Annotated in this window: 51 protein-coding genes and 3 pseudogenes (1 of these 54 cut by a window edge); 32 read left to right on the top strand and 22 right to left on the bottom strand. The window is 56.8% G+C overall.

The window, feature by feature from the left end:
* Positions 1-1,278: the 3' portion of a glycine--tRNA ligase subunit beta gene (gene glyS, locus NQ012_RS06995; RefSeq protein ID WP_257066883.1), read on the top strand. 783 nt of this gene lie to the left of the window's left edge; the window shows 1,278 of its 2,061 coding nt (coding positions 784-2,061); its start codon lies beyond the left edge, outside the window; its stop codon occupies positions 1,276-1,278.
* 179 nt (positions 1,279-1,457) lie between these two features.
* Here glyS and NQ012_RS06990 read toward each other — a convergent pair whose 3' ends face one another.
* Complete coding sequence (locus NQ012_RS06990) at positions 1,458-2,288, bottom strand: HlyC/CorC family transporter (RefSeq protein ID WP_257066927.1); 831 nt, start codon at positions 2,286-2,288, stop codon at positions 1,458-1,460.
* A gap of 18 nt (positions 2,289-2,306) precedes the next feature.
* Complete coding sequence (gene ybeY / locus NQ012_RS06985; protein WP_257066882.1) at positions 2,307-2,810, bottom strand: rRNA maturation RNase YbeY; 504 nt, start codon at positions 2,808-2,810, stop codon at positions 2,307-2,309.
* A gap of 116 nt (positions 2,811-2,926) precedes the next feature.
* Here ybeY and NQ012_RS06980 point away from each other — a divergent pair, with 116 nt between their 5' ends.
* From NQ012_RS06980 to NQ012_RS06970, 3 genes are all read left to right on the top strand, one after another.
* Positions 2,927-3,259, top strand: a complete 333-nt coding sequence (locus tag NQ012_RS06980; RefSeq protein WP_257066881.1) for a hypothetical protein — start codon at positions 2,927-2,929, stop codon at positions 3,257-3,259.
* 39 nt (positions 3,260-3,298) lie between these two features.
* Entirely contained in the window at positions 3,299-4,243 is a 945-nt protein-coding gene (hemC, locus tag NQ012_RS06975; RefSeq protein ID WP_257066880.1) for a hydroxymethylbilane synthase, read from the top strand.
* A 277-nt stretch (positions 4,244-4,520) separates the two neighbouring features.
* Complete coding sequence (locus NQ012_RS06970) at positions 4,521-5,168, top strand: HAD family hydrolase (protein ID WP_257066879.1); 648 nt, start codon at positions 4,521-4,523, stop codon at positions 5,166-5,168.
* Between the two features lie 335 nt (positions 5,169-5,503).
* Here NQ012_RS06970 and NQ012_RS06965 read toward each other — a convergent pair whose 3' ends face one another.
* Positions 5,504-6,139, bottom strand: a complete 636-nt coding sequence (locus tag NQ012_RS06965) for a hypothetical protein (protein WP_257066878.1) — start codon at positions 6,137-6,139, stop codon at positions 5,504-5,506.
* 116 nt (positions 6,140-6,255) lie between these two features.
* Between NQ012_RS06965 and NQ012_RS06960 the strand changes: the two genes are divergently transcribed.
* From NQ012_RS06960 to NQ012_RS06945, 4 genes are all read left to right on the top strand, one after another.
* Positions 6,256-6,612, top strand: coding sequence for an arsenate reductase (locus NQ012_RS06960; RefSeq protein WP_257066877.1), 357 nt, complete (start codon positions 6,256-6,258; stop codon positions 6,610-6,612).
* Between the two features lie 110 nt (positions 6,613-6,722).
* Positions 6,723-7,517, top strand: a complete 795-nt coding sequence (gene fabI, locus NQ012_RS06955; RefSeq protein WP_257066876.1) for an enoyl-ACP reductase FabI — start codon at positions 6,723-6,725, stop codon at positions 7,515-7,517.
* 208 nt (positions 7,518-7,725) lie between these two features.
* Positions 7,726-8,832: a class I SAM-dependent methyltransferase gene (locus tag NQ012_RS06950; protein ID WP_257066875.1), complete on the top strand. Its 1,107-nt coding sequence runs from the start codon at positions 7,726-7,728 to the stop codon at positions 8,830-8,832.
* A gap of 116 nt (positions 8,833-8,948) precedes the next feature.
* Positions 8,949-9,941: an ornithine carbamoyltransferase gene (locus NQ012_RS06945; RefSeq protein WP_257066874.1), complete on the top strand. Its 993-nt coding sequence runs from the start codon at positions 8,949-8,951 to the stop codon at positions 9,939-9,941.
* A 242-nt stretch (positions 9,942-10,183) separates the two neighbouring features.
* On the opposite strand, the gene NQ012_RS06940 is transcribed toward NQ012_RS06945, so the two are convergent.
* Positions 10,184-11,437, bottom strand: a complete 1,254-nt coding sequence (locus tag NQ012_RS06940) for an acetate kinase (protein WP_257066873.1) — start codon at positions 11,435-11,437, stop codon at positions 10,184-10,186.
* 167 nt (positions 11,438-11,604) lie between these two features.
* Positions 11,605-11,967, bottom strand: coding sequence for a winged helix-turn-helix transcriptional regulator (locus NQ012_RS06935; protein ID WP_257066872.1), 363 nt, complete (start codon positions 11,965-11,967; stop codon positions 11,605-11,607).
* A gap of 288 nt (positions 11,968-12,255) precedes the next feature.
* Between NQ012_RS06935 and NQ012_RS06930 the strand changes: the two genes are divergently transcribed.
* Together NQ012_RS06930 and NQ012_RS06925 are read left to right on the top strand one after the other, a co-directional pair.
* A complete protein-coding gene (locus tag NQ012_RS06930) occupies positions 12,256-12,489 on the top strand; it encodes a DUF896 domain-containing protein (protein ID WP_257066870.1) in 234 nt (77 codons plus the stop codon).
* Positions 12,490-12,541: 52 nt separating this feature from the next.
* On the top strand, positions 12,542-13,414 hold the full coding sequence (locus NQ012_RS06925) for a pirin family protein (protein ID WP_257066869.1): 873 nt from the start codon (positions 12,542-12,544) through the stop codon (positions 13,412-13,414).
* A gap of 185 nt (positions 13,415-13,599) precedes the next feature.
* Here NQ012_RS06925 and NQ012_RS06920 read toward each other — a convergent pair whose 3' ends face one another.
* Positions 13,600-14,748: an FAD-dependent monooxygenase gene (locus NQ012_RS06920; protein WP_257066867.1), complete on the bottom strand. Its 1,149-nt coding sequence runs from the start codon at positions 14,746-14,748 to the stop codon at positions 13,600-13,602.
* 152 nt (positions 14,749-14,900) lie between these two features.
* Here NQ012_RS06920 and surE point away from each other — a divergent pair, with 152 nt between their 5' ends.
* The 7 genes from surE (at position 14,901) to NQ012_RS06885 (ending at position 22,058) form a co-directional block, all read left to right on the top strand.
* Positions 14,901-15,653 carry a 5'/3'-nucleotidase SurE gene (gene surE / locus NQ012_RS06915; RefSeq protein WP_257066866.1) on the top strand — a complete coding sequence of 251 codons (753 nt, stop codon included), beginning with the start codon at positions 14,901-14,903 and terminating at the stop codon, positions 15,651-15,653.
* The gene (locus tag NQ012_RS06910; protein ID WP_085365794.1) at positions 15,653-16,312 is read left to right on the top strand and encodes a protein-L-isoaspartate(D-aspartate) O-methyltransferase; all 660 of its coding nucleotides are present in this window, start codon (positions 15,653-15,655) and stop codon (positions 16,310-16,312) included. Before surE ends, NQ012_RS06910 begins: the two co-directional genes overlap by 1 nt.
* Before the next feature lie 128 nt (positions 16,313-16,440).
* A complete protein-coding gene (locus tag NQ012_RS06905) occupies positions 16,441-17,415 on the top strand; it encodes a peptidoglycan DD-metalloendopeptidase family protein (protein ID WP_257066865.1) in 975 nt (324 codons plus the stop codon).
* Between the two features lie 186 nt (positions 17,416-17,601).
* Positions 17,602-19,389 carry a Na/Pi cotransporter family protein gene (locus NQ012_RS06900; RefSeq protein WP_257066864.1) on the top strand — a complete coding sequence of 596 codons (1,788 nt, stop codon included), beginning with the start codon at positions 17,602-17,604 and terminating at the stop codon, positions 19,387-19,389.
* Between the two features lie 60 nt (positions 19,390-19,449).
* A complete protein-coding gene (tilS, locus tag NQ012_RS06895; RefSeq protein ID WP_257066863.1) occupies positions 19,450-20,787 on the top strand; it encodes a tRNA lysidine(34) synthetase TilS in 1,338 nt (445 codons plus the stop codon).
* 76 nt (positions 20,788-20,863) lie between these two features.
* Positions 20,864-21,463, top strand: a complete 600-nt coding sequence (rpoE, locus tag NQ012_RS06890) for an RNA polymerase sigma factor RpoE (RefSeq protein WP_085366283.1) — start codon at positions 20,864-20,866, stop codon at positions 21,461-21,463.
* A gap of 4 nt (positions 21,464-21,467) precedes the next feature.
* A complete protein-coding gene (locus tag NQ012_RS06885; RefSeq protein WP_257066861.1) occupies positions 21,468-22,058 on the top strand; it encodes a sigma-E factor negative regulatory protein in 591 nt (196 codons plus the stop codon).
* A gap of 192 nt (positions 22,059-22,250) precedes the next feature.
* Here NQ012_RS06885 and NQ012_RS06880 read toward each other — a convergent pair whose 3' ends face one another.
* From NQ012_RS06880 to cmk, 3 genes are all read right to left on the bottom strand, one after another.
* The gene (locus tag NQ012_RS06880; RefSeq protein WP_085366261.1) at positions 22,251-22,562 is read right to left on the bottom strand and encodes an integration host factor subunit beta; all 312 of its coding nucleotides are present in this window, start codon (positions 22,560-22,562) and stop codon (positions 22,251-22,253) included.
* Between the two features lie 11 nt (positions 22,563-22,573).
* Positions 22,574-24,259, bottom strand: a complete 1,686-nt coding sequence (gene rpsA / locus NQ012_RS06875) for a 30S ribosomal protein S1 (RefSeq protein ID WP_085366260.1) — start codon at positions 24,257-24,259, stop codon at positions 22,574-22,576.
* A gap of 157 nt (positions 24,260-24,416) precedes the next feature.
* Positions 24,417-25,076 carry a (d)CMP kinase gene (gene cmk, locus NQ012_RS06870; protein WP_257066860.1) on the bottom strand — a complete coding sequence of 220 codons (660 nt, stop codon included), beginning with the start codon at positions 25,074-25,076 and terminating at the stop codon, positions 24,417-24,419.
* Positions 25,077-25,338: 262 nt separating this feature from the next.
* Here cmk and NQ012_RS06865 point away from each other — a divergent pair, with 262 nt between their 5' ends.
* From NQ012_RS06865 to dut, 5 genes are all read left to right on the top strand, one after another.
* Positions 25,339-26,574 (top strand): uracil-xanthine permease family protein, encoded by a 1,236-nt coding sequence (locus tag NQ012_RS06865; protein WP_257066859.1) that lies wholly within the window; start codon positions 25,339-25,341, stop codon positions 26,572-26,574.
* 172 nt (positions 26,575-26,746) lie between these two features.
* Positions 26,747-27,796: an A/G-specific adenine glycosylase gene (gene mutY, locus NQ012_RS06860; protein WP_257066858.1), complete on the top strand. Its 1,050-nt coding sequence runs from the start codon at positions 26,747-26,749 to the stop codon at positions 27,794-27,796.
* A 260-nt stretch (positions 27,797-28,056) separates the two neighbouring features.
* Complete coding sequence (locus tag NQ012_RS06855; protein ID WP_257066857.1) at positions 28,057-29,214, top strand: ATP phosphoribosyltransferase regulatory subunit; 1,158 nt, start codon at positions 28,057-28,059, stop codon at positions 29,212-29,214.
* A 27-nt stretch (positions 29,215-29,241) separates the two neighbouring features.
* Entirely contained in the window at positions 29,242-30,540 is a 1,299-nt protein-coding gene (locus tag NQ012_RS06850) for an adenylosuccinate synthase (RefSeq protein ID WP_257066855.1), read from the top strand.
* 99 nt (positions 30,541-30,639) lie between these two features.
* The gene (gene dut / locus NQ012_RS06845; protein WP_257066854.1) at positions 30,640-31,092 is read left to right on the top strand and encodes a dUTP diphosphatase; all 453 of its coding nucleotides are present in this window, start codon (positions 30,640-30,642) and stop codon (positions 31,090-31,092) included.
* A 320-nt stretch (positions 31,093-31,412) separates the two neighbouring features.
* Here dut and NQ012_RS06840 read toward each other — a convergent pair whose 3' ends face one another.
* Entirely contained in the window at positions 31,413-31,505 is a 93-nt protein-coding gene (locus tag NQ012_RS06840; protein ID WP_257066853.1) for a methionine/alanine import family NSS transporter small subunit, read from the bottom strand.
* Positions 31,502-33,046 (bottom strand): sodium-dependent transporter, encoded by a 1,545-nt coding sequence (locus tag NQ012_RS06835; RefSeq protein ID WP_257066852.1) that lies wholly within the window; start codon positions 33,044-33,046, stop codon positions 31,502-31,504. The genes NQ012_RS06840 and NQ012_RS06835 overlap by 4 nt, the downstream gene beginning before the upstream one ends.
* Before the next feature lie 269 nt (positions 33,047-33,315).
* Here NQ012_RS06835 and mpl point away from each other — a divergent pair, with 269 nt between their 5' ends.
* Positions 33,316-34,698 (top strand): UDP-N-acetylmuramate:L-alanyl-gamma-D-glutamyl-meso-diaminopimelate ligase, encoded by a 1,383-nt coding sequence (gene mpl / locus NQ012_RS06830; protein WP_257066851.1) that lies wholly within the window; start codon positions 33,316-33,318, stop codon positions 34,696-34,698.
* A gap of 337 nt (positions 34,699-35,035) precedes the next feature.
* On the opposite strand, the gene NQ012_RS06825 is transcribed toward mpl, so the two are convergent.
* The 3 genes and pseudogenes from NQ012_RS06825 to NQ012_RS06815 all read right to left on the bottom strand — a co-directional run.
* The gene (locus NQ012_RS06825) at positions 35,036-35,938 is read right to left on the bottom strand and encodes a metal ABC transporter solute-binding protein, Zn/Mn family (RefSeq protein WP_257066850.1); all 903 of its coding nucleotides are present in this window, start codon (positions 35,936-35,938) and stop codon (positions 35,036-35,038) included.
* Positions 35,939-36,102: 164 nt separating this feature from the next.
* On the bottom strand, positions 36,103-36,978 hold the full coding sequence (locus tag NQ012_RS06820) for a metal ABC transporter permease (RefSeq protein WP_257066849.1): 876 nt from the start codon (positions 36,976-36,978) through the stop codon (positions 36,103-36,105).
* A gap of 122 nt (positions 36,979-37,100) precedes the next feature.
* Positions 37,101-37,733 (bottom strand): annotated as a pseudogene (locus NQ012_RS06815) (metal ABC transporter ATP-binding protein); the annotation flags it as partial.
* Between the two features lie 344 nt (positions 37,734-38,077).
* On the opposite strand from NQ012_RS06815, the gene NQ012_RS06810 reads away from it, so the two are divergent.
* The 4 genes from NQ012_RS06810 to NQ012_RS06795 all read left to right on the top strand — a co-directional run bounded on the left by NQ012_RS06810 (position 38,078) and on the right by NQ012_RS06795 (position 41,306).
* Positions 38,078-38,377 (top strand): DUF2288 domain-containing protein, encoded by a 300-nt coding sequence (locus NQ012_RS06810; protein WP_257066847.1) that lies wholly within the window; start codon positions 38,078-38,080, stop codon positions 38,375-38,377.
* Between the two features lie 10 nt (positions 38,378-38,387).
* Complete coding sequence (locus NQ012_RS06805) at positions 38,388-38,927, top strand: glutathione peroxidase (RefSeq protein ID WP_257066846.1); 540 nt, start codon at positions 38,388-38,390, stop codon at positions 38,925-38,927.
* A gap of 30 nt (positions 38,928-38,957) precedes the next feature.
* The gene (locus tag NQ012_RS06800; protein WP_257066845.1) at positions 38,958-40,010 is read left to right on the top strand and encodes an NADP(H)-dependent aldo-keto reductase; all 1,053 of its coding nucleotides are present in this window, start codon (positions 38,958-38,960) and stop codon (positions 40,008-40,010) included.
* A 168-nt stretch (positions 40,011-40,178) separates the two neighbouring features.
* On the top strand, positions 40,179-41,306 hold the full coding sequence (locus tag NQ012_RS06795; RefSeq protein ID WP_257066844.1) for a M14 family metallopeptidase: 1,128 nt from the start codon (positions 40,179-40,181) through the stop codon (positions 41,304-41,306).
* An 80-nt stretch (positions 41,307-41,386) separates the two neighbouring features.
* Here the strand turns inward: NQ012_RS06795 and serC are convergent, their stop codons facing one another.
* From serC to NQ012_RS06765, 7 genes and pseudogenes are all read right to left on the bottom strand, one after another.
* Positions 41,387-42,490 (bottom strand): phosphoserine transaminase, encoded by a 1,104-nt coding sequence (gene serC, locus NQ012_RS06790; protein ID WP_257066843.1) that lies wholly within the window; start codon positions 42,488-42,490, stop codon positions 41,387-41,389.
* A gap of 175 nt (positions 42,491-42,665) precedes the next feature.
* The gene (gene ubiA, locus NQ012_RS06785; RefSeq protein ID WP_257066842.1) at positions 42,666-43,583 is read right to left on the bottom strand and encodes a 4-hydroxybenzoate octaprenyltransferase; all 918 of its coding nucleotides are present in this window, start codon (positions 43,581-43,583) and stop codon (positions 42,666-42,668) included.
* Positions 43,573-43,785: pseudogene (locus NQ012_RS06780) on the bottom strand (lipoprotein signal peptidase). The gene ubiA and the pseudogene NQ012_RS06780 overlap by 11 nt, the downstream one beginning before the upstream one ends.
* A gap of 45 nt (positions 43,786-43,830) precedes the next feature.
* Positions 43,831-44,361: a chorismate--pyruvate lyase family protein gene (locus tag NQ012_RS06775; RefSeq protein ID WP_257066841.1), complete on the bottom strand. Its 531-nt coding sequence runs from the start codon at positions 44,359-44,361 to the stop codon at positions 43,831-43,833.
* Between the two features lie 117 nt (positions 44,362-44,478).
* Positions 44,479-44,649 (bottom strand): annotated as a pseudogene (locus NQ012_RS13060) (lipoprotein signal peptidase).
* A 20-nt stretch (positions 44,650-44,669) separates the two neighbouring features.
* Positions 44,670-45,398: a CPBP family intramembrane glutamic endopeptidase gene (locus NQ012_RS06770; RefSeq protein WP_257066840.1), complete on the bottom strand. Its 729-nt coding sequence runs from the start codon at positions 45,396-45,398 to the stop codon at positions 44,670-44,672.
* 164 nt (positions 45,399-45,562) lie between these two features.
* A complete protein-coding gene (locus tag NQ012_RS06765) occupies positions 45,563-47,800 on the bottom strand; it encodes a nitric-oxide reductase large subunit (RefSeq protein ID WP_257066839.1) in 2,238 nt (745 codons plus the stop codon).
* 377 nt (positions 47,801-48,177) lie between these two features.
* Here NQ012_RS06765 and nirK point away from each other — a divergent pair, with 377 nt between their 5' ends.
* The 3 genes from nirK to NQ012_RS06750 all read left to right on the top strand — a co-directional run bounded on the left by nirK (position 48,178) and on the right by NQ012_RS06750 (position 52,434).
* Positions 48,178-49,674: a copper-containing nitrite reductase gene (gene nirK / locus NQ012_RS06760; RefSeq protein ID WP_257066838.1), complete on the top strand. Its 1,497-nt coding sequence runs from the start codon at positions 48,178-48,180 to the stop codon at positions 49,672-49,674.
* 135 nt (positions 49,675-49,809) lie between these two features.
* Positions 49,810-50,562: a formylglycine-generating enzyme family protein gene (locus tag NQ012_RS06755; RefSeq protein WP_257066837.1), complete on the top strand. Its 753-nt coding sequence runs from the start codon at positions 49,810-49,812 to the stop codon at positions 50,560-50,562.
* A gap of 168 nt (positions 50,563-50,730) precedes the next feature.
* Positions 50,731-52,434: a choline/carnitine O-acyltransferase gene (locus NQ012_RS06750; RefSeq protein ID WP_257066836.1), complete on the top strand. Its 1,704-nt coding sequence runs from the start codon at positions 50,731-50,733 to the stop codon at positions 52,432-52,434.
* On the opposite strand, the gene NQ012_RS06745 is transcribed toward NQ012_RS06750, so the two are convergent.
* On the bottom strand, positions 52,409-52,708 hold the full coding sequence (locus tag NQ012_RS06745; protein ID WP_257066835.1) for a hypothetical protein: 300 nt from the start codon (positions 52,706-52,708) through the stop codon (positions 52,409-52,411). The two genes, NQ012_RS06750 and NQ012_RS06745, sit on opposite strands and share 26 nt — an antisense overlap.
* Positions 52,709-53,072: 364 nt before the next feature.
* Between NQ012_RS06745 and aceE the strand changes: the two genes are divergently transcribed.
* The gene (gene aceE, locus NQ012_RS06740; protein WP_257066834.1) at positions 53,073-55,742 is read left to right on the top strand and encodes a pyruvate dehydrogenase (acetyl-transferring), homodimeric type; all 2,670 of its coding nucleotides are present in this window, start codon (positions 53,073-53,075) and stop codon (positions 55,740-55,742) included.
* Between the two features lie 105 nt (positions 55,743-55,847).
* On the top strand, positions 55,848-56,170 hold a 323-nt coding region (locus NQ012_RS06735; RefSeq protein ID WP_306440828.1), incomplete at its 3' end, for a biotin/lipoyl-containing protein.

The following is a 56,170-nucleotide window of genomic DNA, read 5'->3' as shown; positions in this document are numbered from 1 at the left end:
GAAGCCGGTTTTGAAGAACACTTCCTCGACGTGCCGCAGGAATGCCTGATTCTCACCATGCAGCAAAACCAGAAATACTTCCCGCTGCTGGATGCTTCCGGCAAGCTCATCAACCGCTTCCTGCTGGTGTCCAATTTGCAGGCCGAAGACCCGTCGCACATTATCCGCGGCAACGAACGCGTGTTGCGCGCGCGGCTGGCAGACGCCGAGTTTTTCTACAAGCAAGACCAAAAAGCCACGCTCGAGAGCCGTTTGCCGAAATTGTCGCAAGTGGTGTACCACAACAAACTGGGCAATCAGGCCGAACGCATCGAACGGCTGGCCGCCATCAGCCGCCACATCGCCGCCGCCTTGGGCGCCGATGCCGACACCGCCGAGCGTGCCACCCGCTTATCCAAAGCCGATTTGGTAACCGAAATGGTGGGCGAATTCCCCGAGCTGCAAGGCACGATGGGCAAATACTACGCCCGCTTGGACGGCGAGAGCGAAGAAATCGCCAACGCCATCGAGCAGCATTATTGGCCGCGCTTTGCCGGCGACAAACTGCCCGAAGGCAAGATTGCCACCGCCGCCGCGCTGGCCGACAAACTGGAAACGCTGGTAGGCATTTGGGGCATCGGCCTGATTCCCACCGGCGACAAAGACCCCTACGCATTGCGCCGCTCCGCCTTGGGCATTCTGCGCATGCTGATGAACAGCGATTTGAGCATCAGCGACGTGCTGCAAGCCGCTTATGCCACTTTCCCCGCCGGCAAGCTGGCCGGCAATACGCTGGCCGAAGTGGCCGAATTTATGCAGGCACGGCTGGCGGTGCTGCTGCAAAACGACTACCCGCACGACGTGGTGGCTGCCGTGCTGGCCAAGCGCCCCGACCGCCTCAACGATCTGCCTGCCAAGCTGCAAGCGGTAGAAGCATTTAAAAAGCTGCCCGAAGCCGCCGCGCTGGCCGCCGCCAACAAACGCGTGCAAAACCTGCTGAAAAAAGCCGATGCCCAACTGGGCGCAGTCAACGAAAACCTGTTGCAGCAGGCCGAAGAGCAGGCGCTGTTTGCCGCTTCGCAAGCCTTGCAGCCGAAAATCAATGCCGCGCTGGCCGCGCAAGATTTTCAGACGGCCTTAACCGAGCTGGCCGCCATCAAGCCGCAGGTCGATGCCTTTTTCGACGGCGTGATGGTGATGGCCGACGACGCGGCCGTGAAACAAAACCGCCTGAATCTGCTCAACCAGTTGGCGGGGCAGATGAATGCGGTGGCAGATATCGCGCTGTTGGGTGATTAATGTGCTTTTAGCCAATTGACTTAAGAAAAACACATAGTTACGTCATGCTCGGGCTTGTCTCGAGTTTGACGGAAACCCCATATCTTTAACCTCAACGAAAGCCGTATATTAAAAAAGTTCGAGGCCGTCTGAAAATCATTTCAGACGGCCTCGAATGCTAAGCGGCAGTTTAACTTAAGCTATTCTTTCACCCGAATCGCCATCAGCGTATGCAGCCTGCGGTTGTCGGCGCGGGCGACGGTGAATTGCAGGGGGCCGATAATAACTTTTTCGCCGCGCACGGGCAGGTGGCCGATTTCCTGAATCACCAGCCCGCCGATGGTGTCGGCTTCTTCGTCGCTGTAGTCGGTGCCGAAATATTCGTTGATGTCTTCGATTTCGGTAACGGCGTTGATGCGGAAGCGTTCGGCGGAAACGGGGAAGATGTTGTCGGCGCTTTCGTCTTCGTCGAATTCGTCTTCGATGTCGCCGATAATCTGTTCGATGATGTCTTCAAACGTAACCAGGCCGGAGATGCCGCCGTATTCGTCCACCACCACCGCCATGTGGTTGCGCTGCTCGCGGAATTCTTTCAGCAGGGCGTTGAGCGGTTTGCTTTCGGGCACGAACACGGCGGGGCGCAAGATGCTTTGCAGGTTGAACTGTTCGGGGCTGAGGGCGTATTTGAGCAGGTCTTTGGCGTGCAGGATGCCCAGCACGTTGTCTTTGTCTTCGCCGATAACGGGAAAGCGCGAGTGGGCGGTTTCGATGATGTAGGCGATGATGCGCTCCATGCTCTCGCCGGCTTTGATAACATCCATCTGGCTGCGGGTAATCATGGCGTCGCGCACTTCGAGTTCGGCGAAATCCAGCATTTTTTCAAGGTGTTGCAGGGTTTCGCCGTCAAACACTTCCTGCTCGTGCGCTTGGCGCAGCAGGCTGACGACGTCTTCGGCGGAATCGGGGGCGTCGCCCGAAATGCGGGAGATGATGCGTTCAAAAAAAGAAGGTTTCGACTGGCTGTCGTCCATTTTGGTGTTCAATCCTAATCAAACATACGGGTTGGGGTATCCTAACTGATTCAGCAGGCGGGTTTCAAGTGTTTCCATGATTTCGGCTTCGGCCTCGTCGATGTGGTCGTAGCCCATCAGGTGCAGCGTGCCGTGCAGAGTGAGGTGGGCGAAATGCTGCTCGGGCGTTTTGCCTTGCTCGGCGGCTTCTTTGAGCACCACTTGCGGGCAGATAACCAAATCGCCGTAGAGGCCGTCTGAAAGCTGATCGGGAAAAATTTCGCCTTCGTTGAAGGCAAAACTCAATACATTGGTGGCATAGTCTTTGCCGCGGTAGTCGCGGTTGTAGGCGCGGGCGGCTTCTTCATCAAGCAGGATCAGGCTGATTTCGGCACGGCGGAAGCGGTGTTTCAGCGCATACCATATCCAGCGGTAGAAATCGCGTTCGGCGGGCAGGCCGTTTATGTTGCTTTGGTTGCTGAAATGCAGCGCAAAGCGCTGCCGCTGCAATTTGAGAAAAGGGTATTTTTTGGCGCGTTTCATGATTAAGGCCGGTGTTTTTTCAGACGGCAATATAGCATAAGGCCGTCTGAAAGCTAAGAAACTTTATCGGGTGCGTGTTACCATTGCGGCACACCCGATTTCGGAGCGGCAGATTGATGGAAAAGATTTTGTTGGCAGGCTGCATCCTGCTTGCGGGCGCTTGTTTCCACAAAGCGCAGGCCGACGCGGAGCAGATGAAGGGCAGCGTGCATTTTTCGTTTGAGCGGGCCGAGTTCGTTTATCAAAACCAGGCTTATTATCTGACCGGCAACAGCCGTTTGCTCGCCGACGAGGCCGCGCGGGTACGCGCCGGGCAAAACGCGTATAACGTTACCCTGAACGATGTGTGCATCAACGGCCGCATCCTTACCAAAGCCCAAAACAACGGTAACGGTTTCGGGCCGCTGGGGCGCTACAATCAGGCGGTGGCGGTAGAAAGTTTGTGTTAGACTTATGCGCCCCGTTTCACCCGTTTTTCAAAGCAAAACATGACTCCGAAAAAACTCATTATCGCCAGCCGCGAAAGCGCGCTGGCCATGTGGCAGGCCGAGCATATCCAAGGCCGTCTGAAACAGCTTTACCCTGATTGCGAAGTGGAAATCCTCGGCATGACCACACGCGGCGACCAGATTCTCGATAAAACCCTGTCGAAAATCGGCGGCAAAGGGCTGTTTATCAAAGAGTTGGAACAGGCCCTGCAAGACGGCCGCGCCGATTTGGCCGTGCATTCGATTAAAGACGTGCCGATGGAGCTGCCGCCCGGCTTTGCACTGGCGGCCATCGGCGAGCGCGCCAATCCGTTTGATGCGTTTGTTTCCAACCGCTTCGAGCGTTTGGAAGACCTGCCCGCCGGCGCGGTGGTCGGCACATCAAGCCTGCGCCGCGAAGCGCAGCTGCGCGCCCGTTTTCCGCATTTAACCGTCAAACCCCTGCGCGGCAACGTACAAACCCGTTTGGCCAAGCTGGATAACGGCGAATACGATGCCATTATCCTTGCCGCCGCCGGTTTGCAGCGCTTGGGTTTAAACGAACGCATCTGCCTGATTCTGCCGCCTTCCGAAAGCCTGCCCGCCGCAGGGCAGGGCGCATTGGGCATAGAAATCGCCGCCCACCGCTACGATTTGCTCGAAGTGCTCAACCCGCTCAACCACCCCGTTACCAACGCCTGCGTTACCGCCGAGCGCGCGCTCGCCCGCGCGTTGGACGGCAGCTGCCAAGTGCCGCTGGCCGCCTATTGCACCGAAGAGAACGGCCTGCTGACCCTGCGCGCGCTGGTCGGCCATCCCGACGGCTCGGTGGTGTTGCAGGCCGAAGCCGAGGCCCCGCTGGCCTATGCCGACGCGCTCGGCCGCGCCGTCGCCAAAAAACTGGCCGACGATGGCGCCGTGGCGCTGATTCGGGCGATTTTGAACGAACAGGATATGCCTGAATAAACTAGGGAGTGTAGTCAGAAGGCGTTGCGGCGGTATTTTTGGTTAAAATCCGCATCTGCGGCGTTAGGTAGCGTAGCGGACTTGCGAAGCTAAAATGCTCGCAAGATGTTCAATCTTGCTGCGCTTTTTGCCTTGCATCTGCGGATTTTTCCTCAAAAAACCGCTCCACAAGCCTTCTGACTACACGCCCTAGGCCGTCTGAAATATTTCAGACGGCCTTAAGTATTTTTGTAAAGGTCTCGGCCTGCCGCTTACATTCATAAAGGAATCATTCATCATGACCGAAGCCGTATTATTCGATTTGGACGGCACACTTGCCGACACCGCGCTCGATTTGGGCGGTGCGCTCAACACCCTGCTGCGCCGCCGCGGCCTGCCCGAAAAAAGCATGGCCGAAATCCGCCCCGTTGCCAGCCACGGCGCCAGCGGCCTGATTTTAATGGGCGCAGGTATCGGCAAAACCCACCCCGAGCACGGCGTATGGCGGCAGGAATACCTGGCCGAATACGAACGCTGTTTCGATAAAGAAACCGTTTTGTTTAACGGAATCAACGAGTTGATAGCCGGATTAAACGGGCGCAATATCCGCTGGGGCATCATTACCAACAAGCCGCACACCTTCACCCACCGCCTGGTGCCCAAACTCGGCTTTACCGTGCCGCCCGCCGTGGTGGTAAGCGGCGACACCTGCGCCGAAGCCAAACCCAGCACCCTGCCCATGTTTTATGCCTGCGAACAAATCGGCGTGAAGCCCGGCAACTGCATTTATGTGGGCGATGCCGAACGCGATATGCAGGCGGGCAGAAACGCCGGCATGAAAACCGTGCTCGCCAACTGGGGCTACATCGCGGCCGACGACAACACCGCCCAATGGCCGTATGATGTGGCGATTGATAAACCTTTGGATTTGCTGGCACATATTTAGCAGGCCGGATATTTTGCAAAGGCGGGCGTTTTTCGGAAAATGTGTTTTTTATAAAGCAGACAGATTGATATAACGGATAAAGGCCAAGAACTTGGCAAAAATACCTTAAGGCCGTCTGAAATATCCAACCATCGTCAAGCCCGGGCATGACGCAGAGGCTTTAAATATCGACTGATTTTGCAAAGTCCTCAAGCCGGAATTTCGGCAGAATTAAAAAACGAAAATTTCAGGCCGTCTGAAACATTTCCTGCCCGGTGCAGGGTTTTCAGACGGCCTTTATCAATACGCGCACTTGCTTATAGTCAAAATCTGCCAAGCAGCGAATTGGCGGGCACTCAGCGCAGTTCGCGGATATCGCGCCAGCCGTCGTTGGTTTTCACCATCGTTGCCACCAGCGTGCGCGTGGCATCGGGGTGTTTCCAGTTACTGCCGCCTTCGCGCATAAACTGCTCGGCCCATTTGGCGGTTTCCAGCCTCGCTTCGTAAGACACTTTCGACACGGTTACCCCGTCGGCGGGCGTAGGCTCGGTGAACCAGTTGATTTTTTCCACTTTCAGCGAGCCGATGCAGAAGCGCGCACCGTCGGGGCCGGGGCGGGCCTGTGCCTTGCCTTTGTCGGTTAACTCGTAAACCTGCACCTTGATTTCACGGCCGTTTTCGGGCGAGGGCACGGTTTCGGCGCGCGCCTGTTTGTAGAAGCCTTCTTTATCGAGCAGGCGCATTTGTTTGAGGGCGGATTCGTTGATTTTCCGACCTTCCGAATCGCGCTCGGCGATTTTCACCAGCGGCTCGCCCACCACGGCCGCACCCGTTAACAAGCCGTTTTCCACATCCAAAACCAAAGGCATACACACGCCTTGCGCGGCCGAATATTGGTTGATGGCTTTTTCAAAAGTTGCTTTGTCGGGCTGCGATCCCGAGCAGGCGACCAGCAGCAGGGCGGCGGAAGCGGCAAAAGCGGTTTTATACATAGTTTGGCTCCATATCGATAATGCGGTTAAAAAAAGCATAGCTCTTTTTTTGCCGCATGACAAACCTCCGCAGCGGTTTTACAATCAGGCCGTCTGAACGTATGGAAGGAAAAACAATGACTGTGGTTTACGGTATTCCCAACTGCGACACCGTGAAAAAAGCCCGCGCGTGGCTGGCCGAAAACGGTGTGGATTACGAATTTTCCGACTTCAAAAAAACGCCGCCCGACGAAGCGCTGATTGAAAGCTGGCTGCAACACATTCCGCTCGAAACCCTGCTGAACAAGCGCGGCACCACTTGGCGAAAACTCAGCGGCGCCGAGCAGGCCGAAGCAGATACGCAGGCGGGCGCGGTGAAGCTGATGGCGGCCCACCCCAGCCTGATCAAAAGGCCGGTTTTGTGCCGCAACAGCCGCTGCTATGCAGGGTTTCAGGCGGCTGAATACGGGCAAGTGTTCGGCAAGCCGGCCTGAAAAACGGCCTCATCCGCCCAAAACATTTGTTTTCTATGCCGAAAGCGCGTGTTTTGATATAATGCGCCGTTTTAAGCAAACCGCAAAACCTCTACTTAAGGATAATCAACATGGGCTTTTTGCAAGGTAAAAAAATCCTCATCACCGGCATGATTTCCGAGCGTTCCATCGCTTACGGCATTGCCAAAGCCTGCCGCGAACAAGGCGCGGATTTGGCGTTTACTTATGTTGTCGACAAACTGGAAGAGCGCGTGCGCAAAATGGCCGCCGAGCTGGGTTCGGAGCTGGTGTTCCGCTGCGACGTGCAGAGCGACGAAGAAATCGCACAAACTTTTGCCGACTTGGGCAAAGCGTGGGACGGCCTCGACGGTTTGGTGCATTCCATCGGTTTCGCCCCGCGCGAAGCGCTCGACGGCGACTTTTTAGACAGCATCAGCCGCGAAGCCTTTAAAATCGCCCACGAAGTTTCCGCCTACAGCCTGCCCGCGCTGGCCAAAGCCGCCCGCCCGATGATGCAGGGCCGCAACGGCTCGATTGTCGCACTCACCTACCTGGGCGCGGTGCGTGCGATTCCGCACTACAATGTGATGGGCATGGCCAAAGCCAGCCTCGAAGCCGGCATCCGCTTCACCGCCGCCTGCTTGGGCAAAGAAGGTATCCGCTGCAACGGCATTTCCGCCGGCCCGATCAAAACGCTGGCCGCTTCGGGCATTGCCGATTTCAGCAAACTGCTCAACCATGTGGCTTCGCACAACCCGCTCGGCCGCAACGTAACCATCGAAGAAGTGGGTAACACCGCCGCTTTCCTGCTGTCCGACCTGTCTTCAGGCATTACCGGCGAAATCACTTATGTTGACGGCGGTTACAGCATCAACGCGTTGAACGATCCCGAAGAAAAGGCTTAATCCGGCGCTTGTTTCAAGCATCAACAAAGGCCGTCTGAAAACCGCGGTAGTGTACTTCTACATTGCTGCCGTATTTTCAGACGGCCTTTATTGTCTGGTTAGGCAAAGGTACAAGAGCGCTTGAAATTCAAATATCCATTAAGCCAAACACCGCCGGTCAAATATAGTAAACTCCACTTCTTTAATTTTGCGTTCACGCCAAACCGCCATGCCTGTTTTGATTCCCACCAACCGCGAAACCTCCGCCGAATGGCGCAACGAAAGCACGCAAAAGCCGCCGCAGCAGGCGGTTTATCTGCACGAATGTGGCGCCGATGCGGTTTTGAAGCAGGCGTATGCGCACACCGCCACGGTGTGGACGGGTGATTTTCACAACGCCAAGCAGGTGTTGGCGGCAATGAAAAAACGCGTGCGCAAACCCGTTGCCCGGCAGGCGGATGTTCAGACGGCCTTTCATAACCACCGTATGCGGCAGGCGCAAACCAGCCGCGTGCTGAATATGCTGGCGGTGGAAATCGGTGCGGGTTTTGCCCTCGATCTGCCGCGTGCGCCGGATGTGCGCGGTGTGCTGGCCGATGTGTACGGCGAACCGAACAGCAAGCCTTTCCTGCTGCCGCTCAATCAGTTGCTGGGCTTTATCGGCGCGCACGAATGGCACAAAAAAGGCGTGTTCGTGCCGGAGCTGAATGCCGCCGTTCATGTGCCGTTCGGCGTGTTTTCGCCTTTGCGCGGCGAATACCTCGGCCTGATTGCCCGTGCGCCGCTGCCCGAACCTTGCGAAAGCGCGTTCGACATCGGCACGGGTTCTGGCGTAATCGCCGCTCTGCTGGCGGCGCGCGGCATTCCCCATATCACCGCCACCGACACCAACCCGCGTGCCATCGCTTGCGCCCGCGCCAATATCGGGCGTTTGGGGTATGGCGGGCGCGTGCAGATTGAAGAAACCGATCTGTTCCCGCAGGGGCGCGCCGATTTAATCGTCTGCAATCCGCCGTGGCTGCCCGCCAAACCCACTTCAGCCGTCGAAGCCGCGCTTTATGATCCCGGCCATGCCATGCTGCAAGGCTTTTTAAACGGCGTGCGCGAACGGTTGAACCCCAACGGCGAAGCCTGGCTGGTGATGTCGGATTTGGCCGAACACCTGCACCTGCGCCAAGCCGATTTTCTGCAACAATGCTTTCAGACGGCCTCGCTGGCTGTGGCAGATGTTCTGCAAACGGTGCCCGCACACCGCAAGGCCGCCGATGCCGACGACCCGCTGGCTTTCGCGCGCAGTAGGGAAACCACCAGCCTTTACCGTTTGAAAGCAGTTTAATTTCCGTCAAAAACCGTTGCGCAACGGTTTGTGATAACAGCCGAAATCCATTACTATCCGAAACAAACCGTTGCCGTTCAGAAGGCCGTCTGAAACCCACCAAGAAAGCAACCGCTATGAACCTCAAAAACCGCCATTTTCTGAAGTTGTTGGACTACACCCCCGAAGAAATCGAATATCTGCTCGACCTTGCCGCCGAGTTGAAGGCCGCCAAAAAAAGCGGCCGCGAAGAGCGCAGGCTGAGGGGCAGGAATATCGCGCTGATTTTTGAGAAAACCTCCACCCGCACCCGCTGCGCGTTTGAAGTGGCCGCCTACGACCAGGGCGCAAACGTAACCTATCTCGAACCGGGCGGCAGCCAAATCGGCCACAAAGAAAGCATCAAAGACACCGCCCGCGTGCTGGGGCGCATGTATGACGCCATCGAATACCGCGGCTTCGGCCAGGAAATCGTGGAAGAGCTGGCCAAATATGCCGGCGTGCCCGTGTATAACGGCCTCACCAACGAATTTCACCCCACTCAGATTTTGGCCGATATGCTCACTATGCGCGAACATTGCCGCAAACCCCTGCGCCAAATCGCCTATGCTTATGTGGGCGACGCGCGCTACAACATGGGCAATTCGCTGCTTTTGGGCGGCGCCATTCTCGGCATGGACGTGCGTATCGGTGCGCCCCGCCATTTGTGGCCGTCTGAAGAACTAGTCGCCAAAGCCCGCGAAACCGCCGAAAAAAGCGGCGCGCGCCTGCTGTTAACCGAAAACCCGCAGGAAGCGGTTAACGGCGTCGACTATATCCACACCGATGTGTGGGTGTCGATGGGCGAGCCGGAAAGCGTGTGGAAAGAGCGCATCGAATTGTTGGCGCCTTATCAGGTGAACGCCGCGCTGATGGCGGCGGCAGGGAACCCTGAAGTGAAATTCATGCACTGTCTGCCCGCATTCCACAACAGCGAAACCAAAATCGGCGGTTGGATCAACCAAACCTTCGGCATGGACGGCGTGGAAGTAACCGAAGAAGTGTTTGAAGGCCCGGCATCGGTGGTGTTCGACCAGGCCGAAAACCGTATGCACACCATTAAAGCCGTGTTGGTGGCTACGCTGGCGTAGTAGGGAATGTAATCCGTTATAGCCTTAATAAAAGTACATATGTCATACCCGGGCTTGACCCGGGTATCTGTTATTTCTTTTGAAACAAAAAGATGCTCGGGTCAAGCCCGAGCATGACACAGGGGTTTTAAGATACCGAAACGAATTGCACAAAGGTATCAGGCCGTCTGAAAAGATTTTTTCAGACGGCCTGATATTTTTACAAAATCTGTTTTTACGGCTCGAACGGTAAACCGCCCGTTCTATAAACCCGCCAGCCGGCCGGTGTCCATCGCAATCATGCGCTCTTCATTGGTGGGCACAACCAGCACCGCGGGGGTTTTGCCGGCTTCGCTGATGATGCCTGCGGCACCGAAGCGGGTGGCGTCGTTGGCTTTTTCATCGATGGTCAAGCCCAAAAAGCCCAAGTAGCCCACGGTTTTGCTGCGCACCACGTTGGAGTTTTCGCCGATGCCGCCGGTGAACACGAGGGCATCGATGCCGCCGGTGGCCACGGCCATGGAGGCGATGTATTTTGCCAAACGGTAGGTCATCACTTCCAGCGCGAGTTTGGCGCCGGCATGGCCTTCGTCGGCGGCTTCCTGAATGGTGCGGCAGTCGTTGGAAAGCTCTGAAATGCCGAGCAGGCCGGATTTTTTGTTTAAGAGGTCGGTTACGGCTTTCACGTCCATGCCGGCGTTTTCAGCGAGAAACGAACAGGTGCTGGGGTCGATGTCGCCGCTGCGCGTGCCCATCACCAAGCCTTCCAGCGGGGTAACGCCCATACTGGTGTCTTTCGATTCGCCGTTTTTCACGGCGCAAACCGAGGCACCGTTGCCCAAGTGGGCAATCACCAGGGCGCAGTCTTCCACGTTTTTGCCGAGAATCTGTGCGGCGGCGGGAGCGACGTAGCGGAAGCTGGTGCCGTGGAAACCGTAGCGGCGGAAGCCGTATTTGCGGTAAAGCTCGCGCGGCACGGCGTAGGTGTAGGCGTGCTCGGGCATGGTTTGGTGGAAGGCGGTGTCGAACACGCCCACGTTGGTGAGTTCGGGGAAGATGCTTTGTGCGGCGCGGATGCCGGTGAGGTTGGCGGGGTTGTGCAGCGGGGCGAGCGGGATACATTCTTCGAGGGTGGCGATAACGTCGTCGGTAATCACCACCGAGCCGCTGTATTTTTCGCCGCCGTGCACCACGCGGTGGCCGATGGCTTTCACCAGGTTTTGCAGGTCGTGGGTTTTGAGTTCGACCAGCAGGGCCTGCACGGCGCCGGTGTGGTCGTGGTTGCCCGAAAGGCTTACTTCGTGTTTGTCGCCGTCGGCGCGGCCGTTAAACCATGAAGCGCGGTCGGCAGGTTTGACGTTGGGGTGCTCGAAATATTTGAAGGTGATGTAGGCATCGGGCGTGGTCAGTTTTTCGGCCAGGCAGCTTAAAATCACTTCGCCGCTGTGGTTGTCGATTAACGCGCCTTTCAATGAAGAGCTGCCGCAGTTTAAGACCAGAATCAGCTTGTCGGACATGGTTTCTCCTTTGGTATGTTATTGTGGTGTGCCGGCTGCGCGCTATGGCCGCATCTGGCGGCGCATCCGCAGCAAAAAAGCCTGCCGAATTTATTGTAAGATGCTGTTTTTTGTAAAATTATTTATTTTAATGGCTTTCATCAGAAAAGCTGATGGCCAAGCCGTTTTCAGACGGCATGGTCGGTTGTTTTTTGATGTTTCACGCATTCGGCGGCATATTCCTGCCCCCAGCGGTGCATGGCTTCGATAACGGGCATCAGCGTGAGGCCGAATTCGGTGAGCGAATATTCCACCTTCGGCGGCACTTGCGGATACACTTCGCGGTGCACGATGCCGTCGTTTTCGAGTTCGCGCAGTTGCAGCGTGAGCATACGCTGGGTTATGGCGGGCATCAGCCGCTGCAATTCGTTGAAGCGGCGGGTTTGGGTGTTTAAATGGTATAAAATCAAAACTTTCCATTTTCCGCCGATAATGTCTAGCGTGGCCACCACGGGGCAGCAGGTTTCGTATTCTCGGGTAGGCTGTTGCATATCGTGTCCTTTTTGTTCTTGGGTTTAACAGTATACAAAATGTGCGTACTTGTATAAATATTTGTACTGCGTATAATACGCCTAACGAAACAAAAAGCCTATAGCAAAAAAACTTTATTTCCGGCACTTCGTTGCTGCGCCTTGTCGTACTAATTGTACTGTCTGCGGCTTGCTGCCTCGTTCCGAAAATAAGTTTTTTCTGCTAATAAAAATTTGCAGGCATGAATGATAAACAAAAGGCCGTCTGAAACGGTTTCAGACGGCCAAACCAAACGAAAGGAGCGCATCATGCGTATCGCAGAATTAGACCGCATCAACGAACTGGCCCGCAAAGCCAAAACCGCCGGCTTAACCGAAGCGGAGCTGGCCGAACGCGCGGTTTTGCGCCAAGCCTATATCGGCAAAGTGTGCGGCCAGCTCACCAATATGCTGTCTACACTAACCGTTATCGACACCGAAGGCAACGACGTTACCCCCGCCAAGCTGCGCGAAGCACAGGCCGCCGGCATGCAGGTTCGGTAACCGCCTCCCGAATAATGAATTATTGATTATTACAATATCGAAAGGAAACCAAATGCGTAACGTTAAACAAATCTACCGTGCCAACAGCCAACACTGGGTGGGCGACGGCTTTCTGGTGCAGCCCCTGTTTTCCCACATGGGCGAAGACCGCGGCACCGACCCGTTTCTGATGCTCGACTACGCCGCCCCGCGCGTGTTCGAGCCGGACAGGATTTCCAGCCCGCGCGGTGTCGGCCAGCACCCGCACAAAGGCTTTGAAACCGTAACCATCGCCTATCAGGGCGAGGTGGCGCACCGCGATTCCAGCGGCGGCGGCGGTGTGATCAAAGAAGGCGACGTGCAATGGATGACCGCCGGTGCAGGCATCATTCACGAAGAGTTCCATTCCGAAGCATTCAGCAAAAACGGCGGTATGTTTGAAATGGTGCAATTGTGGGTGAACCTGCCCGCCAAAGATAAAAACACCCCGGCCCGCTACCAGCATCTGGCCAAAGAAAATATCCCCGTGGTGGCGCTGCCCGACAACGCCGGCCACCTGCGCCTGATTGCCGGCGATTACGAAGGCGTGAAAGGTGCGGCCGAAACGTTCACTGAAATGAACGTGTGGGATGTGGTGGTGAACGCCGGTAAAGAAGCCGTTATCAGCGTGCCTGCAAACCACAGCCTTTCGCTGGTGGTGCTGCGGGGCAACGTAACCCTCAACGGCAAAGACCAAGCGGGTGCGGGCCAGTTGGTCGGCTTTGAAAACGGTGGCGGCGAAGTGCGCATTGCCGCAGGCAGCGAAGAAGTGAAAATCCTGCTGCTCTCCGGCGTGCCGATTGCCGAGCCGGTGGTGGGTTACGGCCCGTTTGTGATGAACACCGCCGAAGAAATCCGCGAAGCCATCAACGATTTCAACAGCGGCAGGTTCGGCAGCATTCATTAATATTGAATAATCAAGGCCGTCTGAAAACGAATTTTGTGTTTTCAGACGGCCTTTTTGTATCAACCGAGATTTTTTAAGCCACTAAATTTCAACAGCTTAAAAAATCTGCGTCATACTCGGGACAAGCCCGAGTATGACGGAACAGGTTTGGCAGTCGGTGTTGAATTTCGCAAAGGTTTCCGGCCTTACAAACCCATCGCGTGTTTGATTAAGCGGTGTTTCAGCAGCGGCGCGGCGTTAACCAGATTCAGCCCCGCATTGCGCAGCCAGGGCAGGGCGGGCAGGGTTTGCGTGCCGAACAGGCGGAACAGGCCGTCGCAGCCGAGCTGCATGGTGCGTACCGGCTCCAAACGGTTTTGCGCATAACGTTTCAGCAGCTGGTGCGCGCCTGCGTCGGGCGCGTGGCGGCTGATGCGCGCAAACTCAATCACGTCGCCGAAGCCCAAGTTCACGCCTTGCCCGGCCAGCGGGTGGATGGTGTGGGCGGCGTCGCCGATCAGCATCACGCGCTGCGCCACGGTGGTTTCGGGGCGGCGCAGCACCAAGTCGAAGGCAAACGCGGGCGAGAGCGGCGAGAGTGTGCCGAGCACGCCGCCGCCTTTTTCGGTAACGGCGGCGGCCAAATCTTCGGGAGCGAGCGCGGTTAACCGTTCGGGTTCGCCGGTGCTCCAAACGATGGAGATTTTGCGGCCGGGCAGGGGCAGGTAGGCCAGCACGTCGCCGCCTGCAAACCATTGGAAGGCCGTGCCGCCGTGGTCGAGTTCGGTGTGAAAGTTCGCCACCACGCCGTGTTGGGCGTAAGGCGTTTCCTTAACCGCGATGCCGGCTTGCGTGCGCACCCACGAACCGGCGCCGTCGGCACCGATAACCAATTTGGCCGTGAGCACCGCGCCGCTTTGCAGCGTGAGCGAGGCCGTCTGAATATCGGTGGCGAGCGAAGCGGCGGCTTCGGTAATCACGGGGATGCCCAGTGTGCGTATCTGCCGCCACAACGCCGCCAGCAGCCAGCGGTTTTCGATAATCGACGTGAGGCGCGGCACGTCGGCATCGGCGGCGTTAAATTCGATGCGGCCGCCGTTGTCGCCGCGTACGTCCATACGCCGCACCGCCTGCACGCGGCTTTCAGACGGCCACGCATCCAGCGATTGCAAAAAAGCCTGGTTGGCGGGGCTGACGGCATAAATACGCGCGTCCCAGCCGTTTTCGAGAAAGGCGGAGTCGGTTGCGGGCGGGCGGATTTCAACCAGCGCCACATTGCGCCCCTGCCGTTTGAGGGCAACGGCGGCGGCGGCGCCGACCAAACCGCCGCCGATAATCAGAATTTCGTAGTCCATTTGAAGATGGGTGCAGATGGTGAAGTTGCCTGATTATACCCGTTTCAGACGGCCTGTCGGGTTTGCCGTAAACATCGGCGGGCGATGCCGGCGAAATAGACAACCCCCGAGCCTGCCAGTAAAATTGAGGCCGTCTGAAAATAAGGTCAACCATGAATATTCTGATTTGTAACGACGACGGCTATCTTGCGCCCGGCATCGCCATTTTGGCGCGGGTGGCGGCGGAATTTGCCAATGTGCGCGTGGTGGCGCCCGAGCGCGACCGCAGCGGCGTGAGCAATTCGCTCACGCTTGACCGCCCGCTGCATATGCGCGAAGCCGACAACGGCTTTTATTATGTGAGCGGCACGCCCACCGACTGCATCCACCTCGCCCTGCACGCGCTGCCCGAGTTCAAGCCCGATCTGGTTTTGTCGGGCATCAACAACGGCGCCAATATGGGCGACGACACGCTCTATTCGGGCACCGTGGCGGCGGCAACCGAAGCCTACCTGCTCGGCATTCCCGCCGTGGCCTTTTCGCTTAACGATTTCAGCGGCCGCTATTGGGAAACCGCCGAAAAAGCCGCTTGGATTATGTTGTCGCACCTGCTGAAAAATCCGCCCGAACAGCCGGTTTTATGGAATGTGAACATTCCCGCCGTCGCCCCCGAAGATATCCAGGGCTGCAAAATCACCCGTTTGGGCCGCCGCCACCATGTGCAGAACGTGGTGCCCGCGCGCAACCCGCGCGGAGAAGCGGTTTATTGGATAGGCCCGGTCGGCGATATTTCCGACCGCGAAAACGGCACCGATTTCGCCGAGAGCGAGGCGGGCTACATCACGGTTACGCCGCTGCAAATCGACCTGACCGACTACGACACCATGGCAGGCGTGGCAGGTTTTTGGCAGGGAGCGATGCCCTGATGCACACCAACTGGACAGGTTTTGAAAACCGCCGCCGCCGCATGACCGACCGCCTCGCGCAAATGGGCATCGGGCCGCTGGTGTTGCAGGCCATGGGCAGGGTGCCGCGCCACCTGTTTGTAGAAGAAGCCCTGCAAACCCGCGCCTACGACGAAATGTCGCTGCCGCTGGGCTTGGGGCAAACCATTTCCCAACCCTACACCGTTGCCAAGATGACGGAACTATTATTGGGAAACACCCCACAAAACATGCGTCGCGTGCTGGAAATCGGCACCGGCTGCGGCTATCAGACGGCCGTGCTGCTGGCGTTGGAATTGCCGGAAATCTTCTCGGTGGAGCGCCTGCGCCCGCTGCACGAGCGTGCCAAACAGCACCTGCGCGCGGCCGGCTTGCTGGCCAAAGCACGGTTGGTGTGCGGCGATGGTTATCTCGGGCTGCCCGAAGTGGCGCCGTTTGACGGCATTCTCGTTACCGCCGCGCCCACCGAAATCCCGCTGGCGCTGTTGCAGCAGCTCGCCATCGGCGGGCGCATGGTGCTGCCGCTCGACGAGGGCGGCATCCAATATCTGTGGCTGATTGAAAAAACACCGCAAGGCTACCGCGAAACCTGCGTGCAGGAAGCCAATTTCGTGCCGCTGGTCAGCGGTATGGACGTTTAACCGGCCTGGCGCCGGATGGCATCCGAATACTTCTTAACACGCAAAAACTTGTAGAAAGGGGCATAATTTGATTATGATATGCCCCGATTCCGAACTTAAACCAAACAAAACAGAAGGTAATACAGATTATGTTGAAAAAAACCGCATTCCGCACCGGCTCGGCAGCTTTGGTATTGATGCTGGGCGCGTGTTCATGGTTCCAGCAGCCTGCCGCCCCCGTAACCGCAGGCACGGCATCCGGCGGTGCTGCTTCCGGCACGTCGGCGCAGAGCAACCCCTACGGCGCCACACCTTACGACCCGAATGCGGCAGGGGCCAGCGCGGCCCCCGAACCCTACAACCCGCAGGCATCCGCACCGGCGGCTCCCGCCGCACCTGTGAGCGGCGGCGGTGCGTATATTCCTTCTAACGCGCCCGTTGACATCAATGCCGCCACGCACACCGTGGTGCGCGGCGACACCGTTTACAACATCGCCAAACGCTACAACATCACCCAAGACAACCTGCGCGAGTGGAACAACCTCGGCCCCGACAACACCATCAGCGTAGGCCAAAACCTGCGCGTGAAACCGGCCGGCTACTCCGCACCTGCCGCCACGGCGTCCAAACCCGCCACACCGCCCGCATCTTCAACGCCTTCAGCACCCTCTAATACCGATTATGCCCGGACACAGCAGCGCCCGCAGGCCAGCGGCCCCGCCAAAACCCCCTCGGTATCGACCGGCGGCGTACGCACGGTTTCCGGCATCACTTGGCAGCGCCCCACGGCGGGTAACATCATCACCCAGTTCGGCGGCAACAGCAAAGGCGTAGATATCTCCGGCCAAGCCGGCCAGGCGGTGGTTTCTGCGGCCGACGGCAAAGTGGTATATGCCGGCTCGGGCTTGCGCGGTTACGGCAACCTGGTGATTGTGCAGCACAACCAAACCTTTTTAACCGCTTACGGCCATAACCAAAACCTGCTGGTGAAAGAAGGCCAAACCGTGAAACGCGGCCAAACCATCGCCCGCATGGGTAACAGCGACGCCGACCGCACCAAGCTGCATTTCGAGGTGCGCCAAAACGGCAAACCGGTTAACCCGACCCAGTTTGTTGCGTTCTGATACAACCGTGTTTTCTAACGAGGCCGTCTGAATTTTCAGACGGCCTTTTGTATGTTTCTGTTAAAATATCGCGTTTGAATGTGTGGCGGTTGCGTGAGGCTTGAGGCCGTCTGAAAAAACAAAGAAACCGCTTGGAAATATCCTTAAAAAAATCATAACAACATACCGTTTGTTTTCGGAGAAAACATGAAAAGCAATCTGTTCAAACCCGTGCTAACCGCCGCTTTGCTGGCGGCGTTGGCATACAGTTTCTGGTATAGCGCGCCGTGGCTGAAACTGTGTTACGGCCTGGCGCTGTTTCTGTTCGGTATGCAGTGTATCGAAGAAGGTTTGCGCAATGCGGCGGGCGGCACGCTGGAGCGCCTGATGGCGAAAAGCACGTCCACGCCCGCCAAAGGCTTGCTGTTCGGCATAGGCGCCACCTTTATCCTGCAATCAAGCACGCTGGTTTCGCTGCTGACCATCGCGTTTCTAAGCACCGGCCTGATTACGCTGGCGGGCGGTATCGCCGTGATTTTGGGCACCAATCTGGGTGCCACCAGCGGTATCTGGCTGCTGGCGATGGCGGGGCAGAGCATCAGTCTCAGCCCCGTGGCCGTGCCCATGCTGGTGTTCGGCATTCTGGCAGGTTTTCTAAACAATAAAGGCAAAACCATAGGCCGCGTTTTAGTGGGCATAGCCTTGATTTTTTTGGGTATCGATGCGATTAAAGACGGCTTTCAGGCCTTGGGCGGGCAGGTGGATTTTTCATCCGTGCAGGCGGGCGGCGTGGCCGAAATCGCCATTTTCAGCACCATCGGCCTGTTTTTAACCATTGTTTTGCAGTCTTCGCACGCCACTCTGATTTTAACGCTGGCGGCGTTGGCGGCCGGGCAGATCAGCGTGGCGCAGGGCTTTGCCATCGCCATAGGCTCAAACGTGGGCAGCAGCATTTCCACCGCGTTTGTGGGCATGCTCGGCAGCGACCGCAGCGGACAGCGGCTGGCGCTGGCGCATTTGCTGTTCAACGTGGTAACGGCGGTGTTGTCGCTGCTGTTGTGGCTGCCGCTCACCAAGCTGGTAACGTTTACGGCGGGGTTGACCGGTATGGGCGGCCTGCTGCAACTGGCTTTGTTCCACACCTTGTTTAACGGCTTGGGTTTGGCGGTGTTTTGGAAGCTGCAAGAGCGGTTGGCGCGGCAGCTTATCAAATGGTTGCCCGAAAAAGAAGCGGACGGCCATCTGCTGCCCGACGGCCACCAGCCTGTGCGGGCATTGTATTTGAACCACAATATGCTGCGCTCTGGCGACACCGCCATTCGTTCGGTGTTTAAAGAAATAGGCCATCTGAACGCGGTAAGTTTGGAGGCTATCTGCCACGTTCTGTTTATTCCGGTTGATAAACTCTATGAAGAGCAAACCGATGCCGACGAAGAACTGCCGCCGCCCAAGCCGCCGCTGAACCTCGACGCGCAGGCGCTGTATGAAAGCCAAATCAAGCCGCTGTACAGCGAAGTGTTGGATTTCGCCAGCAAAATCGATATGGAGGGCGAAGAGCAGCAGCAACAGCTTTCCACCGCTTATACGGCGGCATTTCAGATGGTTGAAATCGTGAAAGAAAGCAAACACTTGCAGAAGAATATGCAGCTGCATCTGCAAAAGCCCGATTCGCCCGTGTTTCGCGACTACATGCGCCTGCGCCGCCACCTGTTTAAAACACTGGTGCTGTTCCGCCGCATCAGCGCGCTGGCCGCCTATTCCGAAGAATGGTTCGGGCAGGCGGCGGCGCTGGCGAAGCATATCGACACATTGGAAAGTTTCCGTGCCCGCACGCTGGTAAAACTGCGTAAAAAAGAAATCGGCGGTTGGGAAACCTCGTCACTGATGAACGACATCAACTACGCCCGCCGTATCGGTTTGGGTGTGCAGGAAATCATCAATCTCACAGGCTCGGAATCCGTTCGTTATCAAGAACAGCAAGAAGCATTTGTGTAAAATAGAGACCGTCTGAAACGTTTCAGACGGCCTTTTTTTCTACCACAGCGGTTCCAACCCATGAAACCCCATCATCCTTTATTGCAGCGCCTGTCAGCAGCATGGCCGCACGATTTTCCCGCCGGTATCCGCATCGAAGCGGGTTTGAGCGGCGGCTTGGATTCGGTGGTGCTGCTGCACGCCCTCGCCGCCCTGCAACAGCGTTTCGGTTTTGCCTTAACAGCCGTGCATGTGCATCATGGTTTGAGCGATCAGGCCGACGAATGGGCGGACTTCTGCCGCAGCCTGTGCCGGCGGCTGAACGTGCCGTTGCGGGTGGAAAAAGTAACCGTGGCGGAGGAAAGCCGCCTGGGTATCGAAGCGGAAGCGCGCAAGCAGCGCTACCGCGTGTTTTCAGACGGCCGCTGCGATGTGCTGGCATTGGCGCACCACCAAGACGACCAAGTGGAAACCTTTATGCTGGCCGCGTTGCGCGGCGGTGGCCTGCGCGCCCTGTCGGCCATGCCCGGGCGGCGGGCGCTGAACGGGCAGATTCAGGTTTGGCGGCCGCTGCTGGCAGAGTCGCGCGAAACCTTGGAAAGCTATGCCGCCGAACACGGCTTGGCTTATGTGGAAGACGGCAGCAACCGCAACCCCGCATTTTTGCGCAATTGGCTGCGGAACGAGGCGCTGCCGCAATGGCGCAGCCGCGTGCCGCATTTAGACCGCCACATCGTTAGCAGCATCCGCGCGCTGCAAAACGAGCTGGTCGTGCTAAATGAAATCGTGGCGCAGGATTACGCCTATGTTTGCGAAACGGGCGCATTCAGCATCGCGCGCTGGAAAACCCTGAGTGAAGCGCGCCGCCGCCAGCAGTTGCTGCACTATGCCAAGCTGCACGAACTGGGCGTGCCCGCCGCAGAAAGCACTGCTGATTTTTCGCGGGTGCTGGGCACGATGAAAGCCGCGTCGGCCGAATGGCCGCTGCCGCAGGGCAGTATTTATGCCTACCGCGATACCTTGTTCGCCCGCAAAACAGGCTGGCAAAACACGCTGCCCTGGCTTGCGGAAGGGGCGGTTTTGAAAGGCCGTCTGAAAAATATTCTGCCTGAAAACGGTTTTACCCTTAAACCGCATTCGTTCGGAATCCGTGAGGAATTGTTAAATGAAGAATGTGTTATTCGGGTTGCAAGTGCCGATGATGTGATTCAAACTACCGTTGGTCGTAAAAATGTTTGGAAAATTTTACAAGAGTGCAAAGTTCCGCCGTTTGCAAGGCGCTGCTGGCCGGTGGTGGCCGACGGCGGCAACCGCTGCGCGGCTATTGCCAATATCCGGGTTAGCGTTCATCATGGCAGCCCGAACGGGGCTATCCCTGTTTTTGATAAATTTAATTGCTTTGTTTTGGAACCAAAGTGAAGGTAAAGTGTCTGAAGCTTACAACGCGCACGCTTTACCTTTTCTGTGTTTGTAATCTGGTTATTAAGGGTTGAGCATGAATGATCGTAAAATCGATCAGGCATTGGTAGAGCGGGCGCAAAAAGGCGAACATAAAGCGTTCGAGCTTCTGGTGTCGAAATACCAGCGCCGTCTTACCCGTTTGTTGTCCCGCTTCATTAAGGACGAACACGAGGTAAACGATGTTGCGCAGGAAGCTTTGATAAAAGCCTACCGGGCATTGCCGAATTTCCGTGGCGAGAGTGCGTTTTATACGTGGCTCTACCGCATCGGCATCAATACCGCCAAAAACTACTTGGTTACTTCAGGCAAACGGCCTTTCGTAAGCGCCGACGTTGCCAACGATGAAGGGGATATTCTCGATTTAGCCGACCAGCTTGCCGACGACCATACGCCGGAAGCGGAAATGATGAATCGGGAAATATTAGAAACAGTAGAGGCGGCCATCTCCAAACTGCCCGACGATTTACGGAAAGCCATCTCCCTGCGGGAAATGGAAGGTTTGTCTTACGAGGAAATTGCTCAGATTATGGACTGTCCCATCGGAACCGTACGCTCGCGCATTTTCAGAGCACGCGAGGTAATCGCCAAAGATTTAAGGCCGTTGCTGGACACGTCTGAAGACCAAAGGTGGTAATAAAATGAACCAAAACAAAGACTATGAATTTGTCTCTGCCGCCATGGACGATGATGATTTGTCGGAAGAAGCACTGGATAAATTATTGTCTGACAGCGAAGCACAGCAAAAATGGCATGAATACCATTTGATCCGCGATTGCCTGCAACACGCGAAACCTGCTGTGCAGAAAGAGAACGTATTCGTTGCCGAAGAGCGCATCACGGCTACCGTGCAAACGGTTGCTGCGAAACAGCTTGACCGCAGCGAAGGCCGGGCAATCCGCCCCGCAGCCAACAACCATGCCTTTAAAGGATTTGCCGTAGCGGCCAGCGTGCTGGCGGTGGCGGTGGGCGTGTGGCAGTTCTGGCCGCAAACCAACAGCGGAGCGGCGGCCGTGGCCGAAAAAGCCGCGCCTTCCGGCCAGTCGGAAATCGTTTCGGTGGGCGGCAAAACTGCACCGGCCAAAAACGATGCGGTAGCCAACGCCGAAGCGCAAGGCACGGTAGTGCCCAACGCAGCCCGCGCCACCCAAGCCGTAGGAGCCGCCGAAAAGCAAAGCGCCGTGAGGGTGGAAAAACTGCCCGAAACAGGAGCAGCCAGCGCAGCTAAGTGATTTTTGCTGCTTGGCAATGGGTGAGAATACAGGCCGTCTGAAAAATTTTCAGACGGCCTGATATTTTTCAAAACCCTGATCGGCTTTGAAGGCTTACAAATCATAACTCAAGCTTGATTCGGGTGTTTGTGTTTTACCATAAATTTGCCGCATAAAAAAACGCCGCATTTCTGCGGCGTTTGCTTTTTCGGTTTATTTTGCGTTCAGCAGGGCTTGGTCGACGCGCTCGCGCAACTCTTTGCCGGGTTTGAAGTGGGGAACATACTTTTCGGGCACTTCCACACGTTCGCCGGTTTTGGGGTTGCGGCCGACGCGGGCCGGGCGGCGGTTCAAGTCGAAGCTGCCGAAGCCGCGGATTTCGATGCGCTGGCCTTTGGCAAGCGAGCGGGTCATGGTGTCGACCAAAACCTTTACGCTGTATTCGACGTCTTTAGCCATCAGTTGCGTGCCGTTTTTTTCGGCAAACACTTCCGCCAAACGAACCATCAATTCAGACTTAGTCATGTCTGCACCTATTACTCTTGGTCGCCTGAAAGTTTGGCTTTCAGCAAGTCGCCCAGGCTGGTGGTGCCGGCGCTGGCGGTTGCCGCGGCGTTAACGGAATTCAGGGCATCGCGGTTGTCTTTGGCGTCTTTTGCTTTCACCGACAGTTTGATGCTGCGGTTTTTGCGATCGACGGTGGCAACAACGGCCTCTACTTCGTCGCCTTCTTTCAACACGTTGCGCAGGTCTTCAACGCGCTCGCTCGACCATTCTGAGGCGGGCAGGTAGGCTTCCACTTCGTCTGACAGGGCAACCACGGCGCCTTTGGCGTCAACGGATTTGGCCACGCCTTTAACCAGCGAACCTTTGTCGTTCACGCTGATGAAGTTGCCGAAGGGGTCGCCTTCCAGTTGTTTGATGCCCAAAGAGATGCGCTCTTTTTCAACATCGATGGCCAATACAACGGCTTCCACTTCTTCGCCTTTTTTGTATTTGCGCACGGCTTCTTCGCCGGTTTCGGTCCAAGACAGGTCAGAGAGGTGAACCAGGCCGTCGATGCCGCCGGGCAGGCCTACGAATACGCCGAAGTCGGTGATGGATTTAACCGCGCCTGAAAGTTTGTCGCCTTTGTTGTGGTTGGCGGCAAATTCTTCCCACGGATTGGCCTGGCACTGTTTCATGCCCAGGCTGATGCGGCGGCGGTCTTCGTCGATTTCGAGAATCATCACTTCCACTTCGTCGCCCAGTTGCACGACTTTGCTCGGGTGAACGTTTTTGTTGGTCCAATCCATTTCGGAAACGTGCACCAAACCTTCGATGCCTTGTTCGATTTCAACGAACGCGCCGTAGTCGGTAAGGTTGGACACTTTGCCGAACAGGCGGGTGCCTTGCGGGTAACGGCGGGTCAGGCCGCTCCAGGGGTCTTCGCCCAGTTGTTTCATACCCAGAGAAACGCGTTGTTTGTCTTGGTCGAACTTCAGTACTTTGGCTTCTACTTCCTGACCCACTTCCAGCACTTCACTCGGGTGTTTCACGCGGCGCCATGCCAAGTCGGTGATGTGCAGGAGGCCGTCGATGCCGCCCAAGTCAACGAATGCACCGTAGTCGGTGATGTTTTTAACGATACCTTTAACAACCGAACCTTCTTGCAGGTTTTCCAGCAGGGCTTTGCGCTCTTCGCCCAAAGTTACTTCCAGAACGGCGCGGCGGGATACCACAACGTTGTTGCGTTTTTTGTCGAGTTTGATCACTTTGAATTCGACTTCTTTGCCTTCAAAGTGAGAGGTGTCTTTTACGGGGCGCACGTCAACCAGCGAGCCGGGCAGGAAGGCGCGGATGCTGTTGATCATTACGGTTAAGCCGCCTTTGACTTTGCCGTTGATCACGCCGGAAAGGATGTCGCCGTTTTCCATGGCTTCTTCCAGGGCGATCCAGTCGGCGGCGCGTTTGGCTTTTTCGCGCGACAGTTTGGTTTCGCCGAAACCGTTTTCAACGGATTCGATGGTTACGGTAACGAAATCGCCTACTTTAACTTCAATCTCGCCCTGGGCGTTTTTGAATTCAGCCACGTCGATCAGAGATTCGGATTTCAAACCGGCGTTTACGGTAACGAAGTTTTGGTCGATGCCTACTACTTCGGCGGTAATCACTTCACCGGGGTTCATCTCTTGAAGGGTAAAGCTTTCTTCCAAAAGCTGGGCAAAATTTTCCATAGTCATAAATAACTCTTTTCAATACACCGCCAAGGGGTGCGGGGTAGGTTGTAAAAAACGCTTGCCGCCCTTGGCGCGGCAGACGTTTGCTGCAAACGGTTTTCAGACGGCCTTTCAAGATTCGGGGCCGTCTGAAAAAAGCTGGCGGGATTATACAGCAAGCTTAGATTTTTGCATACCAATCAAGCACTTTTTTTACCGATTCTTCGATGTTCAAGTGGGTGGTGTCGAGCAGCAGGGCGTCGGGCTGCTGTTTGAGCGGGGCGACGGCGCGGCGGCTGTCGGCTTCGTCGCGCGCTTCGATGTCGGCGAGGATGCGCTCGAAGGCCACACCTTCGGTGGGCACGCCGATTTGTTTGGCGCGGCGCTCGGCGCGGGTGCGTGCGGATGCGGTCAGGAAGATTTTCAGCGCGGCATCGGGAAAAATCACCGATCCCATATCGCGCCCGTCGCCCACCAAGCCTTTTTCGGTAAGGAAGGCACGCTGGCGCTGCAACAATGCTTCGCGCACTTTGGGCAGTTGCGCCACCGCCGATGCGCCCATGCCGATGGCTTCGGTGCGGATGGCGTCGGTAACGTCGCGGCCGTTAAGCAGGATGCGGCCGCCGTCGAACTCGGCGGGCAGTTGCTCTGCCAAGGCGGCTACGGCTGCTTCGTCGCCCCAATCGGCGTTACGCTGCTGCGCGTAAAGCGCGGTCAGTCGGTAAAGCGCACCCGAATCGAGATAATCGAAGCCGAGCGCGGCGGCCACGCGCGAGGCTACTGTGCCTTTGCCTGATGCGCTGGGGCCGTCGATGGCGATGATTTTGCGGTTTAAATCCATATCGGTATTCTCTTTGAACCCGCCGCGGCGGTGTTTTTCAGACGGCCTTTCGGTTTTGTCCGAACCGTTATTCAGGCCGTCTGAAACAATCTATAAAACGAAAACGGAATTATATAGACTGAATATGGGCTTGTAACTCTTTTTATTGCTGCACCCGAGCCGTTTATGGCCGTCTGAAAAGCATGTGCGGCAGCACACACAAAACACTTTCGCAGCGTTATAATCCGCCCGTTTGACTTCAACCCAGATAACGGAACTTAACATGCAACAACTTAAATTAGCCGTTGCGGGCGCGCAGATTCTGTTTGTGGCGTTCGGCGCGATGGTGCTGGTGCCGCTCTTAACCGGCCTGAACCCTGCGATGGCGCTCTTGGGCGCGGGCATCGGCACGCTGCTTTTCCAATTGGTTACCAAGCAGAAAGTGCCGGTTTTTTTAGGCTCGTCGTTCGCCTTTATCGCGCCGATTATTTACGCCGTCGGCGAGTGGGGGCTGCCTTCCACCATGTTCGGCCTGTTTGCGGCGGGCTTTATGTATTTTGTGTTTGCCGCGCTGATTAAATGGCGCGGTTTGGCGGCTGTTAACCGTCTGCTGCCGTCGGTGGTTATCGGACCGGTGATTATGGTGATCGGTTTGTCGGTGGCGGTGGTGGCCAGCCAGATGGCGATGGGGCAGGCCGGCGGCAATCAGGCGGTGGACTACGCCCAATCGCTGCTGCTTTCGGGCTTCACTTTCGCCGTTACCGTGGTGGTGGCGGTGTTCGGCAGCAAAATGATGAAGCTCGTTCCCATTTTAATCGGCGTGGGCGCAGGCTATATTGCCGCTTTGTTAATGGGTTTGGTGGACACGGCGCCGATTGCCGCCGCGCCGTGGTTTGCCGTGCCGCATTTTGAAACGCCGCAAATTAACTGGCAGGCCGCGCTGTTTATGCTGCCGGTTGCCATCGCCCCCGCCATCGAGCATATCGGCGGCGTGATGGCCATCGGCAAAGTAACCGGCAAAGATTACGCTAAAGACCCCGGCCTCGACAAAACGCTGGCGGGCGACGGTTTGGGTGTATGCGTGGCGGGTTTGATCGGCGGCCCGCCCGTAACCACCTACGGCGAAGTAACCGGCGCGGTGATGATTACCAAAAACGGTAATCCGAAAATCATGACCTGGGCGGCTGTTTTCGCCATCTGCATGGCGTTTTTCGGCAAGTTCAACGCTTTTCTGGCTTCGATTCCGCTGCCGGTGATGGGCGGGATTATGATTCTGCTGTTCGGCACCATCGCCTCGCTCGGCCTGAAAACGCTGATTGATGCCAAAGTGGATTTGATGCAGCCGAAAAACCTCGTTATCGTCAGCTCGGTGCTCACCACCGGCGTGGGCGGCATGATTATCAAGCTGGGCAGCGTCAGCTTTGCCGGCGTGGGTTTGTGCGCGGTGCTGGCGATTATTCTGAACTGGATACTGCCCGACGAAAAACCTGCCGAAACCTTGCCGGGCGGGGAAGTCTGAGCGCTTGAGCTGCCCTCAAGGCTAGGGCGTGCAGGTTGCGGCGACCGGTGCATTTTGCAGGCCGTCTGAAAATGTTCTTTCAGACGGCCTGCCATTTTTGCAAAACCGCAAAGATTCAAAAAAGCCACATTCCGTTTACAATACGCCTTTTCTTTCCAGCCAACTGCCCGCCATGACCGACCTTTCTTTCGCAACCCGCCTGATACGCTGGCAGAAACAGCACGGCCGCCACCACCTGCCGTGGCAGGTGCGCAACCCCTACAACGTGTGGCTGTCGGAAATCATGTTACAGCAAACCCAAGTGGCCACCGTGTTGGACTATTATCCGCGCTTTACCGCCCGTTTCCCTGCCGTGGCCGATCTGGCCGCCGCCGAGCAAGACGAAGTGCTCGGCCTGTGGGCCGGCTTGGGCTATTACAGCCGCGCACGCAACCTGCACAAAGCAGCGCGGCAGGTGGTTGAAACATTCGGCGGCGTGTTTCCGTGCGAGCGCGAGGGGCTGGAAAAGCTCTGCGGCGTGGGCAGAAGCACGGCGGCGGCCATTGCCGCTTTCGCCTTCCACAAACGCGAAGCCATTTTAGACGGCAACGTCAAACGGGTGCTCTGCCGCGTGTTTGCGCTCGACGGCGACATCGCCGACAAAAAATTTGAAAAACAACTGTGGGCGCTGGCCGAATCGCTGCTGCCCGAAAACGGCAGCGATATGCCCGCCTATACGCAGGGGCTGATGGATTTGGGCGCCACCGTCTGCAAGCGCAGCAAACCCTTGTGCGGCACTTGCCCGATGAGCGGCATCTGCCAAGCCCGGGCGCAAAACCGCACGGCCGAGCTGCCGCGTAAAAAAGCCGCACCCGCCGTGCGGACGCTGCCGCTGTTCTGGCTGGTGCTGCGCCGCCCCGACGGCGCGGTTTGGCTCGAAAAGCGGCCGTCCGAAGGCATTTGGGGCGGTCTCTATTGCGTACCGTGTTTCGACAGTTTGGGCAGCCTCAACGAGGCCGCAGAACGCTTCGGTGTTTTTTCAGACGGCCTCGAAGAGCAGCCTTCGCTCACCCACCGCCTCACCCACCGCCTGTTGCTGATTACCCCGTTTGCCGCATCTGCAAACCACACGCCCGCCGAACGGCTTTCAGACGGCCTGTGGGTGGAAAAACAAAATCTGGCCGGTTACGGCCTGCCCAAACCGCTGCATGATTTTTTGCACGGCAGAATATCCGCATCGTGAAACCTTTGCAAAATCCAGATGGGCTTGGCAATAAAGGTTGGCCGTCTGAAAACAAAAACGCGCAAGCGGTACGGCTGTGTGGGGCAAAAACAGGCTGCACTTCATTGTTGTTTTATGTTAAAGTTCTGCTTTAATAATTCGGGGCTGTTTGAATTTAAAATCAAATCATAAAGCGGGCGGCGAAAGTTGCCCGAAACGATGGTTTTTAGTTTTTAAGTTTGAGCAGCCTTTGTTGTGTTTACAGTAAAGATTGGATTTTCATGCAGTCTTGGCAACTACCCGAGCACATCGCCGATATTCTGCCTTCTTCCGCGCGCCGGCTCGAAAGCGCGCGGGAGCGGTTGTTGGCCTTGTTCCGCGTGCACGGCTACGAGCTGGTGCACCCGCCCCTGATGGAATACAGCAATTCGCTGCTCACCCATATCGACGCGGGCTTGTCGCTGAAAACCATACGCGTGGTCGACCAGCTCAGCGGCCGCCAGCTCGGCATCCGTGCCGACATCACGCCGCAGGTGGCGCGCATCGACGCGCATCTCTTGTCGGCCAACAACGGCATCAACCGCCTGTGCTATGCCGGTTCGGTGCTGCACGCCCGTCCCGACGGTTTTTTAAGCACCCGCGAACCTTTGCAGGTGGGGGCGGAGCTATACGGCTATGCTGATGTGGCGGCGGATATCGAGCTTATCGACCTGATGCTCAAAAGCGTGGCCATCGGTGATGTGGGCGAGGTTTTGCTGTCGCTCGGCCATATCGGCGTGTTCCGCGCGCTGGCAGAAGCGGCGGGGCTGACGCAGGAGCAGGCGGCGCAGTTGCTGGCGCTGATGCAGGATAAGGATGCCGCCGCCGTCAACGCCCAAGTGGTCGCATGGAAGCTCGACGGCATGTGGGCGAAAGCGTTTTCGCTGCTGCCCGCGCTCTACGGCTCGCGCGACGTGCTGGCAGAAGCGCGCGCCAAGCTGCCCGATTTGTTTGCCGTGGGCAAAGCCTTAAACGAATTGCAGGCGGTGTGCGACGCTTTCCCGCAGCAGGCCGTGCATATCGATTTGTCGGAACTGCGGGTGGATAGCTACCACACCGGCCTGTTATACGCCGCTTACGGCAAAGACAATCACGAAGCGGTGGCGCGCGGCGGCCGTTACGACGGCTTGGGCGAATATTTCGGCCGCGCCCGTCCGGCCACCGGCTTCAGCTTCGATTTGCGCACCTTTATCGGGCGGCTGCCGCAGTGCGAGCAACAGCCGCCGGTTGCCGTGGCGGCCGCCGATTTGCCGCAGGCGCAGGAAACCGTTAACCGTTTGCGCGCAGAAGGGCAGGCGGTGGTGATAGATTACGGAGCCGGCCAAAACGGCGTCAGAAAAGCGACCCGCCGCCTGCAACGCCAAGGCGACGGCTGGCAAGTGGTTGAAACGGAAGTTTGAGTTACTTTGAATAACAGGTTGAGAATTATGGCTAAAAACGTAGTAGTGATCGGTGCCCAATGGGGCGACGAAGGCAAAGGCAAAATTGTGGACTGGCTGGCGGAGGAAACCGCCGGTGTGGTGCGTTTCCAAGGCGGCCACAATGCCGGGCACACTTTGGTGGTGGGCGGCAAAAAAACGGTTTTGCGCCTGATACCGAGCGGCATTCTGCATGAAAAGCTCGACTGCTTTATCGGTTCGGGCGTGGTGGTTTCCCCCGAAGCGCTGATGGGCGAAATCGACGAATTGAACGCCGCCGGTGTGAAAAACGTGGAAGGCCGTCTGAAAATCGCCCCCACCGCCACGCTGATTCTGCCTTACCACATCGCCCTTGACCAAGCGTGCGAAGCATCGCGCGGCAGCAGCAAAATCGGTACTACCGGCCGCGGCATCGGCCCCGCTTATGAAGACAAAGTCGCCCGCCGCGCCGTGCGTATGGTGGATTTGTTCGATACGGAAAAGCTGTTGCCCAAATTGCAGGCCAATGTGGAATATTACAACGTGCAACTGCAACACCTGCACCAAGCCGAGCCGGTGAAGCTGGAAGACGTGCTGGCCGTTATCGAAAAATACGCAGGCCGCATCAAGCCGATGATTACCGATGTTTCGCGCACCCTGTATGAGAAAAATCAAAAAGGCGAAAAACTGCTGTTTGAAGGCGCGCAGGGCACGCTGCTGGATATCGACTACGGCACTTATCCGTTCGTAACGTCTTCCAACTGTCTGGCGGGCGCCGCATCCGCCGGTGCGGGCGTACCGCCGCAAATGCTCGATTATGTGTTGGGCATCGTGAAAGCCTACACCACCCGCGTGGGTTCCGGCCCGTTTCCGACCGAGCTGTTCGACGACATCGGCGCAGGTTTGGCCGAGCGCGGCCACGAGTTCGGTTCGGTAACCGGGCGCGCCCGCCGCTGCGGCTGGTTTGACGCCGCCGCCCTGAAACGTTCGATTCAGGTGAACGGCATCACCGGTATGTGCATCACCAAACTCGATGTGATGGACGGCATAGACGAAATCAAAATCTGCGTGGGCTACACCTTGGCCGACGGCAGCACCACCGATATTTTGCCGTTTGGCGCAGATGCAGTGGCAGGTTGCACGCCGGTTTACGAAACCCTGCCGGGCTGGAAAGAGTCGACCTTCGGCGCCACCGAGTTCAGCCAATTGCCGGCCAATGCGCAGGCTTATCTGAAACGCATCGAAGAAGTGTGCGGCGCGCCCATCGCCATCGTTTCCACCGGCCCCGACCGTGCGGAAACCATTTTGCTGCAACACCCGTTTGCCTGATCGGGCGGGTGGTTTTGCAAAGCCTTTTGAGGCCGTCTGAAACCTTTCAGACGGCCTTTGTGTATAATAAACGCCTTTTGAAACAATAGAAGAACCATTATGCGAACTGAAGTGGAACTGAAAATCCTCAATCCGAAAATGACCGGCAACCTGCCTGCTTATGCCACGCCCGGTTCGGCAGGCTTGGATTTGCGTGCCTGTATCGACGAAGCCGTTGTTTTGCAGCCGGGCGACACGTTTCTCGTGCCCACCGGTTTGGCCGTTCATTTGGCCAACCCCGCCTACGCTGCCGTGCTGCTGCCGCGTTCGGGTTTGGGGCACAAGCACGGCATCGTGTTGGGCAATTTGGTCGGCCTGATTGATTCGGATTATCAGGGTGAGCTGAAAGTGTCGGTTTGGAACCGCGGCAAAGAGGCGTTTACCATCGAGCCGTTGGCGCGCATCGCGCAAATGGTGGTGGTGCCGGTGGTGCAGGCCGAGTTTAAGTTGGTGGACGAGTTTGCCGCCAGCGAACGCGGAGCGGGCGGTTTCGGCAGTACGGGTAAGGCGTAAGGCGTAGAGCGGTTGCCCTGAATGCCCGAGACCTTTGCCTGTTTTCATACGATTTTGTCGGGCTTGGGTATAACGTGGATGCTTTAGGGGGTGTAGTCAGAAAGCGTTGCGGCGGTATTTTTGGTTAAAATCCGCATCTGCGGCGTTAAAAATGCTCGCAAGATGTCCAATCTTGCTGCGCTTTTTGCCTTGCATCTGCGGATTTTTCCTCAAAAAACCGCTTCACAAGCATTCTGACTACACTCCCTAGAAACGGAAAGGCCGTCTGAAAATATTTTTCAGACGGCCTTTCCGTTTTATTTACTGCTTGGCGGTCGGGTTTACTCTTTCGGCAGACGGATCACCGAAACGATAAATCCGCCCCAAATGATAACCAGCGTTATCACGAGCATGATGATGGCGGCGGTGCTCATGATTGTTCTCCTTTGTGGGTTTCGTCGGATTTGTGGGCTTCGTCGGGGTTGAATTTGTTTTCCATACGCCACGGCAACAGCGACAACAGCAATGCCAGCACAATCAGACCCAGCGACATGCCCCAGCCGAAGGTGTCCAAGAACCAGTCGGGGTAGTCCTCGTAGTTTTTGGCCAACAGGGTTTTGGTGTCGTTAAACAGCATATAGCCCAGCATGGCAACGGTGGTGCACACGAAAACATACCACAAGGTGCCGATTTTGAACGATGAAATCGCGTTGATATGCTGGCGCAGCACCGGCAGTTTTTTGGTGGCGACCAATACCAAAACATACAGGAAGCCGGCGGCAACGATGCCGTAGGTGTTAACAAACTTGTCCATCACGTCCAACACCGGCAGGCCGGTGGTGGTGCCGAACAGCAGCGCCGACACGATGCCCATCGGCAGGCATACGGCAAACGTGGCGGCAACACGCCCCAAACGCAGTTTGTCCTGTACGGCGGCAATGATTACCTCCACAATCGAAATCATCGAAGTAATGCCGGCAAAAACCAAGGAACCGAAAAACAGCACGCCGATTAATGAGCCGAACGGAGCCTGGTTGATGATGGTGGGGAAGGCGATAAAGGCCAGGCCAATGCCCGAAGAGGCCACGTCGCTTACTTCTTTGCCCGCTGCGGTGGCCATAAAGCCCAGTGCGGCAAACACGCCGATACCGGCCAGCACTTCAAAGCTGCTGTTGGCAAAGCCTACCACCAAGCCCGTGCCGGTGAGGTCGGACTTGGGTTTCAGGTAAGAAGAATAAGTGATCATGATGCCGAAGCAGATAGACAGCGAGAAGAAAATCTGGCCGTAGGCGGCAACCCACACGCTGGGGTTGGAAAGTTTCGACCAATCGGGCGTAAACAGCGCATCCAAGCCTTTGGCGGCGCCCGGCAGGGTCAGCGCGATGGCTACCATAATCAGGAACATTACCACCAAGAGCGGCATAAAGAAGCTCGACGAGCGCGCCACGCCTTTCTGCACGCCCAGCGCCAGAATCAGAAAGGTGAAAATCCACACGCCGATCAAGGGGCCGAGCACTTTGGCCACAAAATCGAAGCCCACGGATACGCCGTCGGCCATGTGCAGATAGTCTTTAAAGAAAAACGCTTGCGGGTCGGTGCCCCATGCGCCAACCAGCGAATAGTAGGTGTAGCTGGCCGCCCAGCCGATAATCACGGCATAGTAGATGCAGATAATCACGTTGGCCAACACGTTCCACCAACCGAAAGGCTCCAGGGCGCGGTTGAGGCGGCGGAACGCCAAGGGAGGCGAACCGCGGTAACGGTGGCCGATGGCGTAGTCCAAAAACAGCAGGGGGATGCCCGCAGTGAGCAGCGCAATCAGGTAGGGCACGATAAACGCACCGCCGCCGTTGTCGTAAGTTACATAGGGAAAGCGCCAAATATTGCCCAAACCTACCGCCGAACCGATGGCGGCAAACATAAATGCCCTACGGTTCGAGAAGGTTTCGCGCTTGGATTGGTTAGAATCAGACACGGTGATACCTCTTCAAAATTTAAGTATGGTTTTATTGCCGGCAGGCCTGAAGTGTGTGCAGCAGGCGTTTTTCTGCCGGTAAGGTTGCTATCATACTGATTTATGTAAAGTTGTGCGAGAAAAAATTAAGGGTGCGCCTGCGGTTTTGCTTATGCCGTCGGGGTGGCTTTGCGCGAAACGGCGGGGCTGGGCGGAAAAATCACCGGAAGAGGCCGAATGTGATGCCGATTCGCTATATAATCACGTTTTTTGCGCACAGAAAACCAGCTATGAAACACATCCACATTATCGGCATCGGCGGCACCTTTATGGGCGGCGTGGCGGCGATAGCCAAAGAAGCGGGCTTTAAAGTAACCGGCTGCGACGCCAAAATGTATCCGCCGATGAGCACCCAGCTCGAAGCCTTGGGCATAGGCGTGCACGAAGGATTCGACGCCGCGCAGCTGGATAGTTTCCCCGCCGATGTTTATGTGATCGGTAATGTGGCCAAACGCGGCATGGAAGTGGTGGAAGCGGTGATGAATCGCGGCCTGCCGTATGTTTCCGGCCCGCAATGGCTGGCCGAAAACGTGTTGCAGGGTCGTTGGGTGCTGGGCGTGGCCGGCACGCACGGCAAAACCACCACCGCTTCGATGCTGGCATGGGTGCTCGAATACGCCGGTTTGGCGCCGGGTTTCCTTATCGGCGGCGTGCCGCAGAATTTCAGCGTGTCTGCCCGCCTGCCGCAAGCGCCGCGCCAAGACCCGCATTCGCAGTCGCCGTTTTTTGTGATCGAAGCCGACGAATACGACACCGCGTTTTTCGACAAACGCTCCAAATTCGTGCATTACCGTCCGCGCACAGCGATTCTGAACAACCTCGAATTCGACCACGCCGATATTTTCGCCGACCTGGCCGCCATCCAAACCCAATTCCACCACCTTGTACGCACCATTCCTTCAGACGGCCTGATTGTCAGCAACGGCACCGAGCAAAACCTGCAAGACACTTTAGACAAAGGCTGCTGGACCCCCGTTGAAACCTTCGGCACGGCATCGGGTTGGCAGACTGGCGGCGTGGCGGCCGACGGCTCGTTCGATGTTTTGCTGCACGGCCGACCGGCAGGGCGGGTGGCTTGGAGCCTGATGGGCGAACACAACCGTATGAACGCGCTGGCCGTGATTGCCGCCGCCCGCCATGCCGGCGTGGAAGTTCAGACGGCCTGCGAAGCCCTGAGCGCCTTTAAAAACGTGAAACGGCGCATGGAAATCAAAGGCGAGGCCAACGGCATCACCGTTTACGACGATTTCGCCCACCATCCCACCGCCATTGCCACCACCGTGGCCGGGTTGCGTCAGAAAGTGGGCGAGGCGCGCATTCTGGCCGTGCTGGAGCCGCGTTCCAACACCATGAAGCTCGGCACCATGAAAGCCGCGCTGCCTGAAAGCCTGAAGGAAGCCGACCGCGTGTTTTGCTATGCCGGTGGCGTCGATTGGGACGTGGCCGACGCGCTCGCCCCGCTGGGCGGCAAGCTGCACACGGGCAAAGATTTCGATGCCTTTACGGCGGCGGTGGCGGCGGAAGCCCGGCCTGGCGACCATATTCTGGTGATGAGCAACGGCGGCTTCGGCGGCATCCACGACAAACTGCTGGCTTTGCTGGCAGGGCGTTAAGCCCAGCCGGTTGTTAAACCGGAATGTATTGATAACATACTAATCAGGCCGTCTGAACAACAAATACTGTTTGTTGTTCAGACGGCCTGATTGAATTTTTTGCCGGTCTCCGTTTTTATATCTTTGCGGTCATACTTGTGCCTGACCCGCGCATTTGTTATTTCTTCCAACAAAACAAAAAGATGTTCGGACCAAGCCCGAGCATGACGGTATTTAAGCGTTTCAGACGGCCTCAATGAGTTTTGCAAAGGTTTCAACATGCTAATCAGGCCGTCTGAAAACAAACAGTGCGGTATTTGTTTTCAGACGGCCTGAACGGTTGCCTGCCAAACAAGGTTTATTTCATGGCATCGCTCAATGCGCGCACGTTGTAGCGGTACATATTCACATAACTGTTGGCAGAGGCGTTTTTGCTCAACGCGTCGGAGTAGAGCTTGCCGCTGGGCTTCACGCCGGTTTCTTTGGCGATGCGGTCAACCATGCGGGTGTCTTTGATGTTTTCGGCAAACACGGCTTTGATGCCTTCGCGCTTGATCTGGCGGATGATGGCCGCCACCTGTTTGGCTGACGGTTCGGCAGAGGTGTTCACGCCCTGCGGGGCGATAAAGCGGATGTTGTAGCGTTTGCCCATATAGGCGAAAGAGTCGTGGCCGGTGAGCACTTTGCGTTGGTTTTTCGGGATGGCGGCAAACGATTTTTGCGTGTCGGCGTGGAGTTTTTTCAGCTCGCCCTGGTAGGCGGTAAGGCGCTGGCGGTAATAGGCCGCACCTTGCGGGTCGGCTTTAATCAGGGCGTTGGCAACGTTTTGGGCGTAGGTTTGCATCAGCACGGGGTCGGTCCAAACGTGGGGGTCGTATTCGCCGTGATCGTGGCCGTGATCATGACCGTGGTCGTGCGCGTGGCCGCCTTCGAGGGCTTTGAGGGCGGAGATGCCTGCCGCTGCTTCGGCGTAGGGCACTTTGCTTTGCTTCACGGCGCGTTGTACGTCGCCGCCTTCGAGGCCCAAGCCGTTCATCAGTACCAGTTTGGCGCTGCGGATTTTTTTGATGTCGCCGCTGGTGATGTGGTAGGCGTGCGAATCTTGGTCGGGGCCGACTAAATTTTGCACGGCCACACGCTCGCCGCCTACTTGCTTGGCAACGTCGCCCAAAATGCTGAAGCTGGCAACCACGTTCATGGGGGCGGCGTAGAGGCTGCCGGATACGAATGCGGCGATCAGGCCGGTTTTCCAATGTTTCATCGTAAACTCCTTTTGATATAACGTAACATATAAATTGGCGGTTAAAGCCTGTTTAACAGGGTAGGCCGTCTGAAAAGATTGCCCGGGCGTGTCGTCGGCAGGCTTGTGAGGTGGATTTTAACCAAACATACCGCCGCAACGCCCTCGATAGCACGCCCTAAGATTCAAGCCCGGCGGTGTTTTTTATGGCGCAGCCATTTCGGGATGATGCCGCCTTCGAGGCCGAGCAACACCGAAACCAGATAAAACGCGCCGCACCACAGGATAATCGCGGGGCCGGAAGGGATTTCGATGTAATACGAAAACAGCAGCCCGCCGAAGCCGCACACCAAAGCGGTCAGCACCGACAACAGCAGAAGCATGCCCATATTTTTCGCCCACAGGCGCGCGGTAATTGCGGGCAGCATCATCAGCCCCACCGACATCAGCGTGCCCAAAGCCTGAAAGCCCGCCACCAGGTTCATCACCACCAGCACCAAAAACAAAACATGCCAAAAGCCGCCTTTGCCGTTTACCGACTTTAAAAACAGCGGGTCTATGCTTTCGAGCACCAGCGGGCGGTAAATCACGGCCAAAGCCACGATGGTAACGCTGGCGGCTGCGGCAATCAGTTGCAGCGCGGGCAAATCCACGGCCAGCACCGAGCCGAACAGCAGGTGGAGCAGATCGACGCTGCTGCCGTTTTTGCTCACCAGCACCACGCCGATGGCCAGGCTGCTTAAATAAAAGGCGGCGAAGTTGGCATCTTCTTTCAGCGAAGTGAAGCGGCTGGCCAAACCCGCAAGCAGCGCCATCAGCATCCCCGCCGCGAAACCGCCCGCGCTCATGGCGGGCATACTCAATCCGGCAAACATATAGCCGATGGCGGCGCCGGGCAGCACGGCGTGGCTTAAGGCATCGCCGATCAGGCTCATGCGGCGCATCACCAGAAACACGCCCACCGGCGCGGCGCTGAACGCCAGACACACCACCGATGCGAGCGCATAGCGCATAAAGTCGAATTCGGCAAACGGCCCGATGATTAATTCGTAAAAATTCATATTGGTAATCAGAGGCCGTCTGAAACGTTCAGGCAGCGGTTTATCGGATACGGCGGGCGGTTTTCAGACGGCCTTAATCTGTTTGAAGCCGTCTGAAAACAGGTTTTGCAAAGGCTTCGAAATCAGGCCGTTTCGCACCAATCGGCCGTTTCGTGCCGCTGCATGGCGGCATTGGCCTGTTGCAGAAAGGTGTCGGTTAACACTTTTTCGGTGGCGCCTTCGGCGATTTTGTCGCGGGCAATCAGCAGCGTTTCGGGAAAATAAGCCCGCACCTGCTCGTAATCGTGCAACACCGCCACAACAGACTGGCCGTTGCCGTGGCAGCGGCGCAAAACGTCGAGCAGGGCATAAGTGGTTTTGGCGTCCACCGCGTTAAACGGTTCGTCGAGCAGCAGAAATTTCGCATTCTGCGCCAACATGCGCGCAAACAAAACGCGCTGGAACTGGCCGTTGGAAAGATGGGCAATCTGGCGGCCGGCAAAGTCGGCCATTTCCACCCGTTCCAATGCTTCCATCACCCGTGTGCGCTGGGCGGCGTTAACCCGGCCGAAAAAGCCGATCTCATACCACAACCCCATCGCCGCCAGCTCAAACACGCTGATGGGCTGGCTGCGGTCGATATCCGACTGCTGCGGCAGGTAGGCGATGTCTTGGCGGCGCAAACCGACATGGCGCACGGTGCCGGTGTCGGCTTTGAGCAAGCCCATCACCGCCTTGAGCAGAGTGGATTTGCCCGCCCCGTTGGGGCCGAAAATGGCGCACATGCAGCCGTCGGCGAACTCGGTGTTCAAATGGTGGACGGCCGGCCGGCGGCGGTAGCTTACGGTGAGGTTTTCAACCAGAATGCTCATGCCACCGCCCAGAAATAAGCGCCCCACAGCAGGGCGAGGGCGGCGGCGGCCAGCAGCAGGCGCTGGGCGAGGCCGGTGAGTAAAATGGAATTCATGCTTAAAAAATCTTTCAGACGGCCTTGCCTTAGGCGCAAGGCTGAAAAGCGCAAATGATACTGTATAACATTATATTTGTAAAACGCAGGCCGTCTGAAACGGTAAATGGCGTACAATAACCTCCAACCGTTTCAACATTCTCAGGGAAAAGCATGAACGACAACCTGCTCAACAGCAAACTTAACCTTGAAACCGCCCGCATTTCATGGAACGAACTGCAACCGCATTTCGCACGCGGCGCAGCGGTGTATGTGAGCGCCGATCTGGATCTGATCCACACCGCCCGCCTGATGGCCGACGACGATGCCGCCGCATTGGGCGAACTGATGAAACAGGGCAGGTTCGGTGTGGTTAGCGAAGATCAGGCGCGCCGCTTTTTGGCCGCGAACCAAGCCATGTGGGCGGTGGTGGTGGCGCCGTGGGTGCTGGTGCAGCCCTGCGCCGACGAATGAAAGGACAAACATGACGGCCCAACTCTATGATTTCGTGATGAAAGACGCACGCGGCAATGATGTGGCCTTATCCGGCTATGCCGGAAAAGTGCTGCTGATTGTCAACACCGCCACCCGCTGCGGCCTTACCCCGCAATATAGCGAGCTGCAAACCCTTTATACCCGCTATGCCGCGCAGGGTTTGGAAATTCTCGATTTCCCCTGCAACCAGTTCCGCAATCAGGCACCCGAGTCCGGCGGCGAAATCGAGCAGGTGTGCCAAACCAAATTCGGCACGCAGTTTAAGATTTTCGGCAAAATCGATGTGAACGGCGCCGATGCCCACCCGCTATACCGCTACCTGAAAGCGCAGCAACCGCACGACAGCGGCGGGGGCGGCATAAAAGGCGCTTTGTTGAAGCTGGCCTCACTCGGCAGCAAGCGCGAAGCGGGCGATATCGAATGGAACTTCACCAAGTTTCTGGTTGACCGCAACGGCAGGGTTGTAAACCGCTTCGCGCCCGCAGTTGCCCCGCTTTCGATAGAAGGCGAAATCAAATCATTGCTTTAATTCACCATAAATCAAACGAAAGGAAACCGTATGGAAAAGCGCGAACTCGGCAAAAGCGGCATCATGGTCAGCAAAATCTGCTTGGGCACCATGACCTGGGGCGAACAAAACACCGAGGCGCAGGCGCACGAACAGCTGGATTATGCACTGGCCAACGGCATAAACTTTATCGACACCGCCGAAATGTATCCCGTGCCGCCGTGCCAAGAAACCTACACCCGCACCGAACAATATATCGGCAACTGGATCAAACGGCGGGGCAGGCGCGATGATTTCGTGCTGGCCAGCAAAGTCGCCGGCCCCACCGGAGCCAATAACCTCGACAGCTACATCCGCGGCGGCAACGATTTTTCGCGCGCGCAGATTATCGAAGCCTGCGAAGCCAGCCTCAAACGGCTCAACACCGATTATCTCGATTTATACCAGCTGCACTGGCCGGAGCGGCAGGTAAACTTTTTCGGCAAACTCGGCGTGTCGGCGCTGGCCGAAAACGAACGGTTCACCCCGATAAACGAAATTGTCGATACCTTGGGCGAACTGGTACGGCAGGGGAAAATCCGCGCGTTCGGATTATCCAACGAAACCCCGTGGGGCACGATGCGCTATCTGAACCGGCACGAAGCAAACCCCGAGCTGCCGCGCACCGCCTCGGTGCAAAACCCCTACAACCTGCTCAACCGCAGCTACGAAGTGGGCATGAGCGAAATTTCACTGCGCGAAAACATTCCGCTGCTGGCTTATTCGCCGCTGGCCTTCGGCGTGTTGAGCGGAAAATACCGCCACGGCGCCATGCCGGAAAACAGCCGTTTGGCCTTATTCGAGCGCTTCAAACGCTATACCAAGCCGCAAGGTTTCGCGGCGGTGGAACGCTACGCAAAAATCGCCGAAGACGCCGGTTTGAGCCTCACCGCCCTGTCGCTGGCCTTCGTAACCGGCAGGGCTTTTGTGGCCAGCAACATCATCGGCGCCACCACGTTGGAGCAATTGCGCGAAAACATCGCCAGCGCCGAAGTGGTATTGCCGGACGACGTGCTCGAAGCGGTGGATGCCGTACACGCCGAAATCAGCAATCCCTGTCCTTAAAACAAGCCCGGGTATGATTGGCAATAAGGAGGGGGAAACCTTTGCAAAATCCGTTCAGGCCGTCTGAAAAGGTTTCAGACGGCCTGTTTGCTTCTTAAAGACATCAAACACCAAACGGTTTAAAATAAGCGCTTTGAGTCTGCCTACCAAGCCTAAACAGGAATCCACATGAAAATCAGCACCCAGTTCGATGCCGGCGCCGTAATCGTAATCGATGCGGAAAACCCCGCCGATATCCGCCTGCAACTGCGCCCCGACAACGCTTCCGATTTCGCCCAATGGTTTTATTTCCGCCTACAGGGCGCGGCTTATCAGAATTGCGTGATGCACTTTGAAAATGCCGCTTCCGCCGCCTATCCGGCAGGTTGGGAGGAATATCAGGCCGTGGCTTCCTACGACCGCCAAAACTGGTTCCGCGTGCCCACCCGCTACGAAAACGGCGTGCTCACCATCGAGCACACGCCGCTGGCCAACAGCGTGTATTACGCCTATTTCGAGCCGTATTCCCATGAGCAGCACCTCAACCTGCTCGGCGACGCGCAAGGCAGCGGGTTGTGCCAGATAGATGACTTGGGCAGCACCGTGGAAGGCCGCGACATCAACCTGCTCACCATCGGCAATCAGGCCGCCAGCGATTTGAAAGTGTGGGTAACCGCCCGCCAGCACCCCGGCGAAACCATGGCCGAATGGTTCGTGGAAGGCCTGCTCGCGCGCCTGCTCGACCCGCAAGACCCCACCGCCCGCGCGCTGCTCGACCAAGCCACATTCTACATCGTGCCCAATATGAACCCCGACGGCTCCGTGCGCGGCAACCTGCGCACCAATGCCGCCGGCGCCAACCTCAACCGCGAATGGCAAAACCCGACCGTGGCGCGCAGCCCCGAAGTTTATTATGTGCGCGAAAAAATGCTCGAAACCGGCGTGGATTTGTTTTTAGATATCCACGGCGACGAAACCATCCCCTTCGTGTTTGTGGCGGGCACCGAAGGCGTGCCCTCGTATAACGGCCGCATCGCCGAACTGGAAATACGCTTCAAAAACGCCTTCGCCGCCGCCAGCCCCGATTTCCAAGACGAACACGGCTACGCGAAAGACGCGCCCGGCCAAGCCAATATGACCATGGCCACCGCTTGGGTGGGCGAACAGTTCAAATGCCTGGCCTACACGCTGGAGATGCCGTTCAAAGACAACGACAACCTGCCCGACGACGACTTCGGCTGGAACGGCCAACGCTCGCTGCGTTTGGGCGAAGCGGCGCTTTCCGCCATTTTGAGCGTGTTGCCGCAGCTGCGTTAACGGTAGCGGTTGGACATGATTCACAAAACATCAGGCCGTCTGAAAACATTTCAGACGGCCTGAATCCATTTAAGGCTCAATCAGCCGTAGCGGCGTTGGAAATCCTGCATAAAGCCAACCAGCGCTTCCACGCCTTGCAGGGGCATGGCGTTGTAGATGCTGGCGCGCATCCCGCCCACCGATTTATAACCCTGCAACAGTTTCAGGCCGGCGGCATCGGCTTCCTGCACGAAGCGTTGGTCAAGCCCGGGGCTTTGCGTGCCGAACACCACGTTCATTTTCGAGCGTGCGCCGGGGCGGATGTTGTTGATATAGAAACCGCCGCTGCCGTCGATAGCGTCGTAGAGTTTGGCGGCTTTCAGCGCGTTCACCGTTTCTATCTGCGCCACGCCGCCTTGCGCCAGCAGCCAGCGGAACACCAGCCCGGCGATATAGATGGGATAAGTGGCGGGCGTGTTGTGCATGCCTTGGCGGTTGATGTGGGTTTGGTAGTTCCACACGTCGGGCACGCGATCGGAGCAGCGTTCGAGCAGGTCTTCGCGGATGATCACCACGGTTGCGCCCGCCGGGCCGATGTTTTTCTGCGCGCCGGCGTAAATCACGCCGAAATCGCGCACGTTGATGCGGCGCGACAAAATATCGCTCGACATATCGCAAACCAACGGCGGCATATCTGCGTCCAATCGGGGCAGTTCGCCATATTGCAGGCCGTTTACGGTTTCGTTGCTCACGAAATGCACGAAAGCCGAGCGGCGGTCGATATCCCAAGTGTTTGCGGGCGGCAGGCCGAGATAGTCGAACGCCTTACCGTCGGCCGCCAGATGGATTTCGGCATCGGAAAGTTTGCCCATCTGTTTGTGCGCCACCGACGACCAATTGCCCGTTACCACCGAATCCACCCGTTTGAATCCGTTGGCGAAGTTCATCACCACCATATTGAACTGCGAGCTGGCACCGCCTTGCAGAAACAGGATTTTATAGTTGTCGGGAATATCCAGCAGCGTGCGCAAATCCTGCTCGGCATGGTGGAGAATGCTCATAAACACATCGGAGCGGTGGCTCATGCTCATCACGGGAAAGCCGGTGCCGTTGTAATCGAGCATTTCATTTTGCGCGGTATGCAGCACCGCGTCGGGCAGCACGGCGGGGCCGGCGGAAAAATTATAAACGGGGTTGGGTAACATATTGATGTGCCTTGAAAAGAAAACCTAATCGGGTAATGCGGGCATGGTGCGGCGCAATTGCCGGCTGTTGAGAAAAAACCATAATGCGCGCCGCTTCTTGTTCCGCCGGCCGGAACGCCCGATTCTAGCCCGTGGCGGGGTGTTCCGCAAGGCAGGTTGGTTTTAGAAAGTGTTTTCAGACGGCCGAATAAAGCGACAGCCACAGATAATGTCCGGCGATGCCCAAAAACCAGGCCAGGCCGATGCGGTTGTTTTCTAAAAACGTGCGGAAACACACCCAGCGGTCACGGGTGCGGATTTGGCGGTATTGCTGTATTTGCCAGTAAACCGTGAGCGGCAGCACGATCCAGAAAGGCCAGGTTGCGCCGATTTGCCAGCCCAGTACCGCCATCAGCGCGCTGAACCAGAAATGGCACAGCATGATGGCGGATACATCGTTATCGCCGAAAGTGATGGCCGAGGTGCGGATGCCGAGTTTGAGATCGTCTTCTTTATCGGCCATGGCATAGATGGTGTCGTAGGCGAGCGTCCACAACACGTTGGCGGTAAACAGCAGCCAGGCCAGCGGCGGCACGGTTTCGGTTACGGCGGCGAACGCCATCGGTATGCCGAACGAAAACGCCAGCCCCAGATAAAACTGCGGCAGCGGGAAAAAACGCTTGGTAAAAGGGTAGCTCACCGCCAGAAACAGCGCGGGCAGGCTCATCAGCCAGGTCAGGCGGTTGAGCGGCAGCAGGCACAGGGCGGCCATCAGGCAGAGTATCAGCGCCAGCAGTATGGCTTCTTCGGTGGAAACCAAGCCGCGTGCGAAAGGCCGTGTTTTGGTGCGCTCTACCGCGCCGTCGATGCCGCGGTCGGCAAAATCGTTGACCACGCAGCCTGCGCTGCGCATCAGAAAAGTGCCGGCGGCAAAAGCCAGCAGAATGGTGAAGTCGGGTATGCCTTCCGAGGCAATCCACAACGCCCAGAAAGTGGGCCACAGCAGCAGCAAAGTGCCGATGGGCTTTTCGATACGCATCAGCCGGCTGTAAATCACCAGCCTGCCGACCACATAGCGGGGCAGAAATTTCAGGAGCAACCGTTTAATGTTCATGTGTGATAGTAACTTTAATTATAAATTCGTCCGGTACAGATAAAGCCGCTTGTTTCCAAACGGCCAGAGACCTTTGCAAAACCGTCAGATGTGGATGCAGTTCAAGGCGTAGCAGCGCAGCGAGTGCAGACATAACATGGAGTTAGGCAAGCGAGCGAGCAGCATACAACGCGGAAATGCGCCGCAGATAGCGGTTTTGCAAAGGTCTCAGCCTGTATCGTGGAGGCGATTATAATCTAATTCTATCTCACTCATCAGCGGGCTGAACAAAACTTTGCAGCGCGGGCAGAAAGCATTCGGCCAGGCCGAGCGTTTCGCCCTGCCAGTCAAACAGCGAGCGGCGTGCCACCGAGGCATGACCGTCGAAACCTGCCAGCGGATAGTGCGGCGGCAGGGCGGTATATTCGAACGGCGAGCGCGTTAAGGGCAGTGAACCGTCGAACAGCCGCTCGCCGAGGGGGCGCGTGCCGCAGTCGAGCAGGCCGAGCCAGTTGGCCGACGTTTGCCGGCACAGGCTGCGCGCCCATACGACGGGTTTGCCGTCCAAACACAACAATACGTCGCGGGCAAACCAGTTTTGTGCGGTGCTGTTTTGCAGGCCGTCTGAAAAAAGGCGGTCGAAGCCGCTGCTTCCCAAATGCAGCAGGCGCACGGAGAAACCGGCGTTCAAACCGCGCAAGGCGGCGGTGAGCGACTGCGCCTGCATCACGGCGGCTTGCGGCGGGGAAAGGGAAATATTTTCGGGCAGGCGGGGCTGCCATATCAGGTGGTTATCCATATCCGATATTATATAGCGGAAAAGTTTGTTTTTGGCACGGGCGGCAGGCTGTGGGCGGTATGCGCTTGCGGCCCGGGTTGGAGCCGGCAATCAGGCCGTCTGAAAGATTGGTTGCTTTCAGACGGCCTGATATTTGAGACTTTGCAAAAACCTCAGATGTGGATGCAGTTCAAGGCGTAGCAGCGCAGCGAGCGCAGGCATATCAAGCAGATAGGCAAACGAGGGGGCAGTGCTCTAAAGGGCATAAATACATAACGAAGAAATGCGCCGCAGATGGGGGAAAGGTATCGGCTTGTTGCGCAAACCTGTCAGCCCCACAACGCCCACAACAGCCCTGATAAGCCCAAACCGAACAGGTCGAAAACCGAATGCGCCAGCATAAACGGCACTAGGGTTTTGATTTTTCTTCGGAAGAGTATGTAAACCAAGCCCAACACGGTAACGGTGGCCGCGCCTGCCAGCCCTTGATAGGTGTGGAAGGCGAAACGCACAAGCAGGCTGAAAGGCAGCGCGTAAATCAGGTTTTTGCGGGGAACGGCGTAAACCAGCCCCAAGAAAAACAGCTCTTCGTAAAAGCCGTTCAGCAGCGAAAAGGCCAAGAGCGGCAGGGAGAGATGCCACTGATGGTTAGCGGCTTGCGCGGCGGCTTCCGCCGTTTGGGGGAAATCGTAATGGTGGGGCAGAACGATGCTGTGCAGATATTGGTAAATATCGGCGGCCAGCCCCGCACAAACAATCAGCAGCACAACAAGCGGCAGGGTGCGGCGGCCGGCGGAAAAATCCAAAGCTTTGAAATCAAACCGCCGCAGGCGCAGATACAGCCAGGCGGCTGCCAGTGAAACCAGCTCGATAATGATGCTGTTGTAGTTGTCGCGGTCGCTGAAGGTGAGCGCGGCATAATCGGGCGCGGCGTAGCCGCTTTGCAGTATGCCCAGATAGCCGTAGAGCGAAGCGGCGGTGGCGTAGCCGAAAAAAATCAGGCTCAAAACGATAAGGTCGGCGAAGTTTAAATGGAGTGTTTTGGGTTTTTCCGTCATTTTCTGTTTTCTTGATTGGGTTTCAAACGATCGTTTAACGTTTAACGTTTGATTAGACGGAGAGGCCGTCTAAAAACTTACGCAGGCATTTTCAGACGGCATCCTGCAAAAAAGGCCGTCTGAAAAAATTCAGACGGCCTTTGCGGGTGTTGGGGCGAAACGGTTTATTTGCTGCGGGCAAAAACCATTTTCGTTGCCTGCCACGATACGCAGCACGCGCCGCCGATAAAGATCAGGTCGGCAACGGTGCGCACCCAGCGCAGGGTGTCGAGCAGTTCCTGCTGCATAAAGCCTTCGCTGCGGGCATACCACAAGCCCTGCGTGATGCTGGCATAGGCCTGAATCACACCCACCGGCAGGAGGCTGATGGCAATCATCAGCACCAGGCCGCTGTTTAAGAGCCAGAAGCCCCAAGTCATCAGGCTTTCGTTAAATTCGGCATTCGGTTTGATGTAGCTTGCCACCAACAGCACGAAGCCCAGCGCCAAGAAGCCGTACACCCCGAACAAGGCCGCGTGTGCGTGCACGGCGGTGGTGTTCAAGCCTTGCAGATAATAGAGCGAAATCGGCGGGTTGATTAAAAAGCCGAACACGCCTGCGCCCACCATGTTCCAAAACGCCACGGCAACGAAGCACATCAGCGGCCAGCGCAGGCGTTTCGCCCACGGGGCGGCGTTTTGGTAAGACCAATGCTCGTAAGCCTCGCGACCGAGCAGAATCAGGGGGACTACTTCCAAAGCCGAAAACGATGCGCCCACCGCCATCACGGGCGTGGTGGTGCCTGAGAAATAGAGGTGGTGGAAAGTGCCGGGCACGCCGCCCACCATAAACAGGCTGGCGGAAACCAGGGCGGTAACGGTGGCGGTGCGTTGCGATACCAAACCCATATTGTAGAAAACGAAGGCCAGCGCGGCGGTGGCGAACACTTCGAAGAAGCCCTCCACCCACAGGTGCACCACCCACCAGCGCCAGTATTCCATAATGGTGAGGCTGGTGTGTTCGCCGTAAAACAGGCCGGGTGCATAGAACAGGCCCACGCCGGCCATCGAGGCCACGAAAATCGCGAGCATATTTTTATCGGTTTTCTGTTTGAAGGCGTTTACGGTGCAGCGCAGCATCAGGAACAGCCACAGCAGCAAACCCACCATCAGCAGAATCTGCCAGAAACGGCCCAAATCGAGATATTCGTAGCCCTGATGGCCGAACCAAAAGTTCAGATGCGCGGGCAGCGCGTGGCTCAGCGCCAGAAAATTGCCGCCGTATGAGCCGAGCACCACGATAAACAGAGCGATGTATAAGAAATTCACGCCCGCCCGTTGGAATTTCGGATCTTTGCCGCCGTTGATAATCGGTGCCAGAAACAGGCCGGCGGTGAGGAAGCCGGTGGCAATCCAGAAAATCGCCGACTGGATGTGCCAGGTGCGCACCAACGCATAGGGGAACCACTGCGAGATGTCGATGCCGTAAAACTGTTGGCCTTCAACGGTGTAGTGCGCGGTCAGGCCGCCCAGCAACACCTGTGCCACAAACAATGCCACGGTTAAAAACACATATTTGCCCAAGGCTTTTTGCGACGGGGTGAGCTGCACTTTAGATAAAGGGTCTTCAGATGGCGCGGCCGGTTCTTCGTCGTGCTTTTTCAAAAACGAGAAGCCCCAAACCAACAGGCCGATGCCCAGCAGCAGAAACACGATGCTGGCAAACGACCACATATAGTTTTCGGTGGTCGGCACATTGTTCACCAAAGGCTCGTGCGGCCAGTTGTTGGTGTAGGTGGCGTCGTGATCGGGGCGGTTGGTGGAAGATGCCCAAGCCGTCCAGAAGAAGAAGTTGGTGAGTTTTTGGCGCGCTTCTTCGCTTGGCAGCGTGCCGTTTTTCATGGCAAACGCTTCGCGGGTTTTAATCATCGACGGGTCGTCGCCGTAGAGCGTGATGTAGTAAGGCGCAACACGTTTAACCGCTTCGATACGCGTGTCGGAAAGCACCACCTGGTCCTGCCCGTTCACGCGGCTGCCGTTGCGGTATTCTTCGGCCAAGCGCGCTTGCAGATTGGCTTGCGCGCCTTTGTCCAGATCGGCATATTTTTTGCCGTGTTCTTTTTCGGCGGCGATGTCGAGCCAGGCTTCAAGTTCGCGGTGCAGCCAGTCGGCCGTCCAGTCGGGGGCTTGGTAAGCGCCGTGGCCGAGTATCGACCCCAGTTCCATGCCGCCCGTGCTCTGCCAGGCCGATTGGCCGGCCAGCACGTCGTCTTTCGTGATCAGGGTTTGCCCCGATTCGCTCACATAAGCCTGCGGAATCGGCGGAACCTGCCGGTAAACCTCGACACCCAAATAGCCGAGTATGGAGAAAGTAACCGCCAGCACCGCAATCAGCGAATACCAGAGCTTTTTGTACTGTCCCATTTTTGTGCTCCTTCTTCTGGTTGGAAGTGGTTTTTAAAAATTCATAAAATATGAATGTTAAAATTGTAGCACGGGTTGGTGAAAAATAAACACTATATAGTCGAAAGGAAACAGAGATTTTCACTAAATAAAAGATAAATATGGATATATGTCAAAAAATATGGGTGTTTTACAGCTAGGGGAGGGAAATTTTCTAGTTATAAAGTATGATATTTTTTGAAAAACACTAGGTATAAAGCATGATTATGTTTTGTAATATTCATACAAATTGAATCAATTGATGTAAATCAACATCAAGCCGGCGGGCTTCTCACATAATTTGCCCAACCCTAAAACCGCTTGATAAAAAGCGGACATTTCTAAAAAAGGAACCCGCCATGAAACGCCACGCTTTAGCTGCTCTGATCGCATCATTGTTTGTTCTCGCCGCCTGCGGTCAGCAGGCAGCCGACCAATCTGCCGGCAAGCCCGCAGAGGCTTCTGCCGCTTCCGCCCAAAAAGCCGATGCCCAAACCCCGCAGGGCGAGCTGCCGGTGATTGATGCCGTGCTCACTTCCGCTCCCGAGGTGCCGCCGCCCGTTAACCGCGACTACCCCGCCAAAGTGGTGGTGAAAATGGAGGTGATTGAAAAAGTGATGCCCATGGCCGACGGCGTGGACTATAAATATTGGACGTTCGGCGGCGATGTGCCGGGCAAATTCATCCGCGTGCGCGAGGGCGACACCGTGGAAGTGCAGTTTTCCAACCACCCCTCGTCAACCGTGCCGCATAATGTGGACTTTCACGCCGCCACAGGCCCGGGCGGCGGTGCCGAAGCCACGTTTACCGCACCCGGCCACACTTCCACGTTCAGTTTCAAAGCCCTGCAACCGGGCCTGTATATCTACCATTGCGCCACCGCGCCCGTGGGTATGCACATCGCCAACGGTATGTACGGCCTGATTTTGGTCGAGCCTAAAGAAGGTTTGCCGAAAGTGGATAAAGAATTCTATGTGGTGCAGGGCGATTTCTACACCAAAGGCAAATACGGCGAAACCGGCCTGCAACCCTTCGATATGGAAAAAGCCATTAAAGAGCAGCCCGATTATGTGGTGTTTAACGGCCATGTGGGCGCGATTGCGGGCGATAAAGCCCTGAAAGCGAAAGTGGGCGAAACCGTGCGCCTGTATGTGGGCAACGGCGGCCCCAATCTGGTATCGTCGTTCCACGTTATCGGCGAGATTTTCGACAAAGTGTATGTGGAAGGCGGCAAGCTGATTAACGAAAATATCCAAACCACGCTGGTTCCCGCAGGCGGCGCGGCGATTGTGGACTTCAAATTAGATGTGCCCGGCAGCTTCACACTGGTCGACCACTCCATCTTCCGCGCATTCAACAAAGGCGCGCTCGGCCAGTTGAAAGTGGAAGGGCCTGAAAACAAAGAAATCTATTCCGGAAAAATCAGCGATGCTATCTATCAGCCCGAGGGAGGCGCCATCCAAACCGTGCCGTTAACGCCCGAAGAAGAGCAGAAAGTGAAAGCCGGCCCCGCCAAAGCCGCCAATAAAGACGACCAAATCAAGCTCGGCAAAGCCGTGTATAACGCCAACTGCATGGCCTGCCACGGCGCGGAAGGCAAAGGCGTGGAAGGCGCGTTCCCGCCGGTGGCCAATTCCGACTATCTGAAAGCCGACCCCAAACGCGGCATACACGCCATACTCAAAGGCGTGAGCGGCAAAATCACCGTTAACGGCAAAGACTACAACAGCGTGATGCCCGCCGTGGCGCTGAACGACGAAGATGCCGCCAACGTGTTAACTTATATTCTCAACAGCTTCAACAACGGCGGCGGCCAAATCCATGCGGCCGATGTAGCCAAAGAGCGCGGTAAGTAAAACCAAACAGGCCGTCTGAAAAGAATCGTTTCAGACGGCCTTCAGGCTTTTATATTTGCCAAACAACCAACCCGATATTTTTCAGACGGCCATACCGTTTCAGGCCGTCTGAAAAACCAAATACGGAGGCCAGCCATGAATACCGCCCGACTGCTCACCTGTGCCCTGCTGATTGCCGCAGGCACGGCGGCCGCCGCCGAAATGGCCAAGGTGAACGGCGGCCGATACCGCCCGCTCTACCTGAAAAAAGAAACGCCCATGATCAGCGTGAAAGCGTTTCAGCTCGACACCCTGCCCGTTACCAATGCCCAATTCGCCGCCTTCGTGCAAAAACACCCGCAATGGCAGCGCGGCAGAGCAAGCAGCAAACAGGCCGAGCCGGGCTATCTGCGCCATTGGGTAAAAAGCGGCAACGGCTATGCCCCGCTCAAAAGCGATTTGAACAAGCCCGTTACCAACGTTTCATGGTTCGCCGCCCACGCCTACTGCGCCGCCCAAGGCAAACGCCTGCCCACCATCGACGAATGGGAATTCGCCGGCCAGGCTTCCCAAACCCGCATCAACGGCACGGCCGAACCGGGCTATAACCGCACCATTCTCGATTGGTATGCCGAAGGTAGCCGCAAAGGCTTGCGCGATGTCGGCCAAAGCAAACCCAATTATTGGGGCATTCACGATATGCACGGCCTGATTTGGGAATGGACCGAAGATTTCAACAGCAGCCTGCTCACCTCCGCCTCGGCGGCCGGCAGCAATATGTTTTGCAGCGGCGCATCGGCAGGATCGGCCGACCCGAGCGACTACGCCGCCTTTATGCGCTACGGCATCCGCACCAGTTTGCAGGCCAAGTTTGTGCTGAACAATCTGGGTTTCCGCTGCGCCAAATAAAGCCAAACGGTGCATCACCCGATTCGTTTCTGCTTAATGTTTCAGACGGCCTTTGAGGCCGTCTGAAAGCATTTGCAGGCTGTTTTTAATAAAAACCGGGCTTACCAATATAACTACTTTCCGCTACAATCCTTGCAATATCATGCGTTTATGCTAAAGGAGAGAACCATGCCGCAACAGCCCGTGCTGCCCGTGCTGCCCGTGCTGCCCGTGCCCGACCTTGCCGAAACCTGCACCCGCTATCTCAAGCAGGTGAAACCGCTGCTTAACGACGAAACTTATGCCGCCACAACCGCTTCCGTGCGGCAGTTCCAAGCCCGCAGCGGGCGCAGCCTTCAAGCCGCTTTGCAGGATTTCGCCGAGCAATCGGAAAAAAGCTGGCTGATAGACGCATGGCTGGAAAGCTATTTGAAAATCCGTACGCCGCTGCCTTTGGCGAGCAATGTCGGCTTCAATATCCGCACACACGGTAAAGATTTGGGCGGATGGGCCGCCGCGCTGGCCGCCGTGTGCGCCGACTACCACCACGGCCGCATCAGCGCGCCCGTAACACCGCAGGAAACGCCCGTGTGTATGGCGCAATGGCAGATTCTGCGCGGCGCGGCGAGGGTGCCGCAAAACGGTTGCGACACCTTCCGCATCGCCGACACCCCGAGCCGGCACATCGGCGTGCTGCACAACGGTTTTTATTACCGTATTACCGCGCTCGACGATAACCACGAAGCCTATCACCCCGACACTTTCCAGCAGGCAATCGCCCAAATTCTGGCCGATACCGTCGAAAACCCGTTCCCCGTGGCCGTGCCGTGTTATCTCGGCGGCAACCAAACCGCCCGCGTCTATAAAGCCCTGCGCAGTAAAGACGACAACACCGAACTGGCCGATTACCTCGAAACCGACCTGTTCCACATCAGCATTTACCACGAAGAAAGCCTGAGTGCCGACGAAGATTTGGCACGCGCCACGTTTGCACCGCAGCAAAACATCTGGTGCTACAAGCCAACCACCTTCTGCTACAACACCGCCACCGGCCGCCTGTTTCTGCATTGCGAACACACATGGGAAGACGGCGGCGCATTAAAAGGTATCGTTACGCTGGCGGCGGAAAAAACCGGCGGCAAAGGCCGGAAAACCGCCCCCGCCATCAGCCGCCACGCCTGGCATTTAACGCCCGCACAAAAGAAAAGTTGGCCGCAATGGCAGCAGGATTACGCCGCCAAAGCCCGCAAAATGCGCGTAAAAAGCACCGTTATCCCGTTCAACGGCGGCAGCGTGCCCAAAGGCGTGAGCCATGATGCACTGATGCAGTTTCTGCTGCAATACGCCCAATTAACCACTTACGGCGACATCCGCAACACCTACGAAGCGGTGGACGCAAGCCATTTCGCCCACGGCCGCACCGAATGCGTGCGCCCCGTGTCGGAAGAATCGCTCGCGTTTGTGGCCTCGCTGTTGCAGGAAAAACCCGTTCAGGCTCTGCTTGATGCCGCGCTGGCCGAACACAAAGCGCGGGTAAAGGCCGCCAAGATGGGGCAGGGCGCCAACCGCCACCTGCTTGGCCTGCAACTGATGGCCAAACGCAAAGGTAGTCGTCTGCCCGCCTTTTTCAAAAGTGCGGGTTACCAAACTTTCTGCACCGATTTCCTTTCCACTTCAACCTTGGGCGACGATGCCGTAACCGTCAATTTCGCCTTCGCCCCCACTTCAGCGGGCGGCTTGGGCGTTAACTACACGCTGATGAAGGAAGGCTGGCTGTTTACCGTGAGCTATCCCGAAGCACAGGAGCGCGAGGTAGCGATTTTCCTCGAAGCCCTGAAGCAGGGCGGCAGCCGCTTGCTGGCGTTTTTCAATCCGCCGCCGAAAGCGGATTGACGGTGCCGGTTTGAAACAAACCGCAACTTTTGCCGCATTCGTTCAGGCCGTCTGAAAAGTTTATGTGCCGCCATGCGCGGAGATGACGCAGAGTTTTTAAATACCGGCATGAATTTTGCAAAAGCCCCGTCGTTTGGATTTCGGCGGGGCTTGCCAATATTCGGCCTGCTTTTGCCGGCCGGTTTTTTCCAATCGGGTATATTGAAAAACCTGTTTTCCGCCAGAAGCTGCCGCAACGTTTTTTTACACAGCAAAAATATTCGTTTTGGTTCATTTATTGATTGAAAAGGAAAATAAACCGGCGGTTTTGAATCTGAATTTTTCTTTAAAGAACAAAACGGCCGCAAAATATGCGCGAAAGTGTTGCAGGCTTATTCAGCGCAATTTGCCAGCGGCACGGTTTGCTGATAGGATTTTGCATTAAGCAATGGATATTGCGGCGCAGTCCGAACGCTGCCCGAGTGCGGGCGGTTTGCCGCTAAAGTATTAATATATTAATGCTTTAGGCCGGCGGCGTGCAGGCGTTGCAGGTTACCCGCGTGTTTGCGCCGATAAGCGGCAAACGCAGGGTTTTCATAAACGAAAACGGAAAGGCCGTCTGAAAAGGCCGATTCTTACACTCAACAGAAGGGATAAATATGTCCACCCAAATTCAAGATGTTGACCCGATTGAAACCCAGGAATGGCTGGATGCGTTAAGCTCGGTGTTGGAAAGCGAGGGCGAAGAGCGCGCACACTTCCTGCTGGAGCAACTGGTCAAATACACCCGCCGTCGCGGCGTGCATATGCCGTTCGATGCCACCACCGCTTATCTGAACACCATTCCCGTGGGTAAAGAGCAGAAGTCGCCGGGCGATCACGAGATCGAACACCGCATCCGTGCCGCTATCCGCTGGAATGCGGCGGCGATGGTGCTGCGTGCGGGTAAAAAGGATTTGGAGTTGGGCGGGCATATCGCATCTTTCCAGTCTGCAGCCACACTGTATGATGTCGGCTTCAACCACTTTTGGAAGGCCAAAGGCGACGGTGAAGAAGGCGATATGATCTTTATTCAGGGCCACGTTGCGCCTGGTATTTACGCCCGCGCGTTTGTGGAAGGCCGTTTGACTGAAGAGCAGCTCGACAACTTCCGCCAAGAAGTTGACGGCAAAGGTTTGTCTTCCTACCCCCACCCGCACCTGATGCCCGATTTCTGGCAGTTCCCCACCGTGTCTATGGGCTTGGGGCCGCTGATGGCGATTTATCAGGCGCGCTTTTTGAAATATCTCGAATCACGCGGCTTAACCAAAACCAAAGGCCGTAAAGTATGGTGCTTCTGCGGCGACGGCGAAATGGACGAGCCGGAAAGCCAGGGCGCGATTTCTCTGGCTGCCCGGGAGGGCTTGGACAATCTGATTTTCGTGATTAACTGCAACCTGCAACGCCTCGACGGCCCCGTGCGCGGCAACGGCAAAATCATTCAAGAGCTGGAAGGCAACTTCCGCGGTGCCGGCTGGAACGTGCTGAAAGTGATTTGGGGACGCCGCTGGGACAACCTGTTGGCAGCCGATACCACCAACGCTTTGAAACAGCGCATGAACGAAGTGGTTGACGGCGACTACCAAACCTATAAATCGAAAGACGGCGCCTATGTGCGCGAACACTTCTTCAACACGCCCGAATTGAAGGCTATGGTGGCCGGTATGACCGATGCGGAAATTTTCGCACTCAACCGCGGCGGCCACGACCCGCACAAAGTGTATGCGGCTTATTACGAAGCGGTAAACAACCCGCAAGGTCGTCCGACCTTGATTTTGGCGAAAACCATCAAAGGCTACGGCATGGGCGCATCGGGCGAAGGCCAGAACATTGCCCACCAGGCCAAGAAAATGGATGTGGAATCGCTGAAAAAATTCCGCACCCGTTTCGGCATTCCCGTAACCGACGAACAAATCGACAGCGGCAACCCGCCTTATTACCGCTTCCCCGAAGACAGCGAAGAAATGCGCTACCTGCGCGAGCGCCGCCAGGCTTTGGGTGGTTATCTGCCGCAGCGCAACCCCAACACCGAAGCCATTCCCGTGCCGGCGTTGGAAGCGTTCGACACGCAGCTGCAATCGAGCGGCGATCGCGAGTTTTCTACCACCATGGCGTTTGTGCGCATTCTTTCCACTCTGTTGAAAGACAAACAAATCGGCAAACGCATCGTACCCATCGTGCCCGACGAAAGCCGCACGTTCGGTATGGAAGGCCTGTTCCGCCAATACGGCATCTGGAACCCGAAAGGCCAGCAATACACCCCGCAGGATAAAGACCAGCTGATGTTCTATAAAGAATCGGTCGACGGTCAGGTTTTGCAGGAAGGCATCAACGAGCCGGGCGCAATGGCCGACTGGATTGCCGCCGCCACCAGCTATGCCAACAACCGTTTCCCCATGATTCCGTTCTACATCTACTATTCGATGTTCGGTTTCCAACGCGTGGGCGATTTGGCTTGGGCTGCCGGCGATATGCACGCGCGCGGCTTCTTGGTGGGCGGCACCGCCGGCCGCACCACGCTTAACGGCGAAGGCTTGCAGCACGAAGACGGCCACAGCCATATTCAGGCCGACCTGATTCCCAACTGCCTCTCTTACGACCCCACTTTCCAATACGAGCTGGCGGTGATTATTGCAGACGGCCTGCGCCGTATGTATGTGGAGCAGGAAGACGTGTTCTATTACCTGACCGTGATGAACGAAAACTATGCCCACCCGGCCATGCCGCAGCGCAAAGGCATCGAAGAAGAGATCATCAAAGGTATGTATTTGCTCCGCGAAGGCGGCAAAGGCGATAAAAAAGTGCAATTGATGGGTTCGGGCGTGATTCTGAACGAAGTGATCAAAGCCGCCGATATGCTCAAAGCCGATTTCGGCGTGGAGGCCGATATTTGGTCTTGTCCGTCGTTCAACCTGCTGCACCGCGACGCCATCGAAGCGGAACGCTACAACCGCCTGCACCCGCTGGAAGAAAACAAAGTGCCTTTCGTAACCAGCCAACTGCAAGGCCGCGAAGGCCCGGTGATTGCTTCTACCGACTATATCCGCAGCTTTGCCGACCGTATCCGCGCCTATATCCCCAACGATTACCACGTTTTGGGCACCGACGGTTTCGGCCGCAGCGACAGCCGCGCCAACCTGCGCGACTTCTTCGAGGTCGACAGCCGCCACGTTGCCGTAGCCGCCCTGAGCGCGCTGGCCGACCAAGGCAAAGTTGAAAAAGCCGTCGTGCAGCAAGCCATCGAAAAATACGGCATTAAAACCGACACCGCACCGAGCTGGAAACGCTGATGCCGTTTTTCAGACGGCCTGTTGTTAAGGCCGTCTGAAAAACAGGCAGACATTTGAAACATTCAAGCCGCAGCGTCAAACTGCGGTTGATAAAGGAATATCACGATGAGTCAGATCGTAGAAATCAAAGTACCCGACATCGGCGGCCACAGCGATGTGGACGTGATTGCCGTTGAAGTGAAAGCGGGCGACACCATCGCCGTTGACGACACGCTGATCACGCTGGAAACCGACAAGGCCACCATGGACGTGCCGGCCGATGCCGCGGGCGTGGTGAAAGAAGTGAAAGTGAAAGTGGGCGACAAAGTGTCGGAAGGCAGCGTTATCGTGCTGGTGGAAGCCGCCGGTGCCGCCGCCGCGCCCGCTCCGGCAGAAAAAGCGCCGGAGGCCGCCCCCGCCGCAGCCGCTGCCCCCGCAGCCGCCCAAAC

Source organism: Neisseria dentiae (assembly GCF_024580525.1).
GTDB classification, from domain to species: Bacteria; Pseudomonadota; Gammaproteobacteria; order Burkholderiales; family Neisseriaceae; genus Neisseria; species Neisseria dentiae_A.
Note: the sequence above shows the minus strand (reverse complement) of the source record. Positions and strands in the feature narration are given on the sequence as shown.

Bases quoted from the DNA above. Each gene is read 5' to 3' on its own strand.
- NQ012_RS06865 (WP_257066859.1), top strand. From the start codon at position 25,339: ATGCAACAACTTAAATTAGCCGTTGCGGGCGCGCAGATTCTGTTTGTG.
- NQ012_RS06850 (WP_257066855.1), top strand. From the start codon at position 29,242: ATGGCTAAAAACGTAGTAGTGATCGGTGCCCAATGGGGCGACGAAGGC.
- NQ012_RS06950 (WP_257066875.1), top strand. From the start codon at position 7,726: ATGCCTGTTTTGATTCCCACCAACCGCGAAACCTCCGCCGAATGGCGC.
- ybeY (WP_257066882.1), bottom strand. From the start codon at position 2,810: ATGAAACGCGCCAAAAAATACCCTTTTCTCAAATTGCAGCGGCAGCGC.
- NQ012_RS06960 (WP_257066877.1), top strand. From the start codon at position 6,256: ATGACTGTGGTTTACGGTATTCCCAACTGCGACACCGTGAAAAAAGCC.
- dut (WP_257066854.1), top strand. From the start codon at position 30,640: ATGCGAACTGAAGTGGAACTGAAAATCCTCAATCCGAAAATGACCGGC.
- cmk (WP_257066860.1), bottom strand. From the start codon at position 25,076: ATGGATTTAAACCGCAAAATCATCGCCATCGACGGCCCCAGCGCATCA.
- NQ012_RS06805 (WP_257066846.1), top strand. From the start codon at position 38,388: ATGACGGCCCAACTCTATGATTTCGTGATGAAAGACGCACGCGGCAAT.
- NQ012_RS06880 (WP_085366261.1), bottom strand. From the start codon at position 22,562: ATGACTAAGTCTGAATTGATGGTTCGTTTGGCGGAAGTGTTTGCCGAA.
- NQ012_RS06770 (WP_257066840.1), bottom strand. From the start codon at position 45,398: ATGACGGAAAAACCCAAAACACTCCATTTAAACTTCGCCGACCTTATC.
- rpsA (WP_085366260.1), bottom strand. From the start codon at position 24,259: ATGACTATGGAAAATTTTGCCCAGCTTTTGGAAGAAAGCTTTACCCTT.
- NQ012_RS06745 (WP_257066835.1), bottom strand. From the start codon at position 52,708: ATGAACCAAAACGAATATTTTTGCTGTGTAAAAAAACGTTGCGGCAGC.
- NQ012_RS06965 (WP_257066878.1), bottom strand. From the start codon at position 6,139: ATGTATAAAACCGCTTTTGCCGCTTCCGCCGCCCTGCTGCTGGTCGCC.
- NQ012_RS06980 (WP_257066881.1), top strand. From the start codon at position 2,927: ATGGAAAAGATTTTGTTGGCAGGCTGCATCCTGCTTGCGGGCGCTTGT.
- mpl (WP_257066851.1), top strand. From the start codon at position 33,316: ATGAAACACATCCACATTATCGGCATCGGCGGCACCTTTATGGGCGGC.
- NQ012_RS06820 (WP_257066849.1), bottom strand. From the start codon at position 36,978: ATGAATTTTTACGAATTAATCATCGGGCCGTTTGCCGAATTCGACTTT.
- NQ012_RS06775 (WP_257066841.1), bottom strand. From the start codon at position 44,361: ATGGATAACCACCTGATATGGCAGCCCCGCCTGCCCGAAAATATTTCC.
- NQ012_RS06750 (WP_257066836.1), top strand. From the start codon at position 50,731: ATGCCGCAACAGCCCGTGCTGCCCGTGCTGCCCGTGCTGCCCGTGCCC.
- NQ012_RS06935 (WP_257066872.1), bottom strand. From the start codon at position 11,967: ATGCAACAGCCTACCCGAGAATACGAAACCTGCTGCCCCGTGGTGGCC.
- NQ012_RS06755 (WP_257066837.1), top strand. From the start codon at position 49,810: ATGAATACCGCCCGACTGCTCACCTGTGCCCTGCTGATTGCCGCAGGC.
- NQ012_RS06970 (WP_257066879.1), top strand. From the start codon at position 4,521: ATGACCGAAGCCGTATTATTCGATTTGGACGGCACACTTGCCGACACC.
- serC (WP_257066843.1), bottom strand. From the start codon at position 42,490: ATGTTACCCAACCCCGTTTATAATTTTTCCGCCGGCCCCGCCGTGCTG.
- NQ012_RS06855 (WP_257066857.1), top strand. From the start codon at position 28,057: ATGCAGTCTTGGCAACTACCCGAGCACATCGCCGATATTCTGCCTTCT.
- NQ012_RS06825 (WP_257066850.1), bottom strand. From the start codon at position 35,938: ATGAAACATTGGAAAACCGGCCTGATCGCCGCATTCGTATCCGGCAGC.
- surE (WP_257066866.1), top strand. From the start codon at position 14,901: ATGAATATTCTGATTTGTAACGACGACGGCTATCTTGCGCCCGGCATC.
- tilS (WP_257066863.1), top strand. From the start codon at position 19,450: ATGAAACCCCATCATCCTTTATTGCAGCGCCTGTCAGCAGCATGGCCG.
- NQ012_RS06795 (WP_257066844.1), top strand. From the start codon at position 40,179: ATGAAAATCAGCACCCAGTTCGATGCCGGCGCCGTAATCGTAATCGAT.
- hemC (WP_257066880.1), top strand. From the start codon at position 3,299: ATGACTCCGAAAAAACTCATTATCGCCAGCCGCGAAAGCGCGCTGGCC.
- NQ012_RS06940 (WP_257066873.1), bottom strand. From the start codon at position 11,437: ATGTCCGACAAGCTGATTCTGGTCTTAAACTGCGGCAGCTCTTCATTG.
- aceE (WP_257066834.1), top strand. From the start codon at position 53,073: ATGTCCACCCAAATTCAAGATGTTGACCCGATTGAAACCCAGGAATGG.
- NQ012_RS06900 (WP_257066864.1), top strand. From the start codon at position 17,602: ATGAAAAGCAATCTGTTCAAACCCGTGCTAACCGCCGCTTTGCTGGCG.
- NQ012_RS06885 (WP_257066861.1), top strand. From the start codon at position 21,468: ATGAACCAAAACAAAGACTATGAATTTGTCTCTGCCGCCATGGACGAT.
- NQ012_RS06840 (WP_257066853.1), bottom strand. From the start codon at position 31,505: ATGAGCACCGCCGCCATCATCATGCTCGTGATAACGCTGGTTATCATT.
- NQ012_RS06800 (WP_257066845.1), top strand. From the start codon at position 38,958: ATGGAAAAGCGCGAACTCGGCAAAAGCGGCATCATGGTCAGCAAAATC.
- rpoE (WP_085366283.1), top strand. From the start codon at position 20,864: ATGAATGATCGTAAAATCGATCAGGCATTGGTAGAGCGGGCGCAAAAA.
- NQ012_RS06905 (WP_257066865.1), top strand. From the start codon at position 16,441: ATGTTGAAAAAAACCGCATTCCGCACCGGCTCGGCAGCTTTGGTATTG.
- NQ012_RS06930 (WP_257066870.1), top strand. From the start codon at position 12,256: ATGCGTATCGCAGAATTAGACCGCATCAACGAACTGGCCCGCAAAGCC.
- NQ012_RS06945 (WP_257066874.1), top strand. From the start codon at position 8,949: ATGAACCTCAAAAACCGCCATTTTCTGAAGTTGTTGGACTACACCCCC.
- NQ012_RS06910 (WP_085365794.1), top strand. From the start codon at position 15,653: ATGCACACCAACTGGACAGGTTTTGAAAACCGCCGCCGCCGCATGACC.
- NQ012_RS06920 (WP_257066867.1), bottom strand. From the start codon at position 14,748: ATGGACTACGAAATTCTGATTATCGGCGGCGGTTTGGTCGGCGCCGCC.
- mutY (WP_257066858.1), top strand. From the start codon at position 26,747: ATGACCGACCTTTCTTTCGCAACCCGCCTGATACGCTGGCAGAAACAG.
- NQ012_RS06810 (WP_257066847.1), top strand. From the start codon at position 38,078: ATGAACGACAACCTGCTCAACAGCAAACTTAACCTTGAAACCGCCCGC.
- NQ012_RS06765 (WP_257066839.1), bottom strand. From the start codon at position 47,800: ATGGGACAGTACAAAAAGCTCTGGTATTCGCTGATTGCGGTGCTGGCG.
- nirK (WP_257066838.1), top strand. From the start codon at position 48,178: ATGAAACGCCACGCTTTAGCTGCTCTGATCGCATCATTGTTTGTTCTC.
- NQ012_RS06925 (WP_257066869.1), top strand. From the start codon at position 12,542: ATGCGTAACGTTAAACAAATCTACCGTGCCAACAGCCAACACTGGGTG.
- fabI (WP_257066876.1), top strand. From the start codon at position 6,723: ATGGGCTTTTTGCAAGGTAAAAAAATCCTCATCACCGGCATGATTTCC.
- ubiA (WP_257066842.1), bottom strand. From the start codon at position 43,583: ATGAACATTAAACGGTTGCTCCTGAAATTTCTGCCCCGCTATGTGGTC.
- NQ012_RS06990 (WP_257066927.1), bottom strand. From the start codon at position 2,288: ATGGACGACAGCCAGTCGAAACCTTCTTTTTTTGAACGCATCATCTCC.